The sequence below is a fragment of the Bartonella sp. AA78NXGY genome, from assembly GCF_042197005.1.
Classification (GTDB): Bacteria; Pseudomonadota; Alphaproteobacteria; order Rhizobiales; family Rhizobiaceae; genus Bartonella.
Genome location: NZ_JBHIRI010000004.1, coordinates 1 through 57,671, shown reverse-complemented (window position 1 = coordinate 57,671; position 57,671 = coordinate 1). Strand labels below are relative to the sequence as shown.

43 protein-coding genes, 2 tRNA genes and 2 pseudogenes are annotated in these 57,671 nt (G+C 36.5%); 8 read left to right on the top strand and 39 right to left on the bottom strand.

The annotated features are described in order from the left end of the window. Positions 1-259: 259 nt before the first annotated feature. Positions 260-787 carry a superoxide dismutase [Cu-Zn] SodC gene (gene sodC / locus ACFINL_RS03565; protein WP_375632234.1) on the top strand — a complete coding sequence of 176 codons (528 nt, stop codon included), beginning with the start codon at positions 260-262 and terminating at the stop codon, positions 785-787. A gap of 643 nt (positions 788-1,430) precedes the next feature. On the opposite strand, the gene ACFINL_RS03560 is transcribed toward sodC, so the two are convergent. From ACFINL_RS03560 to ACFINL_RS03520, 9 genes are all read right to left on the bottom strand, one after another. Next, positions 1,431-2,369: a COG2958 family protein gene (locus ACFINL_RS03560; RefSeq protein ID WP_375650285.1), complete on the bottom strand. Its 939-nt coding sequence runs from the start codon at positions 2,367-2,369 to the stop codon at positions 1,431-1,433. Between the two features lie 378 nt (positions 2,370-2,747). Next, positions 2,748-5,501, bottom strand: coding sequence for a DEAD/DEAH box helicase (locus ACFINL_RS03555; protein WP_375650280.1), 2,754 nt, complete (start codon positions 5,499-5,501; stop codon positions 2,748-2,750). 22 nt (positions 5,502-5,523) lie between these two features. After that, positions 5,524-7,164 carry a site-specific DNA-methyltransferase gene (locus tag ACFINL_RS03550; RefSeq protein WP_375650276.1) on the bottom strand — a complete coding sequence of 547 codons (1,641 nt, stop codon included), beginning with the start codon at positions 7,162-7,164 and terminating at the stop codon, positions 5,524-5,526. Between the two features lie 83 nt (positions 7,165-7,247). Beyond that, entirely contained in the window at positions 7,248-7,649 is a 402-nt protein-coding gene (locus ACFINL_RS03545) for an SUF system Fe-S cluster assembly protein (protein WP_273787976.1), read from the bottom strand. Further along, the gene (locus ACFINL_RS03540; RefSeq protein ID WP_375628099.1) at positions 7,642-8,886 is read right to left on the bottom strand and encodes a cysteine desulfurase; all 1,245 of its coding nucleotides are present in this window, start codon (positions 8,884-8,886) and stop codon (positions 7,642-7,644) included. The genes ACFINL_RS03545 and ACFINL_RS03540 overlap by 8 nt, the downstream gene beginning before the upstream one ends. Before the next feature lie 10 nt (positions 8,887-8,896). After that, positions 8,897-10,159 carry a Fe-S cluster assembly protein SufD gene (sufD, locus tag ACFINL_RS03535; protein WP_375611953.1) on the bottom strand — a complete coding sequence of 421 codons (1,263 nt, stop codon included), beginning with the start codon at positions 10,157-10,159 and terminating at the stop codon, positions 8,897-8,899. Positions 10,160-10,170: 11 nt separating this feature from the next. Then, a complete protein-coding gene (sufC, locus tag ACFINL_RS03530; RefSeq protein WP_375611899.1) occupies positions 10,171-10,926 on the bottom strand; it encodes a Fe-S cluster assembly ATPase SufC in 756 nt (251 codons plus the stop codon). A gap of 159 nt (positions 10,927-11,085) precedes the next feature. Beyond that, a complete protein-coding gene (gene sufB / locus ACFINL_RS03525; protein WP_375611898.1) occupies positions 11,086-12,597 on the bottom strand; it encodes a Fe-S cluster assembly protein SufB in 1,512 nt (503 codons plus the stop codon). Positions 12,598-12,736: 139 nt separating this feature from the next. Continuing rightward, positions 12,737-13,912 carry a cysteine desulfurase family protein gene (locus ACFINL_RS03520; protein ID WP_375650269.1) on the bottom strand — a complete coding sequence of 392 codons (1,176 nt, stop codon included), beginning with the start codon at positions 13,910-13,912 and terminating at the stop codon, positions 12,737-12,739. Between the two features lie 160 nt (positions 13,913-14,072). Here ACFINL_RS03520 and ACFINL_RS03515 point away from each other — a divergent pair, with 160 nt between their 5' ends. From ACFINL_RS03515 to ACFINL_RS03505, 3 genes are all read left to right on the top strand, one after another. After that, entirely contained in the window at positions 14,073-14,753 is a 681-nt protein-coding gene (locus tag ACFINL_RS03515; protein ID WP_375611896.1) for an alpha/beta hydrolase, read from the top strand. 323 nt (positions 14,754-15,076) lie between these two features. Next, positions 15,077-16,330 (top strand): tyrosine--tRNA ligase, encoded by a 1,254-nt coding sequence (tyrS, locus tag ACFINL_RS03510; RefSeq protein ID WP_375650266.1) that lies wholly within the window; start codon positions 15,077-15,079, stop codon positions 16,328-16,330. Positions 16,331-16,520: 190 nt separating this feature from the next. Further along, positions 16,521-17,006: a peroxiredoxin gene (locus ACFINL_RS03505; protein ID WP_375646714.1), complete on the top strand. Its 486-nt coding sequence runs from the start codon at positions 16,521-16,523 to the stop codon at positions 17,004-17,006. A gap of 338 nt (positions 17,007-17,344) precedes the next feature. On the opposite strand, the gene prfB is transcribed toward ACFINL_RS03505, so the two are convergent. From prfB to ACFINL_RS03490, 3 genes are all read right to left on the bottom strand, one after another. Next, a protein-coding gene (prfB, locus tag ACFINL_RS03500; protein ID WP_375650261.1) for a peptide chain release factor 2 occupies positions 17,345-18,473 on the bottom strand; the annotation gives its coding sequence in 2 pieces (ribosomal slippage) (positions 17,345-18,403 and positions 18,405-18,473; 1,128 coding nt in all). A 170-nt stretch (positions 18,474-18,643) separates the two neighbouring features. Beyond that, complete coding sequence (locus ACFINL_RS03495; RefSeq protein WP_375650256.1) at positions 18,644-21,109, bottom strand: penicillin-binding protein 1A; 2,466 nt, start codon at positions 21,107-21,109, stop codon at positions 18,644-18,646. A 168-nt stretch (positions 21,110-21,277) separates the two neighbouring features. Then, a complete protein-coding gene (locus tag ACFINL_RS03490; protein ID WP_375628086.1) occupies positions 21,278-22,507 on the bottom strand; it encodes an N-acetylmuramoyl-L-alanine amidase in 1,230 nt (409 codons plus the stop codon). Between the two features lie 587 nt (positions 22,508-23,094). On the opposite strand from ACFINL_RS03490, the gene ACFINL_RS03485 reads away from it, so the two are divergent. Continuing rightward, the gene (locus ACFINL_RS03485; RefSeq protein ID WP_375650250.1) at positions 23,095-25,725 is read left to right on the top strand and encodes a ribonuclease E/G; all 2,631 of its coding nucleotides are present in this window, start codon (positions 23,095-23,097) and stop codon (positions 25,723-25,725) included. An 88-nt stretch (positions 25,726-25,813) separates the two neighbouring features. Here ACFINL_RS03485 and ACFINL_RS03480 read toward each other — a convergent pair whose 3' ends face one another. The 25 genes and pseudogenes from ACFINL_RS03480 to ACFINL_RS03360 form a co-directional block, all read right to left on the bottom strand. Next, positions 25,814-26,425 (bottom strand): invasion associated locus B family protein, encoded by a 612-nt coding sequence (locus ACFINL_RS03480; RefSeq protein ID WP_273791265.1) that lies wholly within the window; start codon positions 26,423-26,425, stop codon positions 25,814-25,816. A 1,538-nt stretch (positions 26,426-27,963) separates the two neighbouring features. After that, positions 27,964-28,368, bottom strand: a complete 405-nt coding sequence (locus tag ACFINL_RS03475) for a hypothetical protein (RefSeq protein ID WP_375650245.1) — start codon at positions 28,366-28,368, stop codon at positions 27,964-27,966. Beyond that, positions 28,365-28,802: a hypothetical protein gene (locus ACFINL_RS03470; protein ID WP_375650240.1), complete on the bottom strand. Its 438-nt coding sequence runs from the start codon at positions 28,800-28,802 to the stop codon at positions 28,365-28,367. The genes ACFINL_RS03475 and ACFINL_RS03470 overlap by 4 nt, the downstream gene beginning before the upstream one ends. A gap of 242 nt (positions 28,803-29,044) precedes the next feature. Further along, entirely contained in the window at positions 29,045-32,533 is a 3,489-nt protein-coding gene (gene mfd, locus ACFINL_RS03465) for a transcription-repair coupling factor (RefSeq protein WP_375650233.1), read from the bottom strand. 5 nt (positions 32,534-32,538) lie between these two features. Then, positions 32,539-32,826 carry a succinate dehydrogenase assembly factor 2 gene (locus tag ACFINL_RS03460; RefSeq protein WP_375611887.1) on the bottom strand — a complete coding sequence of 96 codons (288 nt, stop codon included), beginning with the start codon at positions 32,824-32,826 and terminating at the stop codon, positions 32,539-32,541. A 65-nt stretch (positions 32,827-32,891) separates the two neighbouring features. Continuing rightward, the gene (locus tag ACFINL_RS03455; protein WP_375611886.1) at positions 32,892-33,572 is read right to left on the bottom strand and encodes an ABC transporter ATP-binding protein; all 681 of its coding nucleotides are present in this window, start codon (positions 33,570-33,572) and stop codon (positions 32,892-32,894) included. Then, positions 33,572-34,840, bottom strand: coding sequence for a lipoprotein-releasing ABC transporter permease subunit (locus ACFINL_RS03450; RefSeq protein WP_375611885.1), 1,269 nt, complete (start codon positions 34,838-34,840; stop codon positions 33,572-33,574). The genes ACFINL_RS03455 and ACFINL_RS03450 overlap by 1 nt, the downstream gene beginning before the upstream one ends. Before the next feature lie 11 nt (positions 34,841-34,851). Continuing rightward, on the bottom strand, positions 34,852-36,177 hold the full coding sequence (gene proS / locus ACFINL_RS03445) for a proline--tRNA ligase (RefSeq protein WP_375611884.1): 1,326 nt from the start codon (positions 36,175-36,177) through the stop codon (positions 34,852-34,854). A gap of 203 nt (positions 36,178-36,380) precedes the next feature. Next, on the bottom strand, positions 36,381-38,057 hold the full coding sequence (locus tag ACFINL_RS03440; RefSeq protein WP_375650226.1) for a ribonuclease J: 1,677 nt from the start codon (positions 38,055-38,057) through the stop codon (positions 36,381-36,383). Positions 38,058-38,102: 45 nt separating this feature from the next. Then, the gene (locus ACFINL_RS03435; protein ID WP_375650219.1) at positions 38,103-38,912 is read right to left on the bottom strand and encodes a biotin--[acetyl-CoA-carboxylase] ligase; all 810 of its coding nucleotides are present in this window, start codon (positions 38,910-38,912) and stop codon (positions 38,103-38,105) included. Next, positions 38,912-40,366, bottom strand: coding sequence for an NADH-quinone oxidoreductase subunit NuoN (gene nuoN / locus ACFINL_RS03430; RefSeq protein WP_375621227.1), 1,455 nt, complete (start codon positions 40,364-40,366; stop codon positions 38,912-38,914). Before nuoN ends, ACFINL_RS03435 begins: the two co-directional genes overlap by 1 nt. Positions 40,367-40,383: 17 nt before the next feature. Beyond that, positions 40,384-41,853, bottom strand: a complete 1,470-nt coding sequence (locus ACFINL_RS03425; protein WP_375611952.1) for an NADH-quinone oxidoreductase subunit M — start codon at positions 41,851-41,853, stop codon at positions 40,384-40,386. Then, positions 41,853-43,817, bottom strand: a complete 1,965-nt coding sequence (gene nuoL / locus ACFINL_RS03420; RefSeq protein ID WP_375638389.1) for an NADH-quinone oxidoreductase subunit L — start codon at positions 43,815-43,817, stop codon at positions 41,853-41,855. Before nuoL ends, ACFINL_RS03425 begins: the two co-directional genes overlap by 1 nt. Positions 43,818-43,823: 6 nt before the next feature. Beyond that, positions 43,824-44,132 (bottom strand): NADH-quinone oxidoreductase subunit NuoK, encoded by a 309-nt coding sequence (nuoK, locus tag ACFINL_RS03415; protein ID WP_273791275.1) that lies wholly within the window; start codon positions 44,130-44,132, stop codon positions 43,824-43,826. 14 nt (positions 44,133-44,146) lie between these two features. Then, on the bottom strand, positions 44,147-44,767 hold the full coding sequence (locus ACFINL_RS03410; protein ID WP_375611880.1) for an NADH-quinone oxidoreductase subunit J: 621 nt from the start codon (positions 44,765-44,767) through the stop codon (positions 44,147-44,149). Positions 44,768-44,861: 94 nt separating this feature from the next. Continuing rightward, positions 44,862-45,353, bottom strand: coding sequence for an NADH-quinone oxidoreductase subunit NuoI (gene nuoI, locus ACFINL_RS03405; RefSeq protein WP_273723184.1), 492 nt, complete (start codon positions 45,351-45,353; stop codon positions 44,862-44,864). A 14-nt stretch (positions 45,354-45,367) separates the two neighbouring features. Beyond that, positions 45,368-46,414 (bottom strand): NADH-quinone oxidoreductase subunit NuoH, encoded by a 1,047-nt coding sequence (gene nuoH, locus ACFINL_RS03400; RefSeq protein ID WP_375632259.1) that lies wholly within the window; start codon positions 46,412-46,414, stop codon positions 45,368-45,370. Positions 46,415-46,435: 21 nt separating this feature from the next. Next, complete coding sequence (gene nuoG / locus ACFINL_RS03395; protein ID WP_375613455.1) at positions 46,436-48,505, bottom strand: NADH-quinone oxidoreductase subunit NuoG; 2,070 nt, start codon at positions 48,503-48,505, stop codon at positions 46,436-46,438. A gap of 68 nt (positions 48,506-48,573) precedes the next feature. After that, positions 48,574-49,878: an NADH-quinone oxidoreductase subunit NuoF gene (gene nuoF / locus ACFINL_RS03390; protein ID WP_375613456.1), complete on the bottom strand. Its 1,305-nt coding sequence runs from the start codon at positions 49,876-49,878 to the stop codon at positions 48,574-48,576. Between the two features lie 129 nt (positions 49,879-50,007). Continuing rightward, positions 50,008-50,698: pseudogene (gene nuoE, locus ACFINL_RS03385) on the bottom strand (NADH-quinone oxidoreductase subunit NuoE). Then, the gene (locus ACFINL_RS03380) at positions 50,698-51,888 is read right to left on the bottom strand and encodes an NADH-quinone oxidoreductase subunit D (protein WP_375613457.1); all 1,191 of its coding nucleotides are present in this window, start codon (positions 51,886-51,888) and stop codon (positions 50,698-50,700) included. The pseudogene nuoE and the gene ACFINL_RS03380 overlap by 1 nt, the downstream one beginning before the upstream one ends. Before the next feature lie 120 nt (positions 51,889-52,008). Further along, a complete protein-coding gene (locus tag ACFINL_RS03375) occupies positions 52,009-52,620 on the bottom strand; it encodes an NADH-quinone oxidoreductase subunit C (RefSeq protein WP_375611876.1) in 612 nt (203 codons plus the stop codon). Positions 52,621-52,634: 14 nt separating this feature from the next. Next, a complete protein-coding gene (locus ACFINL_RS03370; protein ID WP_375606831.1) occupies positions 52,635-53,216 on the bottom strand; it encodes a NuoB/complex I 20 kDa subunit family protein in 582 nt (193 codons plus the stop codon). After that, a complete protein-coding gene (locus tag ACFINL_RS03365) occupies positions 53,207-53,572 on the bottom strand; it encodes an NADH-quinone oxidoreductase subunit A (protein ID WP_005773599.1) in 366 nt (121 codons plus the stop codon). Before ACFINL_RS03365 ends, ACFINL_RS03370 begins: the two co-directional genes overlap by 10 nt. A 297-nt stretch (positions 53,573-53,869) precedes the next feature. Further along, positions 53,870-53,946 (bottom strand) — tRNA-Asp (locus ACFINL_RS03360). Positions 53,947-54,119: 173 nt separating this feature from the next. On the opposite strand from ACFINL_RS03360, the gene ACFINL_RS03355 reads away from it, so the two are divergent. Next, positions 54,120-54,195, top strand: a tRNA-Val gene (locus tag ACFINL_RS03355). 34 nt (positions 54,196-54,229) lie between these two features. Here ACFINL_RS03355 and ACFINL_RS03350 read toward each other — a convergent pair. After that, positions 54,230-54,663, bottom strand: a pseudogene (locus ACFINL_RS03350) (XRE family transcriptional regulator). Positions 54,664-54,712: 49 nt separating this feature from the next. Beyond that, positions 54,713-55,327 (bottom strand): hypothetical protein, encoded by a 615-nt coding sequence (locus ACFINL_RS03345; RefSeq protein WP_375611875.1) that lies wholly within the window; start codon positions 55,325-55,327, stop codon positions 54,713-54,715. Between the two features lie 631 nt (positions 55,328-55,958). Between ACFINL_RS03345 and ACFINL_RS03340 the strand changes: the two genes are divergently transcribed. Together ACFINL_RS03340 and ACFINL_RS03335 are read left to right on the top strand one after the other, a co-directional pair. Then, entirely contained in the window at positions 55,959-57,125 is a 1,167-nt protein-coding gene (locus ACFINL_RS03340) for a tyrosine-type recombinase/integrase (protein WP_375650212.1), read from the top strand. A gap of 207 nt (positions 57,126-57,332) precedes the next feature. Continuing rightward, entirely contained in the window at positions 57,333-57,533 is a 201-nt protein-coding gene (locus ACFINL_RS03335) for an AlpA family transcriptional regulator (RefSeq protein ID WP_015856172.1), read from the top strand. Positions 57,534-57,671 lie beyond the last annotated feature (138 nt).

The following is a 57,671-nucleotide window of genomic DNA, read 5'->3' as shown; positions in this document are numbered from 1 at the left end:
AAGCATCTCTTGAAGAAATGTAAGTGAGATATAATTATCCATCCATAAAAGCTGTATTTTTTATAGATCAAAAAATAAAAGTTATGTTCAGAAATATATATAAACACACTTTAATTTATTTGCTCTTTCTAATAACAGAATATTTCTATGTAAATTATTTTTCTTAAAGTTAAATTTAAGACATTTATATAATATATCATTAATATAGATTGTTATTTATAGACAACAATATATTAAAATATAAGTATAAAGGTATTTTATGAAAAAAATATTATTATCATTATTGTTTTTTATGGCATTTTTAATTCATAAAAATTCTGCATTAGCACTATCAAAACAAGTAAATATTTATAAATTAGAATATAACAATTCCAAAAAGGCTATTGGTAGCATTAAAATTGAAGAAACCACATACGGTTTGATTTTCATCCCTAATTTATCTACTTTATCAGAAGGAATGCATGGTTTTCATGTACATGTAAATCCTTCATGTGATACAAAAGATGGCATAATTGGTGGAAGCGCAGGTGGACATTATGATCCGGAACATACCGGAAAACATTTAGGACCTTATAATGTCAATGGTCATCTTGGTGATTTACCAGCACTTTATGTTGATAAGCAGGGATATGCCATAATGAGCGTTCTTGCTCCACGATTAAAAAAAATCTCTGAAATTAAAGGGCGCTCTTTAGTCATTCATTTAGGGGCTGATAATCAATCAGATAAACCATTACCGCTTGGCGGAGGTGGTGCACGTTTAGCGTGCGGTATTATTGAAAAATAAAGAGTGTATTGTGGCAGACTGCGACAGTACACACTCCCTTTACCATAAGGTGTGAGAGAAATTTATTTTTTAAATCTATTTCAAGAAATTGAGTAAACTGTGTGAATATTTTATAAAATTAATGTTTTTTTGAATGTTTACTTCGGATAACAAAAAGCTTAGTAATCATCAAAACGAACAGCAATGGAAATTAAAGAAATAGTAGTGTAAATTCTCCGTAAGAAGACTTCAATATGAGGAAGTAATATTTTCCATGCTTGATGTAAACAAAGCAAAAAAGTCGAATTTCACCCTCTATAATAGCAAATTTATAATAAATTATAATCATTAAGTCTAGTATTTAATGGAATCACGCTCAATGCACAAAATAGAACAGGCTTAAAACAGAATTTTTACTCTTCCCCTACTCAACCCTACTCATGAGGTACGTGAGAAAAATTTTAATTGATACAATATCAATATGAGATGGTTTGAAAGGATTGAATACTAGGATATTCATTCCCCTCATTTAAGTTTAAAGACTAATTATCATTAGTAAATCAACACATTATACCAATATAATAAGACAAATAAAATAGTTAGAGTAATTTTCATCATTCTGAAAAAAAGCTTTTAAACAATAGAGTCTTTTTAAAAATACCCCTCATAGATACATATGATCCCAATCTAGAGGACGCATCTCACCAGTTTGATAAAATTGACGAATGAGCTTAATATAATCAAGAAAATCTTCGTTTTCCTCCACTAATCTATTAGCAGTATCCCAATCAATATCACTACGTTCTTTGGCAGGAATTAAGATCTCACTCTCGGAAGAGTTTTCCTTATTAAGTCTTATAAATCCAATTCCATGCAAACTTGAAAGCATCCGAAGCTCTTTTAATGTATCAACTCCTTCAATTTCACTAGCAACTAAATAACTCAAATTAGCCCATGAAGAATTACTAACTGTTTGAAAAAATGCTTTTCGTAAATTTGAACGATTGATGAGAATTTTTACTTCAAAAGACCAAAGCTTTGTCTTTTTATCAAAATATTGCAAAATACAGGCTTTGATTTCACGATTCCATTCCTTGCTTAAATCTTGCATCCCTACGAGATCTGGATAAAGCCATTTATTTCCGCCTGCACCATGTTTATTACGAGAACATTTCTCATTAATGCGCTTTCTATAAACTGCAAGCTCTGACCATAAAAATTTAGATAATAATGGATAAAGATCATGCTCTTTAACAGAGCCATCTTCTGTTCTACTCTTTGCATTGTCCTCTATTGCATCAATTTCAGCACTATCTGTTTGTTCAGTAAAATAATATTGTCTCGGTCGTCCTTCAGTGGTTTTAATTTCTGAATAACGCTTTTGTAACTGAGGGCGTTTTGCCCCTATTTCAGCAACAATTTGCTGAATAAGAGCCGCATCACTATTAAGGGGAGTGATTATTGCCGTTGAATTCTTTTGTTTTTGACGGCATTTTTCTGGGTAATTTTCAAATATCCATTGAGCAATTTCTCGAGCTGTAAACTTTTTTGTCGGGTTTTTCTTTAAAAAATTAAAAACAGTGTTTGTTAAATTTAAAGTCATATGAAAAACTCCCCCTTTTATCCTCTGGGTATTTCATTATATTCAGGCGTTTTAAATGAAAGAACAATAAACTGTTTAAGTTTTTTAAAAAAAGAACATTTATCAAATTACTCAATAAAATTAAAATATTTTTTTTAATTTATGACTATAAACTCAAAGATTTTTTTACATAATGAAAATAAGATTGTACTTTTATAAAAAAGTGTAAATGTGCTACAAATCCCCATACAAAAGCATAATCTTGTATAACTTTTCTATACATTTTTCTTTTTATTTTAACGTCGTTAGAAAAAAGTTAAAAATAATTATTCAAACATTTGATTAAACCTCACACCCGTCAATTAAAAAACTTATGTGTTTTATTTTTGAAGCAAAAAGTTATAAGCTCTCAAGTATAGATTCTGAAATGGTAAACTCTGCACACAAACCTTCAAAACTACTATTTGCTTTAATAGCATCATGGGGAATAAGAACATAATACCATTTTTTATCGCCATAAGTCGCCGCATAGCGCGTTGCATGACAACACCATTGAACTGCAGCTTCTCTCTTTTTTAAAACAATAGGATTTTGCATTTCAGAGGCTTTTTTAGGCTCACAAAGATATTTGGCATCCTTCGTTTCTACAACAAAGTCTGGTTCATAGATTGATCCTTTATCATATTCTATTCTGAAAAAACCTCGAGCGGGTTTCATCCATTTCAAGACTTGTGCATCATCCTCTAATATTTGAGCAAATCGTAATTCCCCTTCTACTGAATCAAACTTTTGTAAAGGATAACAGCATTTTCTAAAGCCGCTGAATACAAGTTTTTTAATATCGCTTTTAATGGCAGGAATATTACGAAAGTCAAGAGGAGACGTCCCTTGCGGCAACACATAATGGATAGGTTGTAAAGTTGTAAAACCTCGTGTAACTTTAACCGCATAATCTTTTTGCGTTTCCCATTGATGTTCTCTTAATTGCGCAACAATAAAACTAGTAAGCTTGTGCTGATAGTGAATTAATACGTTCTCAACAGCTGTATCATTGGGTAAATAAGATCGGAAATGTTCTACTATCTGACTAGCTAATTTTCGTAATAAGAGCGTATGGTTATCATAATCGACAAAGTCATTATCAATCAAACCACGAATGATGTAGTTTTCAAGATAAGGCTCTTTGACATATTCATTCTTAGATGTGAGAAAAATGCTTTTATGGGTACGCAATTCTCGAATTAAAAGTTCTTTACTAACAGGTTGAAAATTTAAGTTTTCTAAATTTTCCAAATCAAAATCATAAAAACCATAAGTAACATCACGCGAAGGAATGAGTATAATATTTGGAATATCTATTATCAGTTCTGTTAATTGTTTTGTCAGAATTGTCACCACTTTTGATACAAGAGACTTTTGTGATGAAGGCTTAATATTCATAACTTTATTAGCAATTTTTTCTTGTATCTGTGCAGAACAAAGCATTTGAGAACTTGGCAATTTATCATTCTCTTTGATAAGATCCCACGCGATCGCTGCAATATCTTGCTCTTCAGGTGTTAATGTAGGGGAATCTGTATGACGTAATATGATACCTTGTAAATCAGAAGATGCTCCATTTATATCGGAATTACGTATTACCATCGTTTGCATCAATAAAGCTTCTACTTGACTTGGAACTGTCACTATATCGGTCTTTTCAAAGGGGATATTCCCTCCTGTTCCAATCTCAATATGCTTTTTTATAATTGAGTTTGGATCGTTTGCACGATCAATAATATCTTGAAAACGATCATGCGCAATAATTGTTAAACGATCAATAGCTTCCACGCCTGTTCTATACCCATAAGGCAAACGCAATCCACGCCCAATTGTTTGCTCTGTTAAAATTTCTGAAGCCGATGCACGCAACGGTACAATAGTATAGAGATTCGTAACATCCCACCCCTCCTTTAATTTATTAACGTGAATAACAATTTCTGTTGGGTCATGAGAATCTTCAATTGCAATCAGCTTTTGAATATTTTGATCTTCTTCTATATTCGACTGTTTTGTATGAATCTCTATAACTTTTCCCTTATAAGCTCCTGCAAAAAAATCATCTGATTCCAATAAATCACGCAATTTCTGTGCATGATTTGTATCTTGAGCGACAACTAAAATAAAAGGCTTAACGAACTTTTTGTTATAATCTTTTGCATAGACAATTAAATCTGCTTTCACGTTTTCATGGGCATGAATTGCATCTTGTAATTTGATATGTTCTAATTGTTCAGATGTATAATTTTGAGGTTGAAAATCTTTACGTGTAGCAACAGCAGGCTCTTTTACAAAACCATCTCTCATAGCCTCTGCAAGTGAATAACTATAGACAACATTTTTAAAATCTACGGGTTTTGCACCTATTGTTTTTGGTGTCGCTGTAAGCTCTATTCCTAAAACAGGTTTTAACTCATTAATTGCTGCCGCACCAGCAGAAGCTCGATAACGATGTGCTTCATCCATTAACAAAACTAAATCAGGAAGATTTGCGAGATAATCAAAATAACTTTCACCAATCGTTTCTTGTAAGCGTTTAATTCGCGGAATACTAGATTTTAGTGCGCCTTTTTTATTATCCGTTGTATTAATTTTAGAAATATTAAAAATATTGATAAAGGCCGTATCTCTATTCTCAAACAAACGCTTTTGTCCTTGAATATGGTGTTCATCAACGCGAATACCTTTACCACTTTCATAATCTTCACCTGTAATAATAACGGGTCTATTGGCAATAAATTCACTCATTCCACTGAAAACATACTTCGGACTTTGGGGACTAAAATCCTGTTTTAACTTTTCATAAATAGTCAAATTTGGCGCTAAAACAAAAAAATGGCGACTATGACCTGTTAAATAAAGATAGCTGATAAAAGCCCCCATAAGTCGCGTTTTCCCAACACCCGTTGCTAAGGCAAAACAAAAAGAGGGAAAATTTCGTTCAAAATCTTGTACAGAAGGATAAAGATTTTTTATCACTTCTAACTCTGCAACCAAATCAGCATTTTTAGAAAGCTCTATATTTTCTAAGATTTTTACCAAAATATTTAAAGATTCACGTTGAGGATCACGCAACGATAAGCGAGCAGAAATCCTTTGTTCAACAGTGTTCATGAAAAACTCCGCTTTTTATATATTATTCAAATAAATCTAATTCTGCTTGCGCAATATCTTTATTTTTGCTGTTTTCTTTTACCACAATCACTGGTTCAAGATTGGCTACATTTAAACTGTAATCGTCCCTTCCCCATTCGCATTTTTCTAATATTGCACGGGGGATTTTAGTGAGTGTCAGATTTTCAAAGGATGCTGATTTTGTATCAAAGGCTGTACCACAAATCAGCAACGTGCGATGAGAGCCTACCTCTTCACTCATTATACGGAGTTGTTCATGGGTCATAGCGCTTGTTGTGACATAAATATAATCTGTTTCGGTTGAATACCCTTGCATCCAATAATGATTTTCATCAGGTGCATAGGTAAATCCCATATGTTTGCACATTGCTTCTGAAAGCATCGCAGCATTATATTCGCGACTAATAATCCATTGTCCCCATGGATCCTTTTGCAACAGAGAAGGTGCAAGGCGATAATAACGGAATCCACCGCCACCTTGCCAATTGACACTTTTGGAAATTCCCCCTTGATCAGTTCCATCAATGACTTGTTTTAAACGAGGGATAATGTGGGTGTGACAATGCTCACCAAGTTCAATCATAATCCACTTCCTTCCCATTTTATGGGCAACAGCACCGGTTGTGCCAGAACCAGCAAAAGAATCCAGTACAAGATCACCGGGATTAGTGGCAAGTTGAATAATGCGTTCCATTAAACGTTCCGGTTTAGGAGTTGTAAAGACACTATCAGAATTAAAAATTTTGACTTCTCTTTTGGCATCTTGGTTGTGTCCCACTTCTGTGTAGGGCCAAATCGTCATTGAAACCATACCATTTTTTACTTCTGATAAAAAACGCTTAATACGTGGCACTCCATTATTATCTGTTCCAAACCAAATACGATTATCTTTCAATAATTCAAAGAATTTTTTTTCATTTATAGCCCAACTTCTACCATTAGGAGGCATCACCTTGCGTCCAGAAGGTGTGATGATTTCATAAATATCCTTAGGCGTTACTCTTTTTACGGACAAATCTCCAGACTGCCATAACCCACGCGGATCATTATCAGGATTTTTATAGCGCGCATCCATATCGCTTGAACGAGGAAGCAATTGAGGGCGCCAAATCGTTTTATCTTTGGCATAAACTATCACGAAATCATGATTGTCTGAAAGCCACTTTGCATCATTCTGCGGAGCAAATTTTTTTTGCCAAATAATGTTGTTGATGAAATTTTGGCGACCAAAAATTTCATCCATCATCACTTTAAGATAAGCTTGTTCATCATCATCAATGGAAATCCAGATACTTCCATCATCCGCCAGTAAATGATGTAACAATTCTAGCCTATCTCTCATAAGACTTAGCCATATGGAATGCTCTAAACCATCTTCATAATGTTCAAAAGCATTGCCTGTATTATAAGGTGGATCGATATAGATACATTTTACCTTCCCCGTATATTCTTTCTCAAGCGCTTTGAGCGCGAGCAAATTATCACCAAAAATAAGTTTATTATCAAAAATATCTTGGGATGATATTTGATGCGAAGCGTGATAAGATTTTTCAAGATCTTCTAATAAGATACGAGGCTCTAGTTTTGGGCGTTTTTCTTTTCCAATCCAAATGAGTTCTAGTTTTTGTTTATTATAACTCATGCGATCGTCCTTAAATTCAAATGCTTGTGAAAAGTAAACAGCTTATTCATGAATGGCTAAATTAGAGTCTCTTAACAATACTTTTAGTACCATCCGACAGCAATTTGAGCTTCTTCTGACATACAATCAGGTGTCCATGGTGGATCAAAAGTCATAGTGACTTCAACATACGAAACCCCTTCAACTGCACTGACTGCATTTTCTACCCACCCCGGCATTTCACCTGCAACAGGACATCCCGGTGCTGTAAGAGTCATTTCAATTTTTACTGAACGATCATCTTCAATATCAATACGATAAATCAGTCCTAGCTCATAAATATCAGCAGGAATCTCTGGGTCATAAACTGTTTTGAGAGCAGCAATAATATCATTTGTCATACGATCAATTTCGTCTGCTGGAATTGCTGATATGTAAGATTTTTTATTTTCGCTTACAGTTTCAACGGATTCTGTAGAATGACGCTCTTCAATTGATTCAGCCATTAAAAAATGTCCTTGTTTCTTGCAATGCTTCTACTAATTGATCTATATCCTCTTGAGTGTTATACATGGCTAACGATGCGCGGCAAATAGATGTTAGACCAAAGCGCTGTAATAAAGGCTGTGCACAATGAGTTCCCGCACGTATCGCAACCCCTTTTCTATCAATAAACATAGCGATATCATGGGCGTGAATCCCTTCAATTGTAAATGATATAATAGCTCCTTTATTGGGAGAATGACCATAAATACGCAATGACTCAACCATTTTAAGTTTTTCCTGCGCATAAGCTAAAAGGGATCTCTCATGGGCATGAATCGTGCTACGACCTTTCTCTTGTATATAATCAATAGCCGCAGTTAATCCAATAGCTTCAACGATAGGAGGAGTGCCTGCTTCAAAACGGTAAGGAGGAGCATTATAAAAAACCTTATCGGTTGTTACCTCCTCGATCATTTCCCCTCCCCCTTGAAAAGGACGCATTTCTTCTAACCTATCTTCTTTACCATACAAAACACCAATACCAGTGGGTCCATAAAGCTTATGACCTGTAAAGACATACCAATCACAATTGAGATCTTGCACATCAACGGTTAAATGTACTGCTCCTTGAGAACCATCAACAAGAACAGGAATAGAATTTTGATGTGCTAGTTTAATAATCTCTTTAACAGGAGGCACAGTTCCTAATATATTGGACATATGCGTTATAGCAACAAGCCGCGTTTTTTCGCTTAAAGCCTTTTGGAAATCTTCAATGTGCAGAACACCATTTTCATCGACAGGAACAAAAATAAGTTTAACACCTTTTTGTTCACGGAGAAAATGCCAAGGAATAATATTTGAATGATGTTCCATGATCGTTAGAACAATCTCATCACCTTCCTTGAGTTTTGGCATCGCCCAACCATAAGCAACAGTATTAATAGCTTCTGTTGCATTTTTCGTAAAAACAATTTCTTCAGCTTTTTGAGCATTTAGAAAAACACGAACGGTTTCACGAGAATTTTCATAGGATTGTGTTGCTATATTGGCTAAAAAATACATTCCCCTATGCACATTAGCATAACTATAGTGATAATAATTATTCATTGCATTGAGTACTGACATTGGTTTTTGGGCAGAAGCACTACTATCAAGATATGCTAATCGCTTTCCATAAACTTGATGGTGCAAAATAGGAAAATCACGCCGAATTTCTTCGACATTATAAGTAAATGTTTGTACGTTATTTTCCATTTTTTCTACCTTAAACATTTTTTTCAAGCCATTTACTAATGATATTCTCCAAAACGATTTGAATATTATCTTGCTTGATGTCATCAATGAGCTCAGAGATAAATCCTTTAATCAAAAGTGCTCGCGCCGTTTTAAATGGGATACCACGTGTCATAAGATAAAAAAGATAATCATGATTAATATTAGCAACTGTTGCACCATGACCACATGCAACATCATCAGCAAAAATCTCCAGTTCAGGCTTTGCATTAAATTCTGCATCATCTGAAAGAATAAGGCTATTACAAGCCATGCGTGCATCTGTTTTTTGCGCTTTTTGAGAAACACGTATTATTCCTTGGAAAACACCAACAGCCTTATCTGTAACCACATTGCGTATAATTTCGGTTGATGTTGATTTTTCTTCCACGTGACGAACAGTCATTGTAAGATCACTATGTGTTTGTCCTGATAATAAATTTATGACGCGTAATTGAAAATCAGATTCTTCTCCCTGTAATTCAATATCGATTTCTTGGCGATTTAATTGACTCCCTATATTAATGACATAAAGTGATAACTTCGCTCTTTGATCAAGAACAGCACAAAATCGACCAAATTGTGTAGAATTAAAATCACGATTGCGAATGAGAATCCACGTAACATCACTATCAGCAGCAACATTTAATGAAAATATTGAACTGACAAAGGTATCTTTATCATTGCCAACCTGATGTTCAATAAACATAACTTGACTATTTTTATCAACTTTTATATCCGAAAAAATATGAGATTGTCCCCCCATTTGTATATTTTGTAATTCAATGGGGATATTTAACTTTGTATTTTCAGGGATGTGAAAAAGCCAACCATCTGTAACAAATGCTGTATTTAACTGTCCAATAAAATCTTCATCAGAAATGTTTTGATTTATCTGTACAGAATTATCTTCTAATGCGTCTGAAAGGCGTTTTACTGCAATGTTGTCTACCTTTGACTCTATCGATGTTTTTCCATTGTTTATGGAGAAAACAGCACTTTCTGAAAGCAATGCATCAACCAATTGATTGTCTTGAACTTTTGAAAAATTGCTAATAGACTTCAGTAAGGTACGCAGATTGGTATAATGCCAACTTTCGATTTTACGGGAAGGAAGCCGTGTCGTTTGAAACTGCTCAATAGTTTTCTTGCGGATTTCCTGTACAGCTTTATCACCAGGTAAGTGGTTTACATACTGATTAAAATTACTGAGTATATTTTCTTCAACCGCTAACAAGTTTTGCTGTGCATTCATATTTAATAACCTCAAACCGCTTCCCTAATAAGATCAGCATACCCATTTTCCTCTAAATAAAGCGCTAAGGATTTATCACCGCTTTTGATAATTTGTCCTTTATAAAGAACATGTACCGTATCAGGAATAATATAATTAAGCAGCCGTTGATAATGGGTAATCACCAAAAATGAACGTTTTGAATCCCGAAGTTTATTAACACCATCTGCAACAATTTTTAGTGCATCAATATCTAAGCCAGAATCCGTTTCATCTAAAATGCATAGTGTAGGTTCAAGAAGTGCCATTTGTAAAATTTCAGCGCGTTTTTTTTCTCCACCTGAAAAACCTACATTTAATGGACGCTTTAGCATATCCATATCTATTTCAAGTTTGGCTGAAACTTCTTTAACACATTTTATAAATTCAGGAATTTTAAGTTCTTCGTCACCTCGCGCTTTGCGTTGAGAATTCATCGCAACTTTTAAAAATTCCATTGTTGCTACCCCTGGTATTTCCATTGGATATTGAAATGCAAGAAAAACACCATATGCAGCACGTTCTGCTGGATCCATTTCTAAAAGTGATTGTCCATTATAGAGAATATCTCCTTCTGTTATTTCATAATCATCACGACCAGCAAGCAAATAAGATAAAGTTGATTTTCCGGCTCCATTTTGTCCCATGATAGCGGCAACTTCTCCATCTTGAACTGTCAAGTTTAAACCACGAATAATTTCTGTATCGGTTTCAGCAATACGGGCGTACAAATTTTTGATCTCTAACATAATTTAATCCTGTTTTGGCTGTTTTTCAGATATCAATGCGTATTATTTTATCTTAGCATCCATCTACTTTTGTAATTACCATAGAGGTCATTTTTAGCATTATGTGCTACCGTTACAGCCTTTTTACATAAAGTCTTCTATTTATCTAATTAAATAAAATTATCCAACACTACCTTCAAGGCTAATACTAATAAGCTTTTGTGCTTCGACAGCAAATTCCATGGGAAGTTTTTGAATGACCTCTTTTACAAAACCATTTACAATTAATGCGATAGCTTCTTCTTCCGGAATTCCTCTTTGCATAACATAAAAAAGTTGGTCATCAGAAATTTTTGATGTTGTGGCTTCATGTTCAAACTGAGCTGTTGCATTTTTTGCTTCAATATAAGGAACTGTATGCGCACCACAATCATTTCCGATTAACAAACTATCACATTGCGTAAAGTTACGCGCATTTTGTGCTTTTCGATGCGCTGTGACTTGTCCCCGATAAGTGTTATTTGAAAAACCTGCAGAAATACCTTTGGAAATAATGCGACTGGATGTATTCTCTCCCAAATGAATCATTTTTGTACCAGAATCAATTTGTTGATAACCGTTTGCAACAGCAATAGAATAAAATTCTCCACGCGCATTGTTACCACGGAGTAAGCAGGATGGATATTTCCAAGTAATCGCAGAACCGGTTTCAACTTGTGTCCATGAAATTTTAGAGCTATCACCTCGACAATCTCCACGCTTCGTCACAAAATTATAAATACCGCCCTTGCCATCTTTATCGCCAGGATACCAGTTTTGTACTGTAGAATATTTAATCTCTGCATTTTCAAGGGCAATAAGCTCAACAACAGCAGCATGAAGTTGGTTTTCATCACGTTGGGGTGCTGTACACCCTTCAAGATAAGAAACATAGGAATCTTCAGCGGCAATAATCAATGTTCGTTCAAATTGGCCAGTGTTGCGTTCATTAATCCTAAAATAAGTTGAAAGCTCCATAGGACAACGAACCCCTTTGGGAATATAAACAAATGAACCATCTGTAAAGACAGCAGCATTTAAGGCCGCATAATAATTATCACTTATAGGTACAACTGTTCCTAAATATTCTTTAATAAGCTCAGAATGTTCAATAATCGCCTCTGAAATAGAACAAAAAATCACACCGGCGCGTGCCAGCTCTTTTTTGAATGTTGTTACAACAGAAACAGAATCAAAGACTGCATCAACAGCCACCTGCCCCGATACAGACATACTGTCATCAAAAGTGGAGGGATCAGACTGTTTTCTTACTCCTGCCAAAATCTCTTGTTCTTTAAGGGGAATGCCAAGTTTTTCGTACGTTGCTAATAACTCAGGATCCACTTCATCCAAAGATTTTGGTCCTGTATGATTTTTGGGAGCAGCATAATAATAAAGCTCCTGAAAATCAATTTTAGGATATTCAAGACGCGCCCAATGAGGCTCTTGCATTGTCAGCCAACGGCGGTAAGCTTTTAAGCGCCATGTTAGCATCCATTCAGGCTCATTTTTTTTAGCGGAAATAAATTTAATAATATCCTCATTTAAGCCTTTTGGAGCTTTATCGGTTTCAATATTGGTTTCAAAACCATATTTATATTGGTCAACATCTATTTCACGTACTTGGCGTATCGTTTCTTGTACTGCCGGCATCAATTTTCTCCATTTTTTGGCGTCAAAAACCGGTAACTAAAGTCTTGTTTTTTACAAGATTAAAGTAAGCAAGTTATCTCCTAGGCTATAGGTAAAGCGCAAAAATTTCAATCAAACTTATTTTATTTTTAAAATAATTCTAATTTTTATAACTTTCTGATGATGAATCTTCCCCTTTTTTCCTGCTTATAATTTGAGAAAAAAACGACAGAAAATCATCAATATCTTCAGAAGTTGTGCCACGTCCTAGCGAAATGCGAATGGCACCATTTGGAACATGATACCCCATTGCCTCCAACACTTTGCTTTGTTTTACTTTTCCTGAAGAACAAGCAGAGCCGGATGATAAAGAAAACCCTTCTAAATCAAAAGCAATTTGCATCGTTTCAGCTTTTATATTTTTCACGGTAAAGTAAGTTGTATTTGGCAAACGTTGAACTCTTTTGCCAAAAATATCAACATTTTTACTTATTTTTTGTAGTCCAGCTTCTAATTTATTGCGTAAATATATTAACTGTTTTATTTCCTCCTGTGTGAAGCAATCAGTCATTGCTGCCCCAAAAGCAGCAATAAGGGGCAATGCTTCTGTTCCTCCACGGAGACCTTTTTCTTGTCCTCCCCCAATAATAAGAGGGTGTGGCATGAGAAGATTACCACATGAAACAAAAGCACCGATTCCTTTAGGACCGCCAACTTTATGTGCAGACAGTATAAAAAAGTCTCCTCCTAGCTGATGAATATCCACAAAATTTTTATCTACATATTGTGTTAAATCAACTATAAGAGTGCCTCCTAAATCCCGAACAATAGCGGCGATTTCTGTTAACGGTTGAATAACACCCGTTTCACTATTTGCAGCTTGAATAGCAACAAGAGGTAAACCTTTTGTTTTATCGTGAACCGTTAAGAGTGATGTTAATTTATCTTGTTGTATGAGCCCATCTTGATCAACATCAATGACGCTTATCAACTCTTTAGAAAAACGTCCTCCCTCTGCAACAGAGGGATGTTCAGTCGCTCCAAGGTAAAGGTGAGAAAATTTAACTTTTGCTTTCCCCATATTGTAAAAGGGTGTTAACAAAGTCATTGCAGCTTCACTCGCACCAGAGGTAAATACCACGTGATCTGGATCTGTTTTCAGATTTTCAGCGATTTGCCGACGGGCCTTTTGCAACAAAGTTTTAGCGGCACGCCCTTCCTTATGAACCGATGATGGATTACCAAATATCTCTAAAGATTCCAGTAACGCCATCCGTGCCACTTTTTTGAGCGGTGTTGTTGCGTTATGATCAAAATATCGGCGTTTTATAACCATTTTACATCGCAATCATTAATCTTATGAATTGATTGAAAAAATAGCGCATTTTTCTTGAAAAGTGCACTAAAAAAAGAATATCTAATAATTATTTAAGAGATTCTATGGTAAAAGTCGACTAGGGTCAAAGAGAGTCCTTTATTGCATTAAGGAGCATTTTATGCCAGAAATTATTTTTAACGGTCCCGCGGGTCGGCTCGAAGGGCGTTATCAACCTTCACAACAAAAAAATGCACCCATTGCGATCATTTTGCATCCTCATCCCCAATTTGGTGGAACTATGAATCATAAAATTGTCTATGACCTCTTTTATATGTTCCAACAACGTGGCTTTACAACTTTACGTTTTAACTTTCGTGGTATTGGTCGTAGTCAGGGTGAATTTGATTATGGAATAGGAGAACTTTCAGATGCTGCTGCTGCTCTCGATTGGGTTCAAACACAACATCCAGATTCTAAAAATTGTTGGGTAGCAGGATACTCATTTGGAGCATGGATTGGTATGCAGCTTTTAATGCGCCGACCAGAAATTGAGGGATTTATCTCAGTTGCCCCTCAGCCTAATGTTTATGACTTTTCATTTCTTGCACCTTGTCCCTCTTCTGGACTTATCATTCATGGCGGTATCGATAAAGTTTCCCCTCCAAAAGATGTTCAAATACTTGTCGATAAATTAAAAACACAAAAAGGTATCATCATCACACAAGAAATATTGGAAGAAGCTAATCACTTTTTCAGTGGATGTCATGAAAAACTTATTGAGCGATGTACCCACTATTTGGATAACCATATCTCCAATGAACTTCTCGCTCCTCCTCCTGAAATACTTTCACTAACTTAGGAAAATACGATAGATTTATAAAAAAATTAGCAAAAATTGTCTCTGATCATAACAAAGTAATTTTTTTAGTCTGCATTTAAAACTTTTCTAAATTTTATTTCAGGATAGAAATGAGAATAACAGCATACCTTTTTTCTATTACTAAGAAGTCTCTTTTTTAGCGTATAAAGATAATAATACCTGTATTATTATCTTTATATTACCAATATGTCTCTTTCTCTTGTGAGGTGTGCGTCAGTTATGATAGATAACGCATTAATAATTCGTTATATAATCGCCTATTATATACAATAAATGCACTCTTAAATTAGGAAATTAAATCTGTGTTTGCCTTTAAATCTGATTTTTTACACATTATGAGCGAACGTGGTTTTATCCACCAAATTTCAGATGAAAAAGGCTTAGATGATCTTTTTTCAAAAGAAACTGTAAGCGCTTATACTGGATTTGATCCAACAGCATCGAGTTTACATGCTGGAAGTCTTCTTCAGATTATGATGCTTTATTGGTTACAAAAAACGGGTCATCGCCCCATTGCTTTAATGGGCGGAGGGACCGGATTGATTGGTGATCCTTCCTTCAAAGACGAAGCACGACGTCTTCTGACACAAGATGATATTGCTACAAATATTGATGGTATTAAAAAGGTATTTGCTAACTATTTGACATTCGGTGACCGAGAAACCGATGCTTGTATTGTGAATAATGCTGAATGGTTATGCAATTTAAACTACTTAGAATTTTTGCGTGATGTAGGAAAGCATTTTTCTGTCAACCGTATGTTGTCATTTGATTCTGTCAGACTCAGACTTGAGCGTGAGCACTCTTTGTCATTCTTAGAGTTTAATTATATGATTCTGCAAGCTTATGACTTTGTTGAACTTTATAAACGTTATGGGTTGCGTATGCAAATGGGGGGCTCTGATCAGTGGGGCAACATTATTAACGGAATCGAATTAGGACATCGTTTAGGAACACCGCAATTATATGCGTTAACATCACCATTGCTGACAACCTCTTCCGGTGCCAAAATGGGTAAATCATTGAATGGGGCTGTATGGCTAAATGCGGATAAACTTTCACCTTATCAATTTTGGCAATACTGGCGCAATACAGAAGATGCTGATGTAACACGATTTCTAAAGCTCTATACTCCATTGCCAATGGATGAGATTCTTAAACTTTCTCTATTACAAGGAACTGAAATTAACGAAGCAAAAAAAATTCTTGCAACAGAAATTACAGCAATGTTGCATGGACGTGTTCTTGCTGATGCAGCAGCAGAAACGGCTCGCAAGACGTTTGAAGAAAAAACTCTGGGAGAAAATCTTCCAACTGTTGAAATTAATGCCTCAGAATTAAAAAAAGGTGTTGGATTGCTCACTCTTTTAGTACAAGCAGGACTCGCTAGATCTAATAGTGAGGCACGCCGACACGTTCAAGGTGGAGGTGTCCGTGTAAATGATCAAATAATAAAGGATGAAACACATCTTATTATTGAAGGGGATGTCAGTGCAGAAGGAACCATTAAACTTTCTTTTGGTAAGAAAAAACATGTTGTGATGAAACCAATATAATCTTTTGCTGTTTTGTTTATGTTGTTCACGTCGAGCTTGTTCTTTCAATTCAATCGTTGTGATAGGGCGAATTTTGTTAGGGAAATAAAAGTCTCTTCAAAACGATAAAATTCTAGAGAGTTGAATAGTTCTTTTCTTCTGTGTACTCTGATATCTTATACCTGTTACACAAAAAAGAAAGATGAAAACAATGACAAGACCAATGAAAGGTGCTCTTGCTCCTGATTTTACTTTGCCGCGCGATGGAGGAGAGACAGTGTGTCTTTCTGACTTTAAAGGAAAGCCTGTTGTTTTATATTTTTATCCCAAAGATGACACCAGTGGTTGCACAAGTGAAGCACTTGATTTCACAAAATTAAAGATGAAATTTGATGAAATCGGTGTTGCTGTTATTGGAATCTCTCCAGATAATGTAAAAAAACATGATAAATTTAAAATAAAACATGAACTTGATGTCATCTTGGTTTCTGATGAAGAAAAAACGACCCTCGAAGCTTATGGTGTTTGGGTTGAGAAAAGCATGTATGGACGCAAATATATGGGAGTTGAACGGAGCACTTTTTTAATTGATGCAAATGGAATAATAGCAGAAGAATGGCGCAAAGTAAGCGTATCTGGGCATGCTGAAAATGTTTTAGCTACTGCAACACTTTTATATCATAATGGTAACTTGTAAATTGAGTGTTTGATTTACCTTCAAAAGCAAAAGTTATTCTCCCTAATTGATTTTAGTTTTTCAACGGATTCGATTTTTACAATATATTGATTTATAAGGATAATGAATTGTTTTACATTTATATTAGTCCCCCGAATATCGCAAAATTTTCTGATTTCAGATTCTTCCTATCACTTGCAATATCATAAGCAGAATTAGCGTGTGAGAAAAAATTGAAGAAAGGAACAAGAAAATCCCCCTTTAAACCTTTAAAGTATCAAAGGCTATATAACATCACAGCATCCATAAAACGAACAGCTTAAGAAAAAATCTATATGGCTTGAAGGAAGGATATATAATTAACGAATATCCTCAATTTTTTTGTCTTGTCCATAAATGCGCCGTGCGAGTGCTGCCTCTATAAATGCATCTAAATTACCATTAAGTACGGATTGTGGATCCGTATTTTCAATTCCTGTACGCAAATCTTTGACAAGCTGATAGGGTTGAAGAACATAAGATCTAATTTGATGTCCCCATCCGATTTCTGTTTTAGAAGATTCAGCAGCATTGGTTTCTTCTTCTCTTTTTTTAAGCTCTTCTTCATAAAGCCGTGCACGCAACATCGACCAAGCCGTAGCGCGATTTTTATGTTGAGAACGCTCTGTTTGACATTGAACAACAATACCCGTTTTTATATGTGTGATGCGAACAGCAGAATCTGTTGTGTTAACATGTTGTCCTCCTGCTCCAGATGCACGATATGTATCAATACGCACATCTGCCTCTGAAACATCAACTTCAATATTGTCATCAATAACTGGATAGACCCAAATGCTCGCAAAAGAAGTATGGCGCTTTGCATTCGAATCAAATGGAGAAATCCGCACTAAGCGATGAACGCCTGATTCTGTTTTTAACATTCCATAAGCATTATGCCCTTTTACAAGAATAGTCGCTGACTTTATTCCTGCTTCTTCTCCATCATGAACTTCTAAAATTTCAACCTTCATTTCATGCTGTTCAGCCCATCGCATATACATACGTAAGAGCATAGAAGCCCAATCTTGGCTTTCTGTTCCCCCTGCTCCAGCATGAACTTCTAAATAGGTATCATTCGGATCTGCCTCTCCTGAAAGAAGTACGTCAATTTGCCTTTTATCTATCTCATTTTTAAGATTACGTATTGATCTTTCTGCATCAGCGATAATTTCCACATCACTTTCTTCTTCGCCCATCGCAATAAGCTCAATGCATTCTTCAAGTGTTTTTGTAAATGATAAAAGACCATTGATTGAATCATCGAGACGTTGACGCTCACGCATCATATCCTGTGCTCGTTGTGCATCATCCCATAATGATGGATCTTCCGCTTTTTGATTAAGATATTCAAGACGCTTTAGTGATTGATCCCAGTCAAAGATGCCCCCTTAGCAATTGTATTGCTTTCTGGATTTCATCAACTAATGTTTCTATTTCTGCTCGCATAATTTAACACCGTATTTTTAAAAACTCTTTTTGGTTGTGTCTCTTAGCATTTTATACAAATTTAATAGCTGCTATCAGAAAATGGTACAATTCTATCACTCTATTTATAGAACCGACATTGTAAAAAAGAGATAAAAACCATGACTCATGGCAAAAGGAGATTTTGTCGATTAATACAGCCCACCTGTCCCACTTTCAAGTGCTTTGTTGACTTGTGGAGAAGTCGTTACTGCAGGAACACCTTCTTGAAAAGAATTTGTACTCCCAATAACTTGATATATATCAGCAGGCCCAGTCCCTGGTTTAAATGCTTCTATAATGACATCTTGATCTCCTCTTTCGGCAAGCATTCCTGTTTTCCGATTAATTGGCATTAAAATCATACCTTTTGGCATCTTAAAGGGAACATCTGGCTTCCCTTTAAGAGCATCTGCCATAAAATCACCAAAAATAGGTGCAGCTAATGAACTTCCTGTTCCATTATATCCTAACGGAGCTGGTTGATCATAACCGACAAAAATACCGACGACAATGTCAGGAGTAAATCCCATAAACCAGACATCCTTAGAGTCATTGGTTGTTCCTGTTTTAGCGGCAATATGTCGATTAAGATAACGTAAACGTGCCGCAGTACCACGCTGAACAACCCCTTCCATCATCGATGTAATTTGATAAGCCGTCATAGGGTCAAGAACTTGATCTCGCTCATCAATCAATGTGGGTTCACTTTGATTATTCCATGAATTCGTATTACAATTTTCGCAAATACGATCATCATGACGATAAATTGTCTTCCCATAACGATCTTGAATTCTGTCTATCAGAGAAGGTTTAATAGAGCGTCCGCCATTGGCAATAACGGAATAAGCTGTAACCATTCGTAATACTGTTGTTTCGCCAGCCCCTAAAGCCATGGGAAGATAAGGCTGCAATTTATCTACGATCCCAAAGCGTTCTGCATATTCAGCGACAAGAGGCATTCCCATATCATTGGCAAGCCGTATTGTCATAAGATTACGAGAACGCTCAATACCATAACGCAACGTTGAAGGTCCTGCAAAGGTACCCCCATAATTTTTGGGTTGCCAAACTTCACCATTATATTGACGAACTTCAATGGGGCCATCTAAAACAACGGATGCTGGTGTATATCCGTTATCAAGAGCTGCTGCATAAACAAAAGGCTTAAAAGCAGACCCCGGTTGGCGGTAAGCTTGGGTTGCACGATTGAATTCAGATGCGGCAAAAGAAAATCCTCCCACCATAGCAAGAACGCGCCCTGTATGAGGTTCCATAGCAACAATTGCACCTTCAACCTTTGGAATTTGTTGTAAACGATAAGTGTTGTTTGTATTGGATAGTTTTTCAACAAAAATGACATCCCCAACTTGCAGAACATGAGATAAATTCTGAACAGTTTTTCGATAACCATTTTCTTTTACAACATGGAGTGCCCATTTTGAATTAGCTTCAGATAAAACAGCAATTTCCCGTTTTTTTGATAATATACCTGAAGCTTCGCGCTGTGGCTGTAAACCAATCTCTACTTTGTTGGGATTAGTAGAAAGAACAACAGCTAAACGCCATTCAGGAACATCACTTAGCCCTATGATATCTGCAAGTTCTGCCCCCCAATCACCTTTCTCATCAATATGCGCATAAGCTCCACGCCATCCTTGCGCATGATCAAATCTAATTAATCCATCGTGCAAAGCACGTCGCGCAATAAGTTGTAAATGCGGATCAAGCGTTGTACGAATGGAAAGCCCACCTTCATAAAGTGTTTTAGCCCCATAGCGATGTATTAAACGACGCCGTACTTCTTCAGTAAAATAATCAGCTGCAAAAACATAGCTATCACTCCCACGGATTGTCGCTCCTAAAGGTTTAGCTTTCGCTTTTTCACCTTGTTCACGCGTTACATATCCATTTGCAATCATCCGGTCTATAACCCAATTACGCCGATCAATAGCACGTTGTGTATTCTTAAATGGATCATAATTTGCTGGTCCTTTTGGAAGAGCAGCCAAATAAGCACATTGTTCTAGCGTCAGGTCATTGACGGATTTATTGAAATAAGTCAAAGAAGCAGCTGCTATACCATAAGTGCCACGACCCAGATAAATTTCATTGAGATAAAGTTCGAGAATATGATCTTTTGAATAAGTTTTCTCAATACGCATTGCTAAAATAGCTTCCTTAAATTTACGTTCTAACGTTGTTTCTGAACTTAAAAGGAAGTTTTTAGCGACTTGTTGCGTTATAGTTGATGCACCCTCTGGACGTCTTCCAGAACCAATATTACGAATATTATTGATCAAAGCTCGAGAAAGTCCTTCAGGATCTAAACCAAAATGATGATAAAAGTTTTTGTCTTCAGCCGAAATGAAAGCATTTATAACAAGCTTTGGTATTGATTGAATCGGTAAATAGAGGCGATGTTTTGTTGCAAACTCTGCCATAAGACGGCCATCAGAAGCATGGACACGGGTCATTACCGGCGGCTCATAAAGTGAAAGAACTTCATAATCAGGGAGTGCATTTGCTTGACCACTGGTCATAACACCCCACGTTATTGCACCATAAAGTCCAATAGCAATAAAAAAACGAAGAAGATATCTTAAAAAAATCATCATAAAAACGGCTATCGCTTTCTTAAGAATTAATTAAAGAAAAAATACGTTACTTCAAACACACCAAGTGGATATCACCACAAGATTGAGATCAAGAGAAATTGTTTTCTATCTTTTATTTATACTAGGGTACACTAGAAGCCCATATTGATACTCTATTTTCTCATAAATTTAAAGAGGCTGTATCATTTTCTGCCTATAATCAGCAAATTGACGAATAGAATGAGCAATAGAGGCTGCCATTTGTTTTCTCCAATGAGGATCATTTAATAACTTTTCATCCTCTTTATTGGATAAATAACCTATCTCTATCAAGACTGAGGGTATATCTGAAGCTCTTAAAACTTGAAAATTAGCATACCGATGTGGGTTATTAATCAAGTTAATATGATTCTTTGATAAACTTGAAATAACACTATTTGCAAAATTAACCGAAAATGTATGTGTTTCACGTCGTGTAAGATCCATCAAAATATCTGTAACTTCGAGCGTTTCATCTGCAGGCAAACCATCAAGCAAATCAACTTTATTTTCATTTTCAGCTAAAGATTTTGCAATGGCATCAGAGGCTTTATCTGATATGGTATACACTGTGGCACCGCGAAGAGAATGTAGATCAATCGTATCTGCGTGAATAGATATAAAAAGATCAGCATCAAACTCTTGCGCTTTTTTAACTCTTTCACTTAGTCTTAAAAAAATATTGGAATCTCGTGTTAAAGCAACGGTAATATGAGAATCCTTTTGTAATTCGTCTCGCAATGCACGCGCAAAGTCTAAAGTCACATCTTTTTCTAAAATTCCAGTAACACCCCGTGCACCGCCATCAATACCACCATGACCAGGATCAAGAACAACACGGAAATTATATGCTGGCATTAACTGTGTTTTTGTATCAAAATTGCTTCTTTGCTGTTTTTTTAATATCTCATCAAATTTTTCTTGTGTACTTTTACGAATATCAATCAGCAACTGCCATAAACCATTATTTAATTTTTTTACGACATTTTTTTCAACCACAAAAGCCGTTTTACTTGTCAAAATAATGCGTGAAGTCTGTATGTCAGAGAAAGCATAACGCACATCTGAAAGCATAACGGATAATGTATTCCGTTTCTTTAAAGGCGTATTTTGCATCGAAAAGTCAATTGTAGGTAAATTGATAACCAAACGTGCGGGCCTGTCAAAAATCTGTAAACGAACATTTGGTTTTGAATTAAAAACCGCAATAATACGCGTATGAATACTATCACCAATGGTTCGAAAATTAATAAGTCTCAGAGGATCTGCGGCTTGAACACTAGTTTGGAGTAGCAAAAAAGATAATAAAAAGTATGTGACGAGCACAATAACATCCCCATAAGCTGTTTTCAGCTTTTTGGTAAAAAAAACTCTTATCATAAGCAAAATACTCTACATTACCTTTGTAATAATTTATCTTGGTTACATAAAACGATACACCAATTTATTATCTATTTTTCAATAAAAGCTAAATAAACACCTCAAAACGAAATTAAGGGCATAAAGATATTATAATTATACATGATTTACATTGTTACTTGCCAAACGCATGATATCAACATAAAAGAATATTTATGCTTCCTAGCTGATAATAGTCATCTAAATTATCTGTAACTCATATTAAGTTGTCTTTAGAGGTTTTTTGTCTATTATGCGTTGAGACTTTTTTATGGATGAAAAATTTCTATGTTGTAACATTAGGATTGCATTACTTAAGATTCGTTGGTTCGGATATCCGAACTGTTTTAAAGATTATTTTACCGGAGACTTTTAAGAAAATATGAGTCATAAAAAACAGATGGAAATAATGATGAGAAATGGTGTAAATGCAGTCATGCCTTTGCACGTGGTGTTTCGTCCTGTTTTTCTGGTACCTCCCTTTTATGGCAGACAGCCTTTTATGTTTACGAATAGTTATGGCATTCGTTTGAATAAAATTGTGCATGTCGCCTTCAGGATATTAACTTATGTCAAACAAAATGCTTATAGATGCCTCCCATCCGGAGGAAACACGTGTTGTTGTTGTTCACGGCAACAAAATTGAAGAACTTGATTTTGAATCAGAACATAGAAAACAGCTCAAGGGGAATATTTATCTCGCACGTATTACGCGTGTAGAACCGTCTCTCCAAGCGGCTTTTGTTGAATATGGTGGAAACCGACATGGTTTTTTAACATTTTCTGAAATTCATCCTGATTATTATCAAATTCCTATTGCTGATCGCCTTGCTCTTCTTGAAGAAGAAGAAAAAGAAGCTGTAGGAGAAAATTCTGTAGATACCTTTACGGAAGAAGCAACTAAAAATAAAAAACGCTCCAGAAGAACAAAAAAAAGTGAAAAAAACAATGTTATAGCAGCCGATATTGAAAATGATATCACATCTGAAGCGATAATAATTGATAATACAGAAGAAGCATTAAATGCCAATATCTCTTATGATGAGATTGAAATGGTCGGTGCTGAGGACATCCGTGAAGAGCTCCCGATTTATCAAAGAAAACAAGGGCGCCAGTATAAAATTCAAGAAGTCATTAAACGACGTCAAATTTTGTTGGTACAAGTTATCAAAGAAGAGCGTGGTAATAAAGGTGCTGCCCTTACAACATATCTATCTCTAGCTGGTCGTTACTCTGTTCTAATGCCCAACACAGCACGTGGTGGTGGTATTTCACGAAAAATTACGAACGTACAAGACCGTAAGCGTCTTAAAGAAATCGTAAAAGAATTAGCCGTTCCAAAAGGTATGGGCGTTATCTTACGAACCGCTGGTGCCAATAGAACAAAAGCTGAAATTAAACGTGATTATGAATATCTTATGCGGTTATGGGATACTATTCGCACTTTGACACTCGAGTCAACGGCACCATACCTTGTCCATGAAGAAAGCAATCTCATCAAGCGTTCTATACGAGATCTTTATAATAAGAACATTAGTGAAATTCTTGTCTCTGGAGACCAAGGCTATCGTGAAGCGAAAGACTTTATGCGTATGCTCATGCCAAGTCATGCAAAAGTTGTGCAACCTTACCGTGATCCTACGCCCATTTTTGCAAGAAATAATATTGAAATTCAACTTGATAAAATGTTGCAACCACAGGTTTCTTTAAAATCTGGTGGTTATCTTGTTATTAATCAAACAGAAGCACTTGTTGCTATTGACGTAAATTCTGGCCGCTCTACGAAAGAATTCTCTGTCGAAAAGACAGCCTTACAAACTAACCTTGAAGCTGCTGAAGAAGTAGCGCGTCAATTACGCTTGCGTGACCTTGCTGGTTTAATTGTGATTGATTTTATTGATATGCTTGAAGAACGCAATGTGAAGCTGGTCGAAAAAAAATTAAAAGATTGTTTAAAAAACGATCGTGCTCGTATTCAAGTAGGTCATATTTCACACTTCGGCCTTTTAGAAATGAGTCGTCAACGTATTCGCATATCGGTTTTAGAAAGTACGACACAGCCCTGCCCACATTGCGCAGGAACAGGAAATATACGTTCTGAATCATCAATTGCGTTACATGTCATGCGCTCAATTGAAGAATATCTTCTTCATAATTCGCAACATAATATTATCGTGCGCACCCCCGTAGCAACAGCGCTTTATGTATTAAATCATAAACGCAATATTCTTGTTAATTTAGAAGCTCGCTTTAAACTTAATATTAGTATTGAAGCAGATGATAGTATTGGAACACAACATCTTGTTATTTCTAAAGGCTCAATAGCAGAGAGAATTTCTCAATCTTCATTGGAAGATGACAATAAGCAAGAAATTGAAGATTCTGTTTTCATAAAGAGTGAATCTATTGAAAATCCTTCTCCCATTGAAACAAATCAAAAGCGTCGGCGCAAAAATCGTCACGGTGAAATTACTGATCATTCTCTCTCCAACGTTCATAAAAAAGAAGATACCTTGAATGATGATTCTTATCGTCGAGGACGTCGTCGAGGACGTCGTGGTGGTCGACGCAATCAAGATAATAGTTTTCATCAGATTCGCGTTCCTTATGCAGAACCAGTGGGAGATTTTGCTAAGCAAGCTTTAGCAGAAATTAAAGCAGCGCATCGCAAACGTCGTGTTTCACCTGCTAAATCTTTTGAACTTGAAGAAACAAAAAATAATACACAAGCTCTAGATATACAACAACAGAGTGAATCTGAAAAAAATGATACAAGTATTAAACCTAAAAAACGTAAAACACGTTCTTCAAAAGTAGTAGAAAATCAACTTTCTTTAGAGAATGATCAAAATATTGCAGAACAAAAATCTCTTGAAGAAAAACCTACAACCAGTCCGGTGCGTAAAACTAAAACAAAAAAAGCAGACAAAGCTATTCATGAGGTAGAAGATAAAGCTCTTGAAAAGAGTAAAAAATCAACACGTGGAACACGTAAAAAATCATCTTCTAAAGAGACAACGCAAATACAAAAAATATTAGAGCAAAAAACTGTAATCGAGATGGAGAAAGTTATCGAAACCTCTCCTTCCCAAATTGAAGAAACAATTAATCAACCCGTTGTTATTTCATCAACGCCTAATGATTCTTCCAAAACTGAACGTATTGGTTGGTGGAAACGCAGAATTCTTTCGAAAAATTAAGGATTAAAAAAACCGCCACAGAAAACTGTGGCGGTTCAAATAAACAATTATAGAAAACGTTTTGACCAACTTTTATGGTGTGGTTTTATTACTTTTGTTTCGCTTTTTCTTGCTCAGCCCGCATACGCTCTTCAATTTCTTTTTGCTTTGATTGAATAGCTTGCTGCAGCTTTATTTGTTCTTGTTGGAAATCTTTTTCCTCCATACCAGGACCGGTATAGGCTGCTGTAAACCCATTAAGAGAAAATTCAATAGGATTAGCTGAACCACGGAAATTAACTGTGGTTACAACCATTTTTGTACCACTTTTCATAGCTGCTATAAGCTTATCATCTAAGACATCATTAGCAATACAACTTGGTCCATTACAAATAATATAAGGAATTTTTTTAGAGAACTCGTCACCAATTTTAATGTGAACACCTTCTGGCAAAAAACGACCTGTCGGCACTTGAATACCTATACGTTTCTCATTTTGCTTCCCTTTTATTTCAACAAGATTAAAAGCCGTTAAAGGTTGTCCCGTATTCGATAATACAGTATTCATTGTATTACAAATATCAACATCATGCTGCTTACTGCAAACTTTGTACCAACCTTGTGATAAAGTTTGCGCATTTGCAGAAATACCAGCTATAAGAAAAAGGGCAGCGGCTCCAACTAATACTGAAACAGCAGAATAAACATTTTTATGCGACATGATTAAGTTAATCCTTTCAACGCGCTCTTAAGTAACTTCAAAAAAATATTAAATATAATTCCAACTTAATTTATTAAATTATAATGAAATAACAATTAATTTTACTATTTTTACTTCAATATAAAAAAAAAAGTCAAATTTAGAGAAAAAATACGACGAGCCATTCTAATTTTTATACACTCATATCATTTCCCCTCTTCATCACATTGGTATTTGATGCAATCTATCCATAAAACACCTCTGTGCATTTAAACTAAGATTACACAAACGAATCAATATTGCAATATTAATTAAAATAAACTCTGATACTACTCTAAAAAACTTACTAATTAAAATTTTTACATTTATTACTCTTCATGTTAAGCTTATAGAACCTTTGCAACAGGTGTTGCAATGCATGAAGCTCTAAAATATCAGATAAATTTTACTGTTTTCCTTATGTGCCTCGTGTGATACACAAAAACAAAATCATCTACGATATTATTGAAACATTTAATGAATTAAAACCACTGATTGTCTAAAATTTCTGCATAATTGTTAAGAGAGCTTTTTGCTAATGAACAATTTTCTGCCCTTGTTTACAAAATAATAGTGATACGCTTTTGTAATAAAAATTTTATATTCCATAGCGTTTAACTAAACAGTTTAGTTTAAAAATACGCTACTAAAGAAGTGCTTTTTTCTTAATTAAACAACACATTTTCTTAGAGAGAAAATCTATAACTGCTGAAAATATTTTATTTATAAAAAACTTTCTTAAAATATAATAACATATTAATTTATAATAATAATTTATCTTTTTTCTATTTCTATATTGTATGAAAGATCCTAATAGCGCAAACCTCTCTTATGTTGAATCAATAAAATTTATCCACTTGTACATCACAAGCGGAGTTAGTTTTATAGATAAACTACTGAACAAAGGAAACCCTCCCTATGAATCATCTCACGTGCCTAAAGCCATAATAAATTTATGCTCATATATTAAACATCTATTATTGCACTTCTGTACAAATATCATCTCTCAGTTTTATAACGTGAATAAAAAATATAGCTTTTATCAATTTCTTTTAAGTTATTTCTTAAATAAAAGAATCTACTAAAATGATAAATTCTTTTCATCTTTCATAATATCAAAGATATAAATCGTTAATGATTTAAGTTTTAAGAAAAAAATGAATTAAAATATCATTTTGTTTCTCTATATAACACAACTTAGAGCTATAAAATATCTCTCTTATCATATTAATGAAACAAGATTTATGATATGAGATGTATCGTCATTAAAATAATTAAACAGATAAAAATAAAAAACTACAAGCACAAAAAATTATGCATAAAAAGAAAACATAAAAAAGATATATGATTTTATTATTTAATATATATATTAAATCTTATATGATAAGAACAATAGATAATATCTTATGTGCATAAAATTACTTTATTATAAATAATAATTAAAAACAAAAAATTAAAATATATTTTAACTATTATTTAGTATATAATCTTAATTTCTCTGTATTTATATGAGTAAATTTTTAATTGAATAATTCTTCAACATGAAAACGTATACGATCTATAATATTCTTTTTCTTGTTTGGAAGCATTATATTATGTACTTCTTTAATGGTATTACAAAGCTTAGGTGCACTTTTTACAAACCAATTATCTTCTGTAAGACTATTTTTTATATCGTCAAATATTTGTTTTTCATAACTATAAGAGCCATCTGTTAATAATTCTTTAATATCCCTGACTAAACTAGGACTTATTGAATTATTTGCGCCTTTAGCCCAACTAAAATCTTTATCTTTCCAATCAAAATCTTTGCGCAAAATAGCACCTATATCACTTTGCAATATATCCGCTAACGTATTGCAAGCAATAATAAATATGAGATAATTTTTCATTATCTCATCATCACCTCCACTTTTCTCATTCATTCCCCATTCATTAAACGTTTGAGTTTTTTTAAATAATCTTTTGCTTTAATCAACTTTTCTTCATACTCCCCTACTTCATACTCTCTCGCTATATGTATTCTAGAGATAATTTTTTGTTTTTTTTCAGCTAGATCCTGTAATTTCGAACCAAGATTATAATATTCATCCTTCAGAGTTTTCAGTTTTTTATATAACTTATTCCGTTCCTGTAAACGCTCATAGTATTCTGCTTTAGAAATATTTTTTTCCCAAATATCCAAATGAGATATACTTTCTTCAATAAATTGTATGCTCTCTTTAATATTCTTTCTTTTGTTTTTTAAATGTTGGTATTGTTCATCAGAAGATAACTCAGCATAAGCGTTTTTTACGCCATATATTAAAGTGAGTAACAAAAAAACGATAGTTAGACACTTTTGTAATGAAGAAAGCATGCTATCTTTACCTAAATTCTTTCTAAAAAATTTACAGGAGCTTATTAGCTTATTATATTAAAAGTGCTATTTATTGCAGTTAAACTGTCTAATCTATTTTCTTCATTATATCAATACGTATATAATAAAAACCAAATAAATATATAAAAGGTTCTTTATTATAAACTTAAATTTTATTCAGAATGATTTTATAAAAATGAGTAACAGTTCTGAAACAATAAAGAAATTTTTTAAACAGAATGTTATTCTGCCATTTCGACAAGCTGTGTCATAATATTCGCTGCTCCAACAAGCCTTTCATCCGCTGAGGACCAATCACGAATAAGAGCAATACTTTGATCTGGTCGAATTTTTGCCATTGTACCTTGTTTTCCCACCCACTGAACAAGAGCAACACTATTTGCGAAATAGTTATTACGAAACTGTATGACAATCCCCTTTGGTCCAACATCTAATTTTTCTACATGTGCTTTTCGACACAATGTTTTAATATGAAAGACTTTAAGAAGATGTTGAACCTCAAGGGGCAAAGGACCAAAGCGATCAATTAACTCCGCTGCAAATTCATCAATTTGTTCTAAACCATCAAGTTCTGTTAAACGACGATAAAGTCCCATACGTAATGATAAGTCAGGCACGAAACTTTCTGGTATCATCACTGTTGTACCAAGAGAAATTTGAGGTGACCATTGCTTATCTTCATTTAGCTCTCCATCTTTTAATTCAGCAACAGCTTCTTCAAGCATTTTTTGATAGAGTTCAAATCCAACTTCTTTGATATGCCCCGATTGCTCTTCACCTAAAAAATTGCCTGAACCGCGGATATCCATGTCATGGCTTGCCAATTGAAAACCGGCCCCTAAGGTGTCAAGAGATTGTAACACTTTAAGACGGCGATCAGCAGCAATTGTTAAAACTTTACCAGCAGGAAATGTAAAGAGAGCATACGCACGTTGTTTTGAACGTCCTACCCTACCACGTAACTGATAAAGGGCAGAAAGACCAAACATCTCAGCACGATGCACAATTAGGGTATTGGCTGTTGGAATATCAAGACCTGATTCAATAATGGTTGTTGAGAGCAGCACATCATATTGTCCATCATAAAATGCATTCATGATATCATCAAGTTGTCCAGCCGGCATTTGTCCATGAGCCACAACGAATTTCAGTTCTGGCACATGTGTTTTGAGATATTCTTCTACAAAAGCCAGATCAGAAATACGAGGACAAACATAGAAACTTTGTCCACCACGATAATATTCTCGAAGCAGGGTCTCTCGTATAACAAGTGCATCAAAGGGTGAAATAAAAGTACGAACCGCCATTCTATCAATGGGGGGGGTTGTTATCAATGAAAGTTCACGTACACCCGATAAAGCTAACCCTAAAGTGCGTGGTATGGGAGTTGCTGAAAGTGTGAGAACATGAATATCACTTTTAAGCTCTTTTAAACGCTCTTTGTGTTTGACACCAAAATGCTGTTCCTCATCAATGATAAGAAGACCTAACCGTAAAAAATTAACTGCATCACTTAATAATGCATGGGTTCCAATGACAATATCGATTGTACCATCTGAAACACCTTTTTTTACTCGTGCAAGTTCTTTCGCTTTTACAAGCCTCGAAGCATGTCCAATTTTAACCGGTAATCCTTGAAAACGCGAAATAAATGTTTTGTAATGTTGACGTGAAAGCAAAGTTGTCGGTACAACAACAGCAACCTGATATCCATTTAATGCTGCAACAAAAGCACTTCGAATGGCTACTTCAGTTTTTCCAAAACCAACATCACCGCATATCAAGCGATCCATCGGCTTGCCTGAGGCTAGATCGTCCAAAACAGCATCAATTGCATTCATTTGATCTTCCGTTTCTTCATAGGGAAAGCAAGCAACAAACTCATCAAATGGTCCAATTGGTGGAAGTAAAGCAGGCGCAGCACGAGTCATACGCTCTGCAGCTATACGGATTAATTGCCCTGCCATTTCCAATAAATGTTTTTTTAGCCGAGCTTTACGTGCTTGCCAAGCAACACCTCCTAATTTATCTAAAGTTACCTCTGTTCCTTCTGAGCCATAACGTGAGAGAAGCTCAATATTTTCAACAGGTAAAAAGAGTAAATCACCTCCAGCATATCTAATTTCAAGGCAGTCTCGTAAAATTCCAGTGGTTCTGATGGTTTTAAGACCAACAAATTGGCCAATACCGTGGTCGATATGCACAATAATATCACCAGAATTTAAAGCAGAAATTTCAGAAATAAAATTTGTATTATTCTTACGCCGCTTTGGCGATCTTATAAAACGATCGCCAAGGATATCTTGCTCTGCTATAATAGCCAAATCTTCAGCCACAAAACCATGTTCTATCATGATAACAGCTGCTAATATGCGATCTCGAGGTGTTGCTTTGACTGTTTGCAAAGATTTTGCAACATCTATTTTTTTCAATCCATGCTCATCGAGAACTTGTAACAAACGATTGAGAGATCCTTCACTCCAACACGCTAAAAGCACTTTTTTACCAGCAGCGCGTAAAGATGCGATATGATCAATAACACTTGAAAAAACATTTTTTTCCTGCGCATTACGCTCTTTTACAAAATCATATCCTTGTTTAACTTTTGTGTGAATAACAGTTTGTTCCAAACTTTGTGGAACATTAAAAGGAGAAAAATCAATACGCTGTGAAGATTGTTGCACACCTTCCAAAACACGCTCTGGCGTTAAATAAAAAAGACTAGGATCTATTGGATGATAAGAAGTAGAATTTTTTTCATCACTTTCGCGCTCTTTGCGCGCATTATAATAGTCTTCAATAAGACGATAGCGCTCAATGAAAACTTCTTCTATGAGATGCTCAAAAACTATCGGTAAATTGCCACAATGATCAAAAAAGCTATCAAGGTTTTCATAAAAAAATGGAAGCCAATGTTCCATACCGGCAAAACGCCGACCTTGAGAAATTGCTTCATAAAGCATGTTATTTTTTTGTGATACACCAAATGTACGGGTATAATTGCTTTTAAAACGACTGATACGTTCTGGTGTAAGAGCAACCTCACTCATTGCCTGTAATAAAAGTTCAGTTTTTTGGCCTGTTGTCCTTTGACTTTCTGGATCAAATACGCGGATACTTTCTAGGTTATCTCCAAAAAAATCAAGGCGTAAAGGTTCAACATCCATCGGAGAAAAGATATCAAGTATTCCTCCTCTTACAGCAAACTCACCAATATCACGGACAACCGTAACGCGTTCAAAACCATTGGTTTCTAGAAATTGAATAAGATTTCCCATGTTATTGCGCTGGCCAACACGTGCGTGAATAAGCTGAGCTTCTATCATTTCACGAGGAGGCAACTTTTGCATAATTGCATTTGCTGTTGTTAATATAATTGCAGAATATGGATCTTTCCGTAAATTTGCTATGTGTGCCAATGTTGATAGTCGACGTGCCATAACAGCAATTCCTGGTGATACGCGATCATAAGGCAAACAATCCCATGCAGGAAATTGAAGTACGGGTAAATTGGGTTCAATAAAATTTAAAACTTGTTGTAAATGCGCAATTTTTGTTCCGTCACGGACAACATAGATGAGCGGTTTACCTTGTGCAATTTCTGAACTTAATTTAGCAAGCGCAAAGGCTTCAAATCCATCAGTAACGCCATCTAAAATCATACGAACAGAATTATTTTTGGGAATAACAATTTTTTTAAATATAGGCATCGGGATTAATAACTTAAGCAAGTACGATAATTGGCAATATCACGGAAAAGTGGACTATCAACTTCAGAGGGGGGCAAAATTTCTCCAGTAATCCATGTGAGTAAATCACGATCATCAAAAGACATAATATACTCAAGCTCAGAGAGCGTTTTATCATTCATCCCAGTAATATGAGCATCGACATAATGTCCAAAAATGAGATCCATTTCACGAATACCGCGATGCCATGCACGAAAAATCAATCGACGACGACGAGCATCTAATTGATTTTTGTCAACGACAAAAACTGTCATAAAAAATCTCCTTTAATAAAGTAATATAAACTATTCAATTAGTCGTATAAAATTTTTACCTTGCTTTAAGGAAGTTCTATAATCTTTTGTTCTTTAAGTGTAATTCGACGATGCATTTGCTTAGCTAAAGCGTAATTATGTGTTGCAATAAGAGCAGAAAGACCAGACTGACGAACAAGGATAGATAAAGCTTGAAAGACATAAGCTGAAGTTACTGGATCAAGATTTCCTGTAGGTTCATCAGCCAAAAGAACCGAAGGGCCATTTGCTACTGCACGTGCAATAGCAACACGTTGTTGTTCTCCTCCCGATAACTCTGAGGGACGATGGTTCGCACGATGAGAAATACGCAGATACGTCAATAATTTGCGTGCACGATCTTCTGCTATGGATTTTTTTAATCCTGCTATCATTTGCGGTATCATGACATTTTCTAACGCCGTAAACTCTGGAAGTAAATGATGAAATTGATAAACAAAACCAATATCATTTCGTCTTATAGCTGTTCGCTCACTATCAGAGCGCTTTGCACAAGAAACACCTCGTAACATCACATCACCAGCGGTTGGTTTTTCTAATAATCCAGCAATATGAAGAAGTGTTGATTTTCCAGCACCAGATGGTGCAACAAGTGCAACAAGCTCTCCACGATTAAGAGTAAAATTCGCTTTATCTAAAACAATGAGCGGCTTATGACCCTCGAAAAAGCGTCTTTCAATCTCTACAAGCTCTAAAATAGCTGTCATTATTCATACCTCAAAGCTTGTACGGGATCTAGCTTAGCAGCACGCCATGCCGGAATGAGAGCAGCAAGAAATGACAAGAATAAAGCCATCATAGCAACCAAGATGGTCTGTTTCCACTCAATTTGTGCAGGCAATTTTGTTAAAAAATAAAGTTGAGGATTAAAAACGTCGACATTAAATAACCAAGATATAAAATCTTGGATATGATTAATATTCGCGGTCGCGATAACACCTAAAATTAAGCCCAATATCGTTCCAATAAAACCAATCATCATTCCTGTAATGATAAATATACGCAAAATCGCACTTTGTTGAGCACCCATCGTGCGTAAAATTGCAATATCATGACTTTTATCTTTTACAAGCATAATCAGTCCTGAAATAATATTTAAAGCAGCAACAAGAACGATCAGAGAAAGAATGAAAAACATAACATTTCGTTCAATCTGTAAAGCTGAAAAAAAAGCCTGATTACGTGTACGCCAATCAATTAAATAAACCTGTTGATCAACTGCTTTTTCTACAACGGGTTTTATTTGATCAACTGCATCAGGATCATTTAAAAATAACTCTAAAGACTGAACCTTATCGCCTAAATTAAAAAACATTTGTGCTTCATGAAGAGGCATAAAGACAAATATTGAATCATATTCAGACATACCAACTTCAAAAATAGCAACGACTTTATAAGCTTTCACTCGTGGCGTAACGCCAAAAGGAGTCTCATCACCATCTGGAGTAATGATACGAATATCTCTTCCAACTGTTAATCCTAATTTTTCTGCTAAGCCACTTCCAATTGCAACACCTTCTTCTTGATCAAACCGAGAAATCGATCCTAATTTAATGTTTTGAGAGACTGTTTTAAGCTTTTCTAGATCTTGTTTGCGCATACCACGAACTAACGCGCCAGAGCCACCTTGAACTTCACCTTGAACAAGTGCTTGACCTTCAATAACAGGCAAAGCAAACTTCACGCCATTTGTAGTTTCTAAAGAAGAAATAAGAGTCTTATAATCAGCAAAACCAGAATCAACTGTTTGAATAATAAGATGCCCATTCATACCAAGAATACGATTGAGAAGTTCTGTACGAAAGCCATTCATCACCGCCATAACAACAACCAGAGCAAATACGCCCAACATAATCCCAATAAGAGAAATAATTGAAATAACAGATGCAACGACATGTTTTTTATTGGGAATCATATAACGAAAAGCGATCATCCACTCATAAGATGAAAAGCATTTGTTTTTCAGCCTCTTCATAATATTTCCTATTAAATTATAGAAAGTTGGCTGAGCACATCTTCAACCTTTAGAGATTTTTTTATTCCTGTTTTTCGATCTTTAATTTCAACTTCATTTTGTGCAATGCTGTTAGGACCAACAATGATTTGCGTTGGCAAACCAATCAAATCCATTGTTGCAAATTTTGATCCAGGGCGTTCATTTCTATCATCTAATAACGGATCAAAACCAACCTTCTTTAATCCCTGATAGAGAAACTCACATGCCTGTGTGCATTTTTCATCATCGGGCTTCATATTGATAATCCCAAAATCAAACGGTGCCATCGACTTTGGCCAAATAATACCATTTTCATCATGAGAAGCCTCAATAGCGGCCGCAACAAGACGCGAAGGCCCAATACCATAAGATCCCATAGAGACCACATGCTCTTTTCCATCTTGTCCCATAACTTTTGCTCCCATTGGAGCAGAATATTTAGTACCAAAGTGGAAAATATGCCCTACTTCAATACCACGCGCTGAAAGACGATTATGATCAGAAACTTTAGCCCACTCCTCTTCATTATGCATTTCTTCCGTTGCTGCATAAAAAGATGTCCATTGCTTAACAATATCATCTAAAACAGCTTTATCACTAAAATCGATTGAACTATCAGGAATGGTAAGTTCAAGAAATTGTTTATCACAGAAGATAGCACTCTCTCCTGTTTCAGCCAAAATGATAAATTCATGACTGAGTTCCCCCCCTATTGGACCTGTATCTGCACGCATAGGAATTGCTTTTAAGCCAAGGCGAGAAAAAGTGCGTAAATAAGCAACAAACATACGATTATAAGATGTTTCAGAGCCTTCATAATCAAGATCAAAAGAATAAGCATCTTTCATTAAAAATTCTCGTGCTCGCATCACACCAAAACGTGGACGAATTTCATCACGAAATTTCCATTGAATATGGTATAAATTAAGCGGAAGATCTTTATAAGAACGAACATAAGAGCGAAAAATATCTGTTACCATCTCTTCATTGGTTGGACCGTAAAGTAAATCACGCTTTTGACGATCTTTAATGCGGAGCATTTCCAAACCATAATCATCATAACGACCGCTTTCACGCCAAAGATCAGCAGACTGAATTGTAGGCATCAATATTTCTATTGCACCCGCACGTTCTTGCTCTTCACGAATAATTTTACAAACTTTATCAAGCACTTTTTTTCCCAAAGGAAGCCAAGAATAAATCCCTGATGTTTGTTGTCGAATCATTCCAGCGCGCAACATGAAGCGATGAGAAACAATTTCTGCTTCTTTAGGATTCTCTTTTAAAAGTGGAAGGAAATATTGAGAAAGACGCATTGAAATAATTAACTCCTAATCAGATCTATCATATCGGAACAATTTATCACACCCTCTATTCATCTATAGCCGCATTCTGAATACTTGCAAATATAACGATCTTATCATTTAAAAATTTATTGTGCTTTATTCTCTATTTTTCTTATTTAGCAATAAAATAAAAATGCTCTTCTCTTTTTAAATAACGTAATAGGAAAGTTCTTTTATTTTGACCGATGTAAAAAAACTGTACAGATAGGTTTTTTTTGCCAAATTTCATGAACAGCCGCTCTTACTGCACGTCGTGTTGCCTCTCGAATAAGTTCATTATTTTTCTGTTTCATGCGTGGGATATTATAAACTGTATTTTCTACGATATCTAAAAGAATATCTTTTAAACTTTCCCCCTTTCCATTACTTTCAGGTAACCCGAATGTTGTTAGACCTATATCCCCTAATAATTCATGCTTACTATTTATATGGAGAGAAATAGTAACATGACCAGCATAACTTAGTTTACGGCGTTCACGAATCCCTAATTCATCTTCATCTCCAATTAAGCAACCATCCTTATAGATGCGGCCAACAGGAACTTGATCAATAACTTCTACAGGCTCTGGTGCAAGACGTAACATATAGCCATTTCTGATATCCATAACAGTTTTAATACCCGCTTGACGTGCTAAAGTTGCCTGAGCCTTAAGATGCATTGCTTCCCCATGTACAGGGACAAGTATTTGTGGCTTTATCCAATCATACATCTGTAAAAGTTCTGAACGACGGGGATGACCTGAAACATGAACAAGTGCATCTTCATTCGTAATAATTTTAATACCCAAATCAATGAAACGATTTTGTACCTCAATAATCGCTTTTTCGTTTCCTGGAATACTTCGTGATGAATAAATAACGGTATCACCAGCGGAAAGTGCAATATTTTTCATTCCATCACGTGACAGTTTAGCCAAAGCAGCACATGGCTCACCTTGGCTCCCTGTGACAATTAAAACAAGATCTTTTCGCGAGATGTACCCATAATCATCTTCCGTTACAAATGGTGCTAAACCATTCATATAACCAAGCTCTTGTGCAACCATAATACTTCGCTTAAGGGAACGCCCAATGACAAGCACCTTACGTCCAGCAGCTTCAGCTGCAAGAGCAATAGAACGTATCCGACCAATATTAGAAGAAAAAGTTGCTATCGCAACGCGCCCTTCAGCTTTAGAAATAATCTCTGAAAGACTGGCTTGAACTTGCTGTTCTGAAGGAGAGATACCATCCCGACATGCATTTGTGGAATCACAAAGTAATGCTAAAACACCTTTTTTGCCTAAAGCACGAAATCTTTTTTCATCGGTTACAGCCCCGAGTGAAGGGGTATGATCAATTTTCCAATCACCAGTATGAATCACAGTCCCCAAAGAGGTTGTAATTGCTAAAGATACAGATTCTGGTATTGAATGGTTAACGGCTATAGCCTCTACAGCAAAGGAACCTACCTGAAAACAATCACCAGCTTGAAAAATATTGAGTAAAATTTTTTGAGATTCAAAATCTGCTTGCCTTTTACTTTCTAATAATCCTGCCGTAAAAGGCGTACAGTAAATCGGCACTTGTAACTTTGGACATAAATCAAGAACGGCCCCATAATGATCTTCATGTGCATGTGTTAAAACAAGACCCCGTATATTGTGTTTTTCACTTTCTAGAAAACGAATATCAGGCAAAACAAGATCGACACCTGGTAATTCAGAACCAGCAAAACTAATCCCCATATCAACCAGCAGCCATTCACGAAGATATTGGGGACCAAATCCGTAAGCAGCTAAATTCATCCCTATTTCACCTACACCTCCCAGAGGTAAAAAAACAAATTCACATCTATTGGCTGCAACCATAAACATCTCCCAAATCATTAAGGTATCTGATGATAAAATAATTTTTCAATAACGGCCTGCATTAACAAAATCAGCCAAACCAAAATGAACATCCCCAGCTGTTATAATGGCTGTCTGACCGTCTTTTTGCTTTATGATGCAGTTAAAATCACTATCAAGACCATCAAAAATACCCTCAATGACTTTTTCATCATTCACCACTTTGACATGTTTCCCAAGATGAGCGGAATATAAAAGCCATTTTTTTCGGATTATTTCACATCCTTTTGGTTGTTTCCAAAGAAGGTAATTTTTAGAAAAACACTCCGTCAAAACCGTAAATAATTGTTCTGCATCAATACGCAACCCGATATTCTTTAAGCTTGAAGTGGAATAGGGCGCATCTTCATAATTATATTTCACATTTATTCCAATACCAATAACCAAGGCATATTGTTGTGATGACAATTTTAAAATCTCAAGCAAAACTCCAGAGCTTTTTTCTCCTCTGAGCAAAATATCGTTTGGCCATTTTAAGCTCACAATATTGTTTGTCTGCTTTTCCTCTTTTATCAATTGTTTTATTGCCTCTGCCACACTTACTCCAGCAACAAAACCAAGTTGAGCCGCAGTTTGATGAACAATATCATCAATTAATAAAAGACTAGAATAAAGGTTCCCTTTTGGACTAGACCAAGTCCTCCCTCTTCTTGCTCTTCCCTGTGATTGTTCTTGTGCAACAATCCAAAGATTACCTTGATGACCAGTTTGCGCTTTTCGTTGCGCAATGAGATTTGTTGAATCAACACTATCGTACGCTTCAACAGTGTATCCCTGTTTTTGTGCAAAATCTGATAAAGTATAAACCATATTCATTAAAACAATGCTGTTGCTGCTTTTTCTGCTAGCTCAGCGAACCAAACTCCAAAAAGCGCGTAAAATAAAATAAAGAATACAGAAAGACCAAGACAAAATTGAAGCTCTTTCGATAAAGCAACAAAATGCGCTTGTGCATCATCAAACCACATAATTTTAATGACTCGCAAATAGTAAAAAGCCCCAACGACAGACGCTATCATCCCAACGACAGCAAGTGGCGTAAGTCCAGCGTGGACAGCAGCAGAAAAGGTATACCACTTTCCAAAAAAACCAGCCATAGGTGGTATACTGGCTAAAGAGAAAAGCTGTATTGTCATCACAACAGCCATAAACGGATTCGTCTTTGCTAACCCTGAAAGATCATAAATATTTTCAACATTTCCATTCTGAGAGCGCATTCCAAGAATAAAGGCAAATGAACCAAGCGTCATTCCAAGATAAATAGTCATATAAAGGATAACGCTTTTTATCCCAAGCATATCTCCAGCAGATAAACCAACAAGTGCATAACCCATATGACTGATCGACGAATAAGCCATTAAGCGCTTAATATTATTCTGACCGATTGCAGCAAAAGCACCCAGTATCATTGATGCAATCGCCATGAACACCAAAATTTGTTGCCATGCAGGCATCACGTTATCAACACGCCCTAGGGGAATAAAGGTCACCACAATAATACGGATGATTAAAGCCATTGCAGCAACTTTAGGGGCACCAGCAAAAAATGCTGTAATCGGTGTGGGCGCTCCTTCATAAACATCAGGTGTCCACATATGAAACGGAACAGCAGAAATTTTGAAAGCCAAACCAGCTAAAATAAAGACAATTCCAAAAATGACCCCCAATTGTACATTTTTGCCTTTTAAAGCAAGAGCAATTTCGTGAAAACCAATTTGACCGGTAAAACCATAAAGCAAAGAAATACCATAAAGAAGCAAACCTGAAGATAATGCTCCTAAAACAAAGTATTTTATACCGGCTTCAGAAGATTTTACATTATTACGATTAATCGCTGCTAAAACATATAAAGCTAAAGATTGCAGCTCTAACCCCATATAAAGCGACAGCATATTACCCGCTGAAATCATAAACATCATTCCAAGGGTTGCTAAAAGAACAAGTACTGGAAACTCAAATATATTAAACTTTTGTGCATTGGCAAAACCAACAGACATGATAAGAGAAAAGAGTGCACCAATAAGCATTAAAATTTTCATATAACGACTAAAGGAATCGATAACGAGCGCATTGGTTTGAAATGAACCATTTTTCGGAAAAATTATAAGAATAATAATGGTTGCCACAAGAATTGCTATGGCTAAACCTGTCACTGTTAAAGAAGCACGTGTATTGGAATAAACACCAATCATAAGCAGCACGACAGCTCCTAATGCAATTAAAAGCTCTGGAAGAATTAAGACTAATTGCGCTATTATTTCAGTTTGCATGTGCATTCTTCCCTTATCTAGTGCAGTTTATTGATGAGGGTTTCTACGGAAAACGCCGTTGCCTTAAGAATAGGCGTTGGATAGATACCAAAGAATATTGTAAGAATAACCAATGGATAAAGGAGGAATTTTTCTCTTAAAGAAAGATCTATTAATACTTTTAAATTCTCTTTATCCAAGGAACCAAAAACCACACGCCGATAAAGATAAAGGGCATAGGCTGCCGATAAGATAACACCTGTTGTTGCTAAAACAACAACCAATTTATTTACTTGAAAAACACCTATTAAGGTTAAAAATTCACCCAAAAATCCTGAGCTTCCAGGCAAACCAACATTTGCCATGGTGAAAATTAAGAAAACAACAGCATATTTAGGCATATTATTCACTAAACCACCAAACGCTGAAATTTCACGTGTATGCAAGCGATCATAGATAACCCCAACACAAAGAAACAATGCTGCTGAAACAATTCCATGGGATAGCATCTGATAAATAGCCCCTTGTATCCCCTGTTCATTCGCAGCAAAAATACCCATCGTTACATATCCCATATGCGCTATTGAGGAATATGCAATAAGTTTTTTGATGTCACTTTGAACAAGTGCAACCAGTGATGTATAAATAATAGCGATAAGCGATAATGTGAAAACAAAAGGCGCAAAATCTGCTGAAGCGATAGGAAACATAGGCAAAGAAAAACGAAGAAAACCATACCCACCTAATTTAAGTAAGACACCAGCTAAAATAACAGAACCCGCTGTCGGTGCTTCTACGTGAGCATCAGGGAGCCATGTATGAACTGGCCACATTGGCATTTTAACTGCGAAAGAAGCAAAAAATGCAAGCCATAGCCATATTTGCATATGAGCAGGAAACTGATAATTGAGTAAAGTTGGTATATCAAGTGTCCCAGCCTCCCAATACATAACCATAAGAGCAACCAGCATAAGCACTGAACCAAGTAAAGTATATAAGAAAAACTTTATACTTGCATAAACACGACGTGCTCCTCCCCATACACCTATAATGATAAACATTGGAATGAGGCTGCCTTCAAAAAAAACATAGAATAGCATTGCATCAAGAGCACAAAAAACACCAATAATCGCAACTTCTAGAAGAAGAAACGCAATCATATAGGCTTTTAATCTCTCTTTAACATTCTCCCAACTTGCTAAAATACAGAAAGGCAAAAGAAAAGCCGAGAGAACAACAAAAAGAATAGAAATACCATCGACCCCCATATGATAGCTAATACCACCCCCTAACCAACTGGATTTTTCAACCATTTGAAAATTTTGGTTGCTAGAATCAAATCCTATCCAAATAATTAAAGAAATAATAAAAACAAATAGAGTCGTAAAAAATGCGACATTACGTATATTATGGCGTGCTACTTCACTATCATCTTTGATAAACAAAATCAGAAGAACACCAACAAGCGGCAAAAATGTAACCGTAGAAAGAATAGGCCAATCGGTCATTAGTTTACGCCCCCGATCATCATCCATGTAATGAGCAATGCAACGCCGATAAGCATTGCAAATGCATAGTGGTAAAGATAGCCTGTTTGCATTCGAACAACTCTATTTGTAATATCAACAACACGCGCTGCAATACCATTGGGACCTAGACCATCAATAATCTTACCGTCTCCCACTTTCCAAAGAAAAGAACCAATTCTAAAGGTAGGACGAACAAATAAAAAGTTATATAATTGATCGAAATACCACTTTTGGTAAAGAAAGTGATACACTCCTGGCATAATACGCGCCATTTTCTTGGGAAGAGAGGGAGCCACAATATAAAATAAATAAGCCAACATAAACCCAAGAATCATTGCTATAAAAGGCGACCATTTTACCCAATTAAAAACATGGTGAGCATCATGAAGAATATGATTATGGCTGCTTGTAAACAATGCTCCCTTCCAAAAAGCATTATACAAATCACCAAAAAAGTAAGGTTGGAAAACGACACCAGAAAATATTGCTCCAATAGATAAAAGAAAGAGTGGAATCAACATAACTGGAGGCGATTCATGAACATGATGCATCACATCAACTGTTGCCCGTGGTTTACCATGGAATGTCATAAAGATAAGTCGCCATGAATAGAAACTTGTTAAAAAGGCAGCAAAAACAAGAAGATAAAAAGCATATCCTGAAGCAATATTATGAGATGCAAAAGCAGACTCTATAATCGCATCTTTTGAGAAGAAACCTGCAGTCCCGAAAAGTGTTCCTGGAATTCCAACTCCGGTCAAGGCAATGGTCCCGACCATCATCATCCAATAGGTGATCTTTATATGTTTGCGTAACCCACCCATTTTTCGCATATCTTGTTCATCAGACACAGAATGAATCACAGAACCTGCACCAAGAAACAATAAGGCTTTAAAAAAAGCATGCGTAAAAAGATGAAAGACAGCAGCGCCATAAGCTCCAACACCTAATGCCACAAACATATAACCAAGTTGAGAGCATGTAGAATAAGCAATAACACGCTTAATATCATTCTGCACCAACCCCACAGTTGCTGCAAAAAACGCTGTTGTTGCACCAACAATAATAATCACGGTCAAAGCAGTTGAAGAAAGTTCAAAAATTGGCGACATACGCGCAATCATAAAAACACCAGCCGTTACCATTGTAGCGGCATGAATAAGCGCTGATACAGGGGTTGGCCCTTCCATTGCATCAGGCAGCCAAGTATGTAAAAGAAATTGTGCGGATTTTCCCATCGCACCAATAAATAATAAAAGACATGTAATGGTAATTGCCGTCTGCCCATCAAATTGCCAATCTAAAAATGTCATATTTTGTATAAAGCTCTTGTCGGCAGCTTTTGCAAAAATAGAGGCAAAATCAACCGATTGGAACAAAACAAAAATACTAAAGATTCCTAAGAGAAAACCAAAGTCTCCAACACGGTTAACTACAAAAGCTTTCATTGCGGCCTTATTAGCAGAATCGCGCTGAAACCAAAAACCAATGAGTAAATAAGAAGCAAGTCCGACACCTTCCCATCCAAAAAACATCTGAATCAAATTATTGGATGTGACCAACATAAGCATCATAAATGTAAACAAAGAAAGATAAGAAAAAAAACGAGACCTTGAAGGGTCATGGTGCATATAACCAATTGAATAAATATGCACTAATGCCGAAACACTATTCACAACAATAAGCATGACAGCTGTTAATGCATCAACATGTAAAGCCCAATTAAAGCTTAAGTCACCAACAGTCATCCAATGTAATACCAATACATCAATCGCTGGAATATGACCAAGTGCAGTACTGAAAAATGCTATCCACGATAATATGGCAACAACAACCATAAAGCTACATGTTATCAATTCACTCGCACGATCTCCTATCGTTTTTCCACCTAGTGCAGCAATTAAAAAACCCAAAAGCGGAAGAAAGACAATCGTATAATACATCACTGGTTAGCCTTTCATTACATTAACATCTTCAACCGCAATGGAACCACGATTACGGAAAAAAACGACCAGAATTGCTAAACCAATGGCAGCTTCAGCAGCTGCTACGGTTAAGACAAATAAAGCGAATACCTGACCAACGAGATCATGAAGAAATGCTGAAAATGCAACAAAATTGAGATTAACTGAAAGCAATATAAGCTCAATGGACATCAAGATAATAATCACATTTTTTCTGTTGAGAAAAATTCCAGCAATACCAATTGTAAACATCAAAGCAGAAACAGTGAGATAATGTGTAATATCAATATACATCTGCATAGCCCCCCTTACATACCTTTGCCTGATTCAACTTGTTTGATTTCAATGGCACTTTCTACCGTTCTAGAAACTTGCTCCGCAATAGATTGCCGCTTTACTCCTAATTTATGACGAAGTGTTAAAACAATAGCTCCAATCATTGCAACCAATAAAATCATTCCAGCAATTTGAAAATAGAAAACATAATCCGTATAGAGAATATCACCTAATGCTTGTGTATTTGTTCGCTGCGCTAAATCTGGCATTGGTTGCGTAACATGCGTTCTCAAGACTGGAGAAAAATAGCTACTCATAAAAACAACAATCAATTCTACAGCGATAATAACACCAATAAGAGCTCCAATAGGAGCATACCGAAGAGTTCCACTCTTTAACTCAGCAAAATCAACGTCAAGCATCATAACGACAAATAAAAATAAAACAGCGACAGCTCCAACATACACAACAAGCAGAATAAGCCCTAAAAACTCTGCTCCTGCAAGTAAAAACAAAGCTGCTGCATTAAAAAATGCGAGGATTAAAAACAAAACAGAATGCACTGGATTGCGTGCTGTAATAACAATAACTGCACTTGTTAGCATAATAAAAGCAAACAAATAGAAAAATGCCGCCGCTAGATCTGTTAGCATAGGCTTCTCCTTAATTATTCAAACAATTGGTATAAACTTCATACCAGATTACAATTTATCGGAAAAATATCCGACACCTCATTTAACGATACACTTAACGATAAGGCGCATCCATCAATATATTTCGAGCAATTTCTCGCTCCCAGCGATCTCCATTCAATAAAAGTTTTTCTTTATCATAATAAAGTTCTTCACGTGTTTCCGTCGCAAACTCAAAATTTGGACCTTCGACAATAGCCTCAACCGGACAGGCTTCTTGACAAAAACCACAGTAGATACATTTAACCATGTCTATATCATAACGGACAGTTCTACGTGTACCATCATTGCGCCGTGGACCAGCTTCAATTGTAATCGCTTGAGCAGGACAAATCGCTTCACATAATTTACAAGCAATACACCGTTCTTCACCATTTGGATAGCGACGCAATGCATGCTCACCACGAAAACGCTGAGATACAAAACCTTTTTCATAAGGATAATTAATCGTGGGTTTTGGTGAAAAAAATTGACGCATAGCTAAGAAAAAAGCACTCACAAATTCCAATAGAAGAAGTGACTTTGCCGCCTGAATAAAACCTGACATCGTAAAATCTCCTCTTAAACGAAATCCGTAAACTTTAAAAAAGCAGCAGTTATCACAACCATTGCTAGTGAGAGAGGAAGAAAAACCTTCCAACCAAGCCGCATGAGCTGATCATAGCGATAACGTGGAACAAATGCTTTAACCATAGCAAACCAAAAAAATACAAAACAGACTTTTAAAACAAACCAAATGATACCAGGAACCCAATTAAGCCACCAAACATCTAAGGGAGGCAGCCAACCGCCTAAAAATAGAATGGTTGTTAATGCGCACATTAAAACAATCGCAACATATTCACCTAGAAAGAAGAGCATGTAAGGCGTTGAAGAATATTCTACCATATGACCAGCAACAAGTTCGGATTCTGCTTCCACCAAATCGAATGGAGGACGATTTGTCTCTGCAAGCGCAGAAATAAAAAATATAATAAACATTGGAAAAAGGACCAACCAATTCCAATCGAGAAAACTGTTAAAAGGAAGACCAAGAGTTGTACCAAGCCCGTGCGTTTGTTTAAAAACAATTGTTGTGAGATCTAACGAACCACTTATTAAAATGACAGTCACAAGCACAAAACCAATGGAAACTTCATAAGAAACCATTTGTGCCGCCGAACGAAGAGCTCCTAAGAAAGGATATTTTGAATTTGATGCCCATCCCCCCATAATAACACCATAAACTTCAAGAGATGAAATGGCTAAAATATAAAGCAAGCCAACATTAATCTTTGCAATCTCCCAACCCTCATTGACAGGAATAACAGCCCAAGTTGATAAAGCAAGTGTCGCTGAAACAAAAGGAGCCAAAAGAAAAACACCCTTATTTGCACCTGCAGGGATAATAGGCTCCTTAACAACAAATTTAATTAAATCTGCAAAAGACTGTAACAAACCCCATGGTCCAACAACGTTTGGTCCACGACGCAATTGTACCGCTGCCCAAATTTTTCTATCTGCATAAAGAAGATAAGCAACTAAGACCAAAAGAACGACCAAAAGAAGAAGTGTTTTTCCGATTATAATGAGTAATGGCAACAGCCAAGTCATAAAGAAATCATACATCATTATTCCTTTTCCTTTGCCTTACTTTACTGTTTGTGTAGCACGGTTTTTTGCAAGAGATGAACATTCAGCCATAACAGCAGAAGCACGTGCTATCGGATTTGTTAAATAAAAATCTTTAACCATAGAAGTAAATGCTTGACTCTCGAGAGAAACCATTTTTGAACCAAGCGCCTTAAGACCACTTATATCAGAAGGCACTATATCATCAACAGCACAAAGGTGTGGATAATCATTAAACAAGCATTGCCTTAATTGAGAAAGAGAATCAAAAGGGAGCTTTTGTCCTAAAATATCCGATAAAGCACGCAAAATAGCCCAATCTTCTTTTGCTTCACCTGGAGCAAAACCAGCCCGATTTGTCATTTGAACACGTCCTTCTGTATTCACATAAAGCCCTGATTTTTCAGTGTAAGCAGATGCAGGCAAAATAACGTCAGCAGCATGTGCACCATTATCACCATGGCTCCCAATATAAACTGTAAAAGCTTTTGTATTGGCTAATTCTACTTCATCAGCACCAAGCAAAAATAGAACTTCACAGGTTTTAAGTATATTTGCAACCCCAAGCTTAGAAGTAAAGCCTATGTCCAACCCTCCAACAATCGAAGCTGCATTATGAAGAACCCCAAACCCATTCCATGTCTCACTAAGAGCACCTATATTATCAGCTAATTTAGCAAGACTTTTTAAAACAGATAAACCTTCACTTCCTGAAACCGCTCCCTCTCCGATAAGAATAAGGGGCCTCTTCGCTTCTTTTAAGACATTAAAAAAAACATCCTCTCCACGAATAAGTGTCGTTAATGTATCACTCCCAGATCCAAGGTAAGAATAAGGATAACGTAAATCGACTTTCTCTCCAATTAATGCAATAGGAAAATTGCCCATCCGTTGGCGCTTTAAAATACGCGCATTTAAAACAGCTGCTTCATGACGTGGATTAGATCCCACAATAAGCAGTGCATCAGCCTGTTCAATACCTACAATTGTAGGATTAAAAATATAACTCGAGCGCCCAAACTCTGGCGATAAAGCCCCTCCTCTTTGACGACAATCAAAAAGCGTTGAGCCCAAAGAACTCAATAATGCTTTAAGGGCATACATTTCTTCAACAGAAGCAAGATCCCCCGCAATGGCTCCAATTTTTTCTGGAAAAATTTTAGAGATTACCATTTTAATTTTTGCAAAAGCTTCTGTCCAACTGACAGGTTGAAGCTTTCCATCTTTGCGTACATATGGCTTATCAAGCCGCTGAGTCCGTAATCCATCCCAAATAAAACGCGTTTTATCAGAGATCCATTCCTCATTTACATCTTCATTCGTACGCGGCATAATCCGCATAACTTCACGGCCGCGGCTATCAATACGGATAGCACTACCAAGCGCATCCATCACATCAATCGATTCCGTTTTTACCAATTCCCACGGACGGGCATGAAACGCATAAGGTTTTGAAGTTAGAGCTCCCACTGGACAAAGATCAATAACATTTCCCTGTAATTCAGATGTCATAGCTTTTTCAAGATACGTCGTAATTTCAGCATCTTCACCACGACCGATCAAACCAAGCTCAGAAATACCTGCAACTTCCGTTGTAAAACGAACACACCGTGTACAATGAATACACCGTGTCATAACAGTTTTGACAAGAGGTCCAATATATTTATCTTCTACAGCACGTTTATTTTCTGTATAACGAGAACAATCTCGTCCATAAAGCATTGCTTGATCTTGAAGATCACACTCTCCCCCTTGATCACACACTGGACAATCCAAAGGATGATTAATGAGAAGAAATTCCATAACACCTTCACGTGCTTTTTTTACCATCGGTGTATTGGTAAAAATCTCAGGTGCCTCACCGTTAGGCCCTAATCGTAAATCACGAACCCCCATAGCACAAGAAGCCTGAGGTTTTGGTGGACCACCCTTAACCTCAACTAAACACATACGACAATTTCCAGCAATTGACAAAGATTCATGAAAACAAAAACGTGGAATTTCTGCCCCAGCCGCCTCAGCAGCCTGAAGCAACGTGTAGTAATCAGGAACTTCAATCTCTTTGCCATCAACTTTGATATTTATCATCACCCATCCAACCTGCGGATAACCCACTTAAAATTTGCATTCGGTCGTTCTTAAAACAAAATCCTTTATTAAACCGCTTCTAAAGCAATATTTTTGCTTTGGACTACATTTCGCGTGTATTCATCAATTCTACGCTCGATTTCTGGACGAAAATTACGTATCAACCCCTGTACAGGCCATGCGGCAGCATCACCAAGCGCACAAATAGTGTGTCCTTCAACCTGTTTAGACACTTCAAACAAAAGATCAATCTCGCGTTTTTGCGCTCTTCCCTCAACCATACGCCCTAAAAGACGCATCATCCATCCCGTCCCCTCACGACACGGTGTACACTGACCACAACTCTCGTGCTTGAAAAAAGCAGCTATACGCCAAATTGCCTTGATAATATCGGTTGATTTATCCATAACAATCATTCCCCCTGTGCCAAAAGAAGACCCGACATCTCGCATCCCATCAAAATCCATGATCGCATCGATCATATCCTCACCACGAACGACTGGACAAGAAGCCCCCCCTGGAATAACTGCTAAAAGATTATTCCATCCACCACGAACACCACCCGTATGTTTTTCAATTAATTCACGGAATGAAACACCAAGAGCGTCTTCAAATGTACAAGGTGCATTAACATGCCCTGAAACCATAAATAATTTCGTTCCAACATTATTTGCTCGTCCGATTGATGAAAACCACGAAGCACCCCGCCGCAAAATCGTTGGAACAACGGCAATAGACTCTACATTATTTACTGTTGTTGGACAGCCATAAATCCCCATATTGGCAGGAAATGGTGGTTTAAGCCGAGGTTGTCCCTTTTTTCCCTCAAGACTTTCAAGAAGAGCTGTTTCTTCACCACAAATATAAGCACCCGCTCCATGATGAATAACAATATCACAAGCATGCCCATATTTCGTTTTTTTGCCAAGTAAACCCGCATCATAGCATTCATCAACCGCAGCTTGAAGCGCTTCACGTTCACGAATATATTCACCACGAATATAAATAAAAGCAACATTGGCTCCCATAGCAAAAGTAGCGATTGCACATCCTTCAATCAAAGTATGGGGATCATGCCGTAAAATATCACGGTCTTTACAAGTTCCAGGTTCAGATTCATCGGCATTGACAACCAAATAATGAGGACGCCCATCATTCTGCTTTGGCATAAAGGACCACTTCATTCCAGTAGGAAAACCAGCACCACCACGACCGCGTAAACCCGATGCCTTCACTTCATCAATGATCCAATCACGACCTTTGTCAATCATTTCTTTCAGACCATTCCAATGCCCACGCAACATCGCAGCCTTTAATGATTTGTCTTTTAAACCATAAATATTGGTGAAGATACGATCTTTATCAGCTAGCATACCCCACCTTTTTTTCTATTACCCATAGCATTTTCTGCTTTTCCTCAAATGCAATTTTTAAATATCTTTTCAAGATTTCTTACTTTTCGTTAAATGTTGCCATCATGGGTAGAATAATAAAATATTTTCTCAAGAAAAATACTTAATTATGTTCCCCATTCTTTCCTTATCCTTTTTTGGTGAAGACTTGAGAGATCTTTTTTTCTTTCTCATCATCAATAAGAGATGTTAAACCACTAATTGGCTCCGACGATTTACGACTATTTTGCGGACCAACCTCTATCTCAGAACCCTTACCTGCTTCAAATGCATCAATAATTTCTTCAAGGCGTTCAGCTGTAAGATCTTCATAAGTATCTTTAAAAATCATAACCATCGGAGCATTCACACAAGCACCAAGACACTCCACCTCTTCCCATGATAAGGTTCCATCCTGATTGGTCGCAAAAGGTTCATGATGAATTTTTTTCTGACAAACTTTAATCAATTCATCAGAACCACGTAACATACAAGGCGTTGTACCACAAACTTGAATATGCGCTTTTGTTCCAACAGGCTTAAGCTGAAACTGAGTATAAAAAGTAGCAACTTCTAAGACACGGATATATGCCATAGAAAGAATTTGAGCGATATGTTCAATTGCAGCACGTGTCACCCAACCATCTTGCTCTTGTGCACGCATTAATAATGGAATGACAGCTGATTGCTCACGCCCGACAGGATACTTTTCTATAGTATTTTTTACCCATATTTGATTTTCTTTTGTAAAAGAAAACTCTGCGGGCTGATAGATATCATCTGCAAGACGGCGTACGGACATTAGCGATCAACCTCCCCAAAAACAATATCAATCGAACCCAAAATAGCTGTAGCATCTGCTAACATATGACCTCTGGTTAAAAAATCCATAGCTTGGAGATGAGCAAACCCAGGAGCACGCAACTTGACACGATAAGGCTTATTGGTTCCATCAGAAACAAGATAAACACCAAACTCACCCTTCGGAGCTTCCACAGCAACATATACTTCTCCAGGAGGTGTATGAAAACCTTCCGTATAGAGTTTAAAGTGATGAATCAGTGCTTCCATCGAGCTTTTCATTTCACTCCGCGTCGGTGGTACAATTTTGCGATCCAAGCTCGAAACTGGTCCATTTTTTTCAGTACTCAGTAAACGTTCCACACATTGGCGCATAATTTTCGCTGATTGACGCATTTCTTCCATACGAATAAGATAGCGATCATAACAATCGCTATTTTTACCTATAGGAATATCGAATTCCATTTCATCGTAACATTCATAAGGCTGACTTTTACGCAAATCCCATGGAACACCAGCTCCACGAATCATAACCCCAGAAAAACCGCGTGCCCAAGCTTCATCAATACTTACAACGCCAATATCCACATTACGCTGCTTAAAAATCCGATTTGGGGTCACAAGCGCATCAAGTTTTCCGAGAGAAACAAGAAATGGATCAATAAAATCACCAATATCCTCAACTAAAGATTCTGGTAAATCTTGATGCACGCCACCAGGACGAAAATAATTTGCATGAAGACGAGCACCACAGGCACGCTCATAAAAAATCATCAATCTTTCACGTTGCTCAAATCCCCAAAGCGGTGGTGTTAAAGCACCAACATCCATTGCCTGTGTCGTTACATTAAGCAAATGATTAAGAATACGCCCAATTTCAGAAAACAAAACACGTATTAATTGCCCTCTTTTAGGAACTTTTATATCTAATAACTTTTCAATAGCAAGAACAAAAGCATGTTCCTGATTCATAGGAGCAACATAATCCAAACGATCTAGATAAGGACCAGCTTGGAGATAAGTCTTTGTTTCCATTAATTTTTCAGTACCGCGATGCAACAACCCAATATGTGGATCTACACGCTCAACAACTTCACCGTCCAGCTCCAGAACCATGCGCAAAACCCCATGCGCGGCAGGATGCTGCGGACCAAAATTGATATTAAAGTTTCGAACATTGACCTCAGCCACAATCAACCCCTTGCTTTTTAAAAAACTTCATATCAAATATCAAAAAATCTATCACGCTAAAAAATATTTAATTATTTAAGAAATACAGTACCCTAATATAATGCCTTATCAAAACCAATATTATTTTTTTTCATCTGCTTTCCCATCACATGGCAAAGTATACTGTCCTCCTTCCCAAGGAGAAAGAAAATCAAAATTACGCATCTCTTGGCGCAAAACAACAGGCTCATAAATCACCCTCTTTGCTTCATTATCATAACGGCATTCAACAAATCCTGTCACAGGAAAGTCTTTGCGTAAAGGATATCCTTCAAACCCATAATCTGTTAAAATCCGTCTCAAATCCGGGTGTCCTGAAAATAAAACCCCATACATATCATACGTTTCACGTTCATACCACTCTGCGCCAGGATAAACCGTACAAGCTGAAGCAACAGGAGTATTTTCATCCGTACGAACTTTTACACGTAAGCGTAAATTCTCACGAGGAGATAACAATTGGTAAGAAACATCAAAGCGCTTATCGCGAAAAGGATAATCCACACCACTAATGTCTGTAAGATTAATAAATTGACAGCGAGGATCATCACGAACAAACATTAAGACATCGATAATTGCATCAAGACGTGCCACAATGGTCAATTCACCAAAAGCAAGAACAGTCTCTTCAAGCTTATTTTTTAATTTGTTTTCCAAATAAGCAGCAAGCTCAACCAATGTTTCATCCACCATGACAAGAAAACTCTCTATCGCTCTATGGATCCGGTACGACGGATTTTTTTCTGTAGCAACAATATGCCGTATAATAATGCCTCTGCTGTAGGTGGACACCCTGGGACATATATATCGACAGGCACGATACGATCACATCCCCGCACTACTGAATAGGAATAATGATAATATCCCCCACCGTTTGCACATGATCCCATAGAAATCACATAACGTGGCTCTGGCATCTGATCGTACACTTTTCTTAAAGCAGGAGCCATCTTATTTGTTAGAGTACCTGCCACCACCATCACATCTGACTGGCGGGGTGAAGCTCGTGGTGCATATCCAAAACGCTCATTATCATAATGAGGCATTGAGCATTGCATCATTTCGATAGCACAACAAGCCAAACCAAAACTCATCCACATTAAAGAACCGGTACGTGCCCAAGTAATCAAAGCATCTGCCGAGGTAACTAAAAACCCCTTATCTGATAATTCAGCATTGATATCACGAAAAAACTTATCGTCAGATCCTATCAGCCCACCAGTATTTGGATCAATGATTCCTTTTGGTTTTGGAGCCTCAATCGTTGAATTATTAGATCTTAATTCCATTCAAGGGCTCCTTTTTTCCATTCATATATAAATCCAATAGTCAAAATCGCTAAAAACACAATCATCGACCAAAAGCCAAACATACCTATTGATTCGAATGAAACAGCCCAAGGAAAAAGAAATGCAACTTCAAGATCAAAAATAATAAATAAAATTGACACCAAATAGAAACGAATATCAAACTTCATGCGTGCATCACTAAATGAATTAAACCCACATTCATAAGCCGATAATTTTTCAGGATCGGGGGAACGATATGCTACAATGTAAGGTGTAATCAACAAAACCCCAGCAATAACCGCTGACACAATAATGAAAATCAAGACTGGCAAATAAGAGCTCAATAAATAAGCCATAACCCTCTTCCATCGTAACGAAACGCCTGAGTTTAACACAATGATTCAATATTGCGAGACCAAACAGACAAATTTAACAATCGCTCTATTAACTCTATTCATACTGCTTCAAAGGCATACAGAGCGATACTTTTCTTATCGGCATAGGTAACGCAGAGCAAAGAAAGACGCAAGCCCTATTCTTATAAACCATATAAAAAGAAAGAAAAAACATATTTATTCCCAATCAAACACTCCACCACATCACTCATAGCATATGGATATTTTAAAAAGGAAATTTCATAAGGAATCACAAAATGGCGCGAGTGACGGGGCTCGAACCCGCGACCTCCGGCGTGACAGGCCAGCACTCTAACCAACTGAGCTACACCCGCGCATTTTTTTCGAACCAATTTAATTTGGTACAAGCGGTCGTGTAAGGGGTTCATGCGTTCATGTCAAGAAGGATTATGCATTTTTAAAAAAAATTATCAAATCCCATCTTTATTCTTGCGTTTAGAAAAATTCTTCCTTAAATAGTCTCCATTCAATTGCTGATCATTGCATTGGGCGATTAGCTCAGCTGGTAGAGCGCCTCGTTTACACCGAGGATGTCGGGAGTTCGAGTCTCTCATCGCCCACCATATAGCTTTATATTCCTATTAAGTTTTTGATTCTTCATATATTTTTAAAAGATAAGGGATGCCTAAATAAAGTTAGTGGAATATGGTTTTTACTCTTTCCTTTACAAAGCGCATTCTTTTTGCCAGCTTTCTCTAACAATTTTTTAATAGTTCTAAATCTTCTTGTGAAATAATGTTTATCAGTCTAGCAAACATACCAACAGCTTCACATCTAAATGTATCAGAAGGCTTTATAGTGAAACTTTTACAATAAGAATCCGATTCTCTTTTCAAAATTTCTGCTACCTCTTGATCTAAACCATAAAGCTCTATGATCTTTTCCTCCAGTCCTACAGGAACAGATTTTTTGCTAATCTCGACAGAAGATAAAAATCCTACAGATATATCTAATTTCTTAGCCATATCTAAGAAGTGTTCGGAGTGATCAATGCGAAGTTTCCGTAAAATTTTACCAAAGGGTGTAAGTATTTAAATAAAACGCGTAAGGGTATAAGCTTTACGGCATAAACTGAGAAAATTATCCACCAATAATATGTTTCACGCAATCAGCAATGTGATTTACCTTCTTTGCATTAGCAGCAACTCCATTAAATTTTTTTATAATCCAATCAGCTCCTGTTCCAAGGTGTGTAATCCATGTTTTTTGAACAATAGGCTCAACAGCCCTCACAGTTTCTTCAGTAAATGTAGTTAATTCCAGAAATCTTTCACAAACAATTCGAGGCGCTTCAAAATCATTTGCTTCATTACGTACGGTAAACAAATTATCCAAATTATCGTCGTTAATAAGATAAGGGGAATGCGTCGAATAAATTACTTTATTGCCTTTTATGCTCGATAACGTTTGTAAGGAGCTTAATATTTTTCTCTGTGGATGAATACGTAAATTATTTGCTGGCTCATCCAATAAAAAAACTATTCCATTTTTGCTTCTATGCCTGCGAACTTCTGTAAGAACTTTAAAACAAAAAAACCAACGAAACCCTTTACTTCTCTCATGTAAATAAAAAAAGAGGTTATTTGCTTTAATTTGTAAACAATAATCTACAAAACCACTGACAGTATCGTGATCACTATTAGATTTTTCTATTATACAATAATCAAAAAGGCTCTTCCCTTCAGTAATATCCACCCAACCTTCCTTCACTACTGACTTCAAATAACCATTGATCAATCCTATACGCTGCTTAACAGCATCGTTGTCATCACAATCGACAATATCTTCCTGAAAACTAATACCAAGATTTTTTTCTTATTTTGTACTCGATTGGATGAGCCATAAACATACCGACATACTTGGCTCGCATCTCCAAGACAAGTATGGGCACTTATGGGATTCATGATCACTCTCCACCATTCTTTCCACCAGTTACTGCCAGCAGGTATTGTCTCATAAGTATAGCCATTACCGCCAATAATTCTGCTTACAAAGTCATATCTATTCCCATCAAAGCCAATAATAATTTGTTTGCCGTCACTCACATACCCTAACAGACCGGATGCAACTAAAACATTAAAGGCTGGTCCATAGAGATTGATAGTCGTGTTTTCGTTGGCTATACCGTGAACACCTTCTTGTATGACAGATACAAGATATTGATTTATAATGATAATCTAGCTCTGTTCATATTGAATTAGACCCTCGAATAACGTAGGATTCTCTCATTTCAAATCTGTTTATCTTGAATCAATCAAAACCACTTACTTGCACACCACAAGCGGGGTTGATGTGTGGGTAAAAATTGTACAAGAAAGGAGTAAAAATGGTTCTTATGAATCGTCTTAATGCAAGGGCTGTCGCAACATTGGGAGCTGGTAAATATAATGATGGTGCCGGCTTGCTTCTTCACAAACGTAAAGATGGTGGTGCTCAATGGCTTTATCGTTATACCATTCATGGTCGGCGCCGCGAAATGGGCTTGGGAGCGTTGCGAGATGTTTCTTTAAAACAAGCCCGTGAATTGGCAACTAGGTGGCGGGCTGTTTTACGTGAGGGGCGTGACCCTATTAAAGAACGCAACAAACAAAAGCGTGAGGCAATGCGCAATCTCCATTATTTAAAAGATATTGCTCTAGATGCTTTTGAAAGCCGTAAAGCTGAATTAAAGAATGATGGTGAGTCTTGTAATTGGTTTTTACATTTACGCCTCCATATTCTCCCTAAATTAGGCTGTCTGCCCGTTTCAGAGATTACGCAAACAGAGATACGCGATACCCTTGCCCCTATTTGGCATACAAAAGCTGGAACTGCTCGAACAGCACTAATGCGTCTTAATCTTTGTCTCAAACATGCGGCTGCATTAGGGTTAGATGTTGATTTACAAGCTGTAGAAAAAGCACGCGCTCTCTTAGGCAAACAACGTCATAAAAAACAAAGCTTACCAGCCATGGATTGGAGAGATGTGCCGGCTTTTTACCAATTTCTCTGCAAAACAACAACTATAAAACATTTAGCTTTGCGTCTGCTTATCCTGACAGGCGTTCGTACCAACCCTTTGCGTCATATTCGTGAAGATCAGATTGAAGATGATATCTGGACAATCCCTGCTGAAAATATGAAAGGCAAGCGTGATGTCACAACAGAGTTTCGCGTCCCCCTATCATCTGAAGCAATAAAAGTAATTGAACAAGCCCGCTGTATCTCTAAAAGTGATTTCATCTTTTCACTTACCGGTCGTGGTCCTCTTTCACATACGATGATGGCGGCGTATATGAGAAAAAATAAAATTGAAGCTTGCCCCCATGGTTTTCGCTCTAGTTTACGCGATTGGCTAGCAGAAACAACCGATGCCCCCTATGAGGTCGCTGAAACTATTCTAAGTCATACAGTCGGAGGACAAGTAGAGCGCTCCTATCGTCGTACTGACTATCTAGAACAGCGCCGTGTCTATATGGATAAATGGGCGGCTTATGTCACGGGTCAAACCTAAAATATGGGGTGAATAACCCCATTATCTGTGGATAACTTTAGCTCTCTTGTCTCTCATTCTTTCTCAATAAGATTCATCACGTATCACATCAGAAATTGTATAATAAAATATTGTTTTCTATGAATAAAACATCTTTCTAAATGAACCAAAATGTGGTTAATAAATAGTTATGATTTGTTACCATTTTTATAGTGAAAGGATTTTAATATGACAGAAAATGATATTCTTTTAACTGACCGTGAAAGTGCAAAATTGCTTCATATGAGTGTTTCAACATTCCGCCGTCATGTAACCAATGGCTCTCTCCCAAAACCTTTAAAATTTGGCTTTTTATCCCGTTGGTTACAATCGGATCTTTTGAATGTCATCGAGCAAGCAAAACAGCAACGTTATAACGACGCGGCATAAAAAAAACCTTATCACGTAAGGACGGACAAGGCTTTCTCTGCTGAAGCAAGACTTAAGGTTTGCATTCAAGTTGTTCTGAATGCTTTTTACAATAAGGGCTATTTAAGCGTCTCTCAACACTTCGCTGAGGCATGACAG

Bases quoted from the DNA above. Each gene is read 5' to 3' on its own strand.
- sodC (WP_375632234.1), top strand. From the start codon at position 260: ATGAAAAAAATATTATTATCATTATTGTTTTTTATGGCATTTTTAATT.
- ACFINL_RS03560 (WP_375650285.1), bottom strand. From the start codon at position 2,369: ATGACTTTAAATTTAACAAACACTGTTTTTAATTTTTTAAAGAAAAAC.
- ACFINL_RS03555 (WP_375650280.1), bottom strand. From the start codon at position 5,501: ATGAACACTGTTGAACAAAGGATTTCTGCTCGCTTATCGTTGCGTGAT.
- ACFINL_RS03550 (WP_375650276.1), bottom strand. From the start codon at position 7,164: ATGAGTTATAATAAACAAAAACTAGAACTCATTTGGATTGGAAAAGAA.
- ACFINL_RS03545 (WP_273787976.1), bottom strand. From the start codon at position 7,649: ATGGCTGAATCAATTGAAGAGCGTCATTCTACAGAATCCGTTGAAACT.
- ACFINL_RS03540 (WP_375628099.1), bottom strand. From the start codon at position 8,886: ATGGAAAATAACGTACAAACATTTACTTATAATGTCGAAGAAATTCGG.
- sufD (WP_375611953.1), bottom strand. From the start codon at position 10,159: ATGAATGCACAGCAAAACTTGTTAGCGGTTGAAGAAAATATACTCAGT.
- sufC (WP_375611899.1), bottom strand. From the start codon at position 10,926: ATGTTAGAGATCAAAAATTTGTACGCCCGTATTGCTGAAACCGATACA.
- sufB (WP_375611898.1), bottom strand. From the start codon at position 12,597: ATGCCGGCAGTACAAGAAACGATACGCCAAGTACGTGAAATAGATGTT.
- ACFINL_RS03520 (WP_375650269.1), bottom strand. From the start codon at position 13,912: ATGGTTATAAAACGCCGATATTTTGATCATAACGCAACAACACCGCTC.
- ACFINL_RS03515 (WP_375611896.1), top strand. From the start codon at position 14,073: ATGCCAGAAATTATTTTTAACGGTCCCGCGGGTCGGCTCGAAGGGCGT.
- ACFINL_RS03505 (WP_375646714.1), top strand. From the start codon at position 16,521: ATGACAAGACCAATGAAAGGTGCTCTTGCTCCTGATTTTACTTTGCCG.
- ACFINL_RS03495 (WP_375650256.1), bottom strand. From the start codon at position 21,109: ATGATGATTTTTTTAAGATATCTTCTTCGTTTTTTTATTGCTATTGGA.
- ACFINL_RS03490 (WP_375628086.1), bottom strand. From the start codon at position 22,507: ATGATAAGAGTTTTTTTTACCAAAAAGCTGAAAACAGCTTATGGGGAT.
- ACFINL_RS03485 (WP_375650250.1), top strand. From the start codon at position 23,095: ATGTCAAACAAAATGCTTATAGATGCCTCCCATCCGGAGGAAACACGT.
- ACFINL_RS03480 (WP_273791265.1), bottom strand. From the start codon at position 26,425: ATGTCGCATAAAAATGTTTATTCTGCTGTTTCAGTATTAGTTGGAGCC.
- ACFINL_RS03475 (WP_375650245.1), bottom strand. From the start codon at position 28,368: ATGAATGAGAAAAGTGGAGGTGATGATGAGATAATGAAAAATTATCTC.
- ACFINL_RS03470 (WP_375650240.1), bottom strand. From the start codon at position 28,802: ATGCTTTCTTCATTACAAAAGTGTCTAACTATCGTTTTTTTGTTACTC.
- mfd (WP_375650233.1), bottom strand. From the start codon at position 32,533: ATGCCTATATTTAAAAAAATTGTTATTCCCAAAAATAATTCTGTTCGT.
- ACFINL_RS03460 (WP_375611887.1), bottom strand. From the start codon at position 32,826: ATGACAGTTTTTGTCGTTGACAAAAATCAATTAGATGCTCGTCGTCGT.
- ACFINL_RS03455 (WP_375611886.1), bottom strand. From the start codon at position 33,572: ATGACAGCTATTTTAGAGCTTGTAGAGATTGAAAGACGCTTTTTCGAG.
- ACFINL_RS03450 (WP_375611885.1), bottom strand. From the start codon at position 34,840: ATGAAGAGGCTGAAAAACAAATGCTTTTCATCTTATGAGTGGATGATC.
- proS (WP_375611884.1), bottom strand. From the start codon at position 36,177: ATGCGTCTTTCTCAATATTTCCTTCCACTTTTAAAAGAGAATCCTAAA.
- ACFINL_RS03440 (WP_375650226.1), bottom strand. From the start codon at position 38,057: ATGGTTGCAGCCAATAGATGTGAATTTGTTTTTTTACCTCTGGGAGGT.
- ACFINL_RS03435 (WP_375650219.1), bottom strand. From the start codon at position 38,912: ATGAATATGGTTTATACTTTATCAGATTTTGCACAAAAACAGGGATAC.
- nuoN (WP_375621227.1), bottom strand. From the start codon at position 40,366: ATGCAAACTGAAATAATAGCGCAATTAGTCTTAATTCTTCCAGAGCTT.
- ACFINL_RS03425 (WP_375611952.1), bottom strand. From the start codon at position 41,853: ATGACCGATTGGCCTATTCTTTCTACGGTTACATTTTTGCCGCTTGTT.
- nuoL (WP_375638389.1), bottom strand. From the start codon at position 43,817: ATGTATTATACGATTGTCTTTCTTCCGCTTTTGGGTTTTTTAATTGCT.
- nuoK (WP_273791275.1), bottom strand. From the start codon at position 44,132: ATGTATATTGATATTACACATTATCTCACTGTTTCTGCTTTGATGTTT.
- ACFINL_RS03410 (WP_375611880.1), bottom strand. From the start codon at position 44,767: ATGCTAACAGATCTAGCGGCGGCATTTTTCTATTTGTTTGCTTTTATT.
- nuoI (WP_273723184.1), bottom strand. From the start codon at position 45,353: ATGTCAGGTTTTATTCAGGCGGCAAAGTCACTTCTTCTATTGGAATTT.
- nuoH (WP_375632259.1), bottom strand. From the start codon at position 46,414: ATGTATGATTTCTTTATGACTTGGCTGTTGCCATTACTCATTATAATC.
- nuoG (WP_375613455.1), bottom strand. From the start codon at position 48,505: ATGATAAATATCAAAGTTGATGGCAAAGAGATTGAAGTTCCTGATTAC.
- nuoF (WP_375613456.1), bottom strand. From the start codon at position 49,878: ATGCTAGCTGATAAAGATCGTATCTTCACCAATATTTATGGTTTAAAA.
- ACFINL_RS03375 (WP_375611876.1), bottom strand. From the start codon at position 52,620: ATGGTGGATGAAACATTGGTTGAGCTTGCTGCTTATTTGGAAAACAAA.
- ACFINL_RS03370 (WP_375606831.1), bottom strand. From the start codon at position 53,216: ATGGAATTAAGATCTAATAATTCAACGATTGAGGCTCCAAAACCAAAA.
- ACFINL_RS03365 (WP_005773599.1), bottom strand. From the start codon at position 53,572: ATGGCTTATTTATTGAGCTCTTATTTGCCAGTCTTGATTTTCATTATT.
- ACFINL_RS03340 (WP_375650212.1), top strand. From the start codon at position 55,959: ATGGTTCTTATGAATCGTCTTAATGCAAGGGCTGTCGCAACATTGGGA.
- ACFINL_RS03335 (WP_015856172.1), top strand. From the start codon at position 57,333: ATGACAGAAAATGATATTCTTTTAACTGACCGTGAAAGTGCAAAATTG.